Source organism: Hydrobacter penzbergensis, assembly GCF_900106985.1.
GTDB classification, from domain to species: Bacteria; Bacteroidota; Bacteroidia; order Chitinophagales; family Chitinophagaceae; genus Sediminibacterium; species Sediminibacterium magnilacihabitans.
Genome location: NZ_FNNO01000005.1, coordinates 57672 through 115342, shown reverse-complemented (window position 1 = coordinate 115342; position 57671 = coordinate 57672). Strand labels below are relative to the sequence as shown.

Genomic DNA, 57671 nt, shown 5'->3' with positions numbered 1-57671 from the left:
TTACAGTTAATTGCGCTGTTTTACCTGCTGGCCGATATCGTTGACAATAACAATAACCGCCGGCTGAATGGTTTAGTAAGGCTATCGCTGGGCATATTTGCCATGAAGATCATCCTGCAATTACTCGGCGCTTTCCCAGCCATTGCAGACATGAGTTATCTTCACCGGAATTTTATCATAGCGTATCTCCACCTGGTATTATTGGGTTTTGTTACTTTCTTCATCATGGGCGCAATGCATTTGCATGAATCACCGACAGAAAGGTCTTCCAAAAAATGGAGCATTTTATTCATTGCGACCTGGATATTAACAGAAGGATTGTTGTTATTGCAGGCTACGGGAGAAGTGGCAGATTTTCAGATCCCCAATTTTACAACATGGTTGTTCCTTGCAAGCTGTTTTTTCCCGGTAGCCATTCTGGGTATCTGGATTAAAGATCTTTCTTCCTGAATATTTTCAGTGTAAGGAGCAAGGGCAGCGCTATCCACAGCAGCATAATACCCGTGGTAAAAGCAATACCCCAACCGCTGCCGAAAAAGGATTTATATAAAGCGCCTGTATATCCCATCAGGGCGCTTACATCCATCTTCAGCATAATGAAAATGCGCCCAAGATCTATCGGGTTGAGTGCAGATAATAACAAAGTGAATTTTTCCATCGGGTAATCGCTGAAAGCGAATAATATCAGTAAAACAAGTCCGTCGTATATCAATGCAAAATAAAACCATAATAATAAAGCGGCGCCAATACCTTTTGCCTTATCCCTTGCTTTTACAGAAGCAAGGAATGCGATAGAAGTAAAAGCCAATGTGAGTGCCGATCCGGTAAGCAAAAACGAAATACCGGTTGCATCAAAAGCATAAATCAATACCGGTATCCCTACTCCCACCAAATAAGCAGCGGTCAGAGATACCGATACACCTACGTATTCGCTTAAAAGTATCCGGGTGCGGCTTAATGGTTGCGACAGCATCAGTTCTATAAATTCATAAGAGTTGTAATAATGTATAGTGGTGAAGATCATACTAATCAAGGGGATGACGATCAGCACAATGGTAAGCAGGCTCATCAGGGCTTTACTTTGATTCTCCTCCAGTTGAAACAAGCTAAGCGAAACCAACAGCAAGAATAGAGTATATACAATGATTACCCTGTTACGAAGAATATCATACAGCACATAACGTGATAGTTTTCGCATAAAGCTTATTAATTTGATTGATTATTTGTTTCCAGCATCAACACCTCGTCAATCCACAATGCGCTCTTTTTCTCTCCGTTCATGATACGGGCGATGGCTTTTCCTAATTTCTCTTCGCCAGTTTCTTTTCGCAGCTGTTCTATGCCTTTCAAAAAAATCATCTTCCCTTCCTGCAAATACATAACATGAGTGGTAAGATCATCGAGGTCACTGAGAATATGTGAAGTGATAAGGATGAGTTTGTTTTTTTGTTTCTCCTCCATGATCTTAGCTTTCAATATTTCCGATGAAAGCGGGTCGAGACCGGCCGTTGGTTCATCCAGGATGAGGATATCGGGATTGAAATAAAAAGCCAGGGCTGCACTCACTTTCTGCCTGGTGCCGCCACTCAGCGTGCGCATGGGCTTGTCAAAAATAGAAGCCAGGTTGAATTTCACGAGCAGGTCGGTATCCAGCGCTGCCTCCGTTTTCATCCGGATGTCTTTCATCATAGTAAACAATTGCCCTACCCTCATATTATCAGGATAACGGCCTATCTGTGGCATATAACCGATGTGTTCCCGGTAAGCTGGGTCGTTCCCAATCTGTTGCCGGTTGATGAATATTTTTCCGGCATCTGGTCTTACCAGGCCCAACAAGGTTTTGATAAGTGTTGTTTTCCCCGACCCGTTAGGTCCGATCAGGGATACCACCTGCCCCTCTGTAAAGAGCGCATTGATATCATCCAACACTTGCAGTCGCTTGAATTTCTTTTTCAGGTTTTCTATTCTGATCATATTTTCAATGGCTTTATCATCGGCTGACGGTCTACCAGGTTCTCCGGTGTGAGGCTGGGTATGGCCTTTTCCGCCTTATCGAGAAGGGTTACCATGAAGCTTCTCATAAGGATCATGGTTCCGGGCGTTTGCTCCACAATCATGGAATACATACTTACCGGGTGATAGGGCACGTCGCCAACCCCGTTTTTATCGATATCATAGCCTTCATATTTATCCCAATAATTGTTGTGCAATTTGTTCAGCACCATGGTGCCATTAGTAGCCAAATCGAAACTGTTGCCAAAAAAATTGTTGTGATGAAAAACGTTATCGTCGCAACTCGCCTGTACTTTAACCGCCCAGCCGTTATTTCTGAAAATATTGCGCTCTATCTCTATCCTGCTCGCGCCCTCCATATAAATACCCGTTGTGTTCTTAAGGAATAAGTTGCTAACAATATGGCTATCTGTGATCTCTTTCAGCAAAAGTCCATATGACGAAGCGCCCCAGTTTGCTTCAAAGTGGTTACGCTCCATGGTCACATGTTTGGAATACATCACAGCAACCCCGGCTCCGTTGTTACGAAAAATATTTTCGATATAATGATCACCATGGGAAAACATGAAATGCAAGCCATACCGGATATTTTTTTCACTCAGGTTCTTCCGGATAACCGATTCCGTTACAAATTCAAAATAGATGCCATCGCGGTAGCCGGTTACCTGGTTGCCTTCTATCAATGCATGGTTACTCTTCCATAAATGAATGCCATTGCCGGTCAGTTGCTCCGTCTTGGGTATCCCTATGATCCTGTTGTTGCGGATAGTGCAGTAGGCTGCATTAGAAATATGAAAAGCGAAATAAGCATCATATACCAGGTTATCTTCCAGTAATACATAACTGGCATCAATCAGTTTTACCGCAGCATAATCGTTCAATGCCGAATAACCCGCATGATGGAATTGCAGTTTTTTAATAGTAACATGGCTCCCGCTGATAACGAGTAATTCCTGTTTATGATCGCCATCCAGTATGGTATTGCCTTCACCCAAAACAGTGACCGGCCGGGTAATCACTATCCTGCCTTCTTTGTATACGCCATTGCGGAGCCTTATGGTATCGCCGTCCCTGGCCAGTTGCACAGCAGCTGTCAATGTTTTCACAGGTTGCCCAACGCCCGCCACAATGGTGCGGGCCAGCGTTACATGTGAACAGATCAACCACGATATGACGAATAAAAATCGCATTGCTTCATTTCAATTTAGCCTGTACAGCTTCCCAGTCCAGTACAACATAAGATGTATCAACTATTTTTGCCTGGGCCGCAGCTTTTGTTTTAAAGCCGGCTGTATTGCCACCCATCGGACTTTTCAATGTGTTACCGTTTAAAAAACTGGCATCCTGGGCCTTGAGAAAAGTATTCGGCTGATCAAAATCAACGACCCAGGATTGCACCAGTCCATTATCTTTCCGGTCATTCATGCGCATATAGGAAAGCATACATTTCAGGTCATCGAATTTGTATGTCTTTCCTTTCCCAGTGATGATCTCGCCTCCATACCGGGTATCGCTGATGCCCATTTTACAGAACGTACAAAAATCTTTTCCTGGCTGAAAGGGTTCAGGTGATGCAGGAGAACATGCGTTCAGCAAAAACAGCATTATGCAAACTACAGCCACAGCAGGCGCCGCCCGCCTGCTTACTTTTCTATGGCGATACCATTCCATGAACCATACCACGAAAGAGAGACAGCCGGCAGCGATCACTACCCATCCACCCACACCGGGCAGGGAATAGGCATCGAAATTCAACAACCGCTTATGTCCTAACAATGGAGGCTGATAGGAAAGTCCCGGCACTTGTATAGGCGCTTTGGGATCCAGGTTATGCCCGTAATCATAGCCCCACTGGTAAAAATCATACATAGCCAGTAACCCACCCAGGAGGGTGAGTAATAAATACAGGAATAAGACCTTTCGCTTGCCGGTAATAGCTACTGCTACGCCCAGTAACATGAAAAACAACACCACATAAGGCAGGAAACGGAATTCCGGAAACATAGCAACTGTAATATGTTTCATGCCTATATAATGATTGAGGCCGTTGATCACATCCACATCACCCGATATTCCGTTGATCCATATATTCATGGTCAGTCCCTCCGGGTACTGTGGCGCAAAAAGATCAATACGCCATGCAGGAAGAAAGAAAACAACAATCAATGCTCCTGATGCAAATGCCACCAGTATCCGCGATACAATACTCAATTGATTGTTCATATTGATAGGTTAATATGCGGTCTCTTATTATAAAGAGACCGCACAAGATTTGCTTATTTGGTTTTTCCATCGGTTGCTTTATAATCAGCCGCCGCTTTAATTGTACCGGTTCCGTATATGATGGGAACATTCGATCCGGGAGCGCTTACCCTAATGTATCCTTGCATTTCCTGGTGAAGCGCAGAACAGAAGTCTGTGCAATAGAAGGGAAACACACCCGCTTTTTCAGGTACCCATTTCAATGTTTGTGTTTCGCCTGGCATGATCAGCAGCTCTGCATTGTTGGCACCCTTGATGGCAAAGCCATGCGGAATATCCCAGTCCTGCTCCAGGTTGGTAACATGGAAATAGACGGTTTCTCCCAGTTTCACCCCTTCTATATTATCAGGCGTAAAGTGCGAACGGATAGCAGTCATGTACACATGCACTTCATTGCCTTTGCGTTCTACCCTCGTATAATTATCGCCTTTGGCTGCAGCCGGGTGAGCATTTTCTTCTATCTTATAGATCTTCTGGCTGTTCTTCATTACCAGCTCCGCAGGGATGGCCTCTCCATAGTGCGGCTCTCCTATGGTAGGGAAATCAAGCAGCAATTTCATCTTATCACCGCTGATATCATATAGCTGTGCACTTTGCGACAATTCCGGTCCGGTAGGCAGGTAACGGTCTTTCGTGATCTTGTTATAAGCGATCACATACTTACCCCAGGGTTTCCGGGTAGGTCCGCCTGGAACACTCAGGTGTCCGATAGAATAATAGGTAGGTACACGATCGAGTACTTTCAGGTCTTTGATATTCCATTTCACAATTTCTGATGAAACAAAGAAAGAAGTATACGCATTGCCCTGATCGTCGAACTCTGTATGCAGCGGGCCTAATCCTGGTTTCTGCACTTCTCCGTGCAAGACCGCATCGTACTTCAACACAGGGATATCGTCATATGTGCCATCGAAATTTTTATCGGCAATCGCTTTCTGTATTTTGGTGAAGGAAAACACCGGAATGGTAGCCGCCAGCTTGCCACTGCCTACTATGTATTCACCGGTAGGATCGGTATCGCACCCGTGGGGTGATTTGGGACAGGGCATGAAATAAACCATATCGGGACAATCTTTTGGATCCAGTACCAATACTTCATTCATAGTAGTTGAAGTAGCTGAGTGTTTTTTCTCGTCGTATTGATTATGGGTATATTTCACTGTTTTTTTAACGCCTTTACCGGCTTTCAGGTATTCTTCTGCTTTTTTCCAGTTCACTGCCATAATAAAATCCTTATCCTTCTGGGATGCATTCACTTCGAGCAAAGTGTTGGCTTTTTCTGAGTTATAGCAACTGAAGAATACCCAGCCATGTGACTTCCCTTTGCCGGCACGCGCCAGGTCGAAGTTGACACCAGGGGTCAGGATCTGGAAAGCCAGGTTCATTTCACCTGAATTTTTATCTATGTTGATGAAGCTAACTGTTCCTTTGAAATTTTGTTTATAAGAACTAATCGGTACATCGGTATGATCTCCGAGAGGTATACTGAAACGGGTGCCTGCCACTACATACTCTGAATTTTCCGTAATGAATGGTGACGAGTGGTTGCCGGCACTATTGGGTATCTCAATGATTTCAACAGTGCGGAAAGTTTTCAGGTCAACCCTTGCAATACGTGGCGTATTGTTGGCATTGGCAAATACCCATCTTCCATCGTGCAGGCCATCTGTTTCTGATAATGCAATATGGTGCAAGTCGTCCCAGGGAATAAAACCGTTGGATGTGTTCAGCATGGCTTTGCTTTCTTCACTGTAGCCATATCCTTTTTCCGGATCTACAGAGAAAACCGGGATCACACGGAGCAGCCGGCCGGATGGCAAACCATAGACCGACATCTGTCCGCTGAATCCTCCCGAAACAAAATCGTAAAACTCATCGTATTTACCGGGTGCAACATAGGTTTTCAAAGCAGCATCACCGCTGATAGCAGCCTGTGGGCCTTTGGGTTTGCATCCCAACATTTGCAAGGATGCACCTGCCAGCACCAGTGTTGCGAGCAGGGTTTTGTGAGAAAAGAATTTCATCTGTCTGTTATTTGCGTTATAGGATTATTTTTCTCCGTCGTTGTTCCGCATGAATTCCAGCACTTTGCGGGCGTCTTCTTTGACCAGGTTCTGGTTGGGCATGCGCACCATACACTGTTCCAGCAGTTTCTGTGCATCGGGATCCTTCTCCAGCATCATGTCTACGTTGGTAATCATATTCATGATCCAAACAGGCTTTCTGCGTTTGGTAACATCTTTCCATCCTGGTCCCACCAGTTTTTCACCGGTAAGGCGGTGGCAGGACTGGCACTTCATTTCATAAATGCCTTTACCGCCACTTACCCATTCTGCATTCAATGGGTTTGAAACAATTACATCGGATTCTTTTAATTCGGCGCCATGTGTTTCAGGTTGGTTTTTTGTCATTTCCTGAACATCTACCGGTTTTTCGTCTTTTTTAACCCCTTCTGAACAAGCCACTGCCAGTAGGGTTCCGGAGAGTAAACAGATCGTTAATGGTCTAATGATTTGCATGGTATTATTTTTTAGTGAATGCACGTTTATTAAGAGAGTCTTTTGTCTTTTATTGATCAAAAGTATCCTGCCTGCCGTGCCTCATATATGACCAATCTCAAAAAAGTGAATGATCTTTATCAGGAAGGATGGAAACAGGCATTTTTATTTTTGTTTCCATGACGCCATCCAACATTTCTGGCAAAGACGATCAGTTGCCATTGATAAATAAGCAAATGCCTGTTACGGAAATTGTGCAGAAAGATTACCGCACAGCCGATGTATTTCTCAAATATGATATCGAATTCTGCTGTGGAGGCAAATGGCCGCTGGAAATGGTATGCGAATCCAAGCAACTGGATACCGCTGTTATATTACTTGAACTGGAAGAAGCCTGCCGGTTGATACAACTCCCGCAAGGGAGCAGGTTTGAAGACTGGGGCACCGGCTTTCTGATCGATTTCATTCAAAATGTTTATCACCGGTATTTTAAAAAAGCGCTGGAGACAACTGTCAATTATACCAATCGCTTCCTCGAAGGGCATCTCAAAAAATTTCCCGAGTTAGAAAAAACGCCGGAGATTCTTCACAAGCTGTCATTGGCCATCAACAAACGCATGAACAACGAAGAAGAATCTTTCTTTCCTTATATCAAACAGGTTACCAATGCCTACCTGCGCAATGAGTCGTATGCAGGTCTGCTGGTGAAAACATTGCGCAAACCATGGCAGGAAACCATGCAGCAGGAATACAGCGAAGTGATAAAATGGCTGGATGAGCTGCGTTCTATTACAAACGATTATTATTTACCTGGTAATGCCTGTACAACACACCGCGTTAGCTTTTCAAAATTGCGGGAATTGGATCATGAACTCACGCAATACCTGCAATTGGAGCATACCATATTACTACCCAGGGTTGTTGAGGTGGAACAGGCGCTGCTGGCCTGATGCAGATTACAATCACTTTATTATATTTACAAACAGATTTATTCCTACTATTTGCGCTATGCTGGACCAGGCTCATATGACGTCTTTATTCGAGAATGCCACCGAAGGCATCATCCTTACGGGCCATCATGGCAATATCGTATTGGTAAACCCTGCAGCAGAGCGTATGTTTGGCTACCAGAATAGAGAAATCATTGGTCAGCCCATTGAAATATTGATCCCCGCGCAATTCAAGGCACACCATCACCATTTGAGAGATGGGTTTTACAAAACCCCTTCCAACCGTGTGATGGGCCAGGGGCGGGATCTGTTTGGCAAGAAAAAAGACGGCTCAAATATTCCCGTTGAAGTGAGCCTGAGTCATTATAAAAAAGACGACGAACTGTTCGTGATCGCCTTTATCGTAGACATTACACGCCGGAAAGAGATTGAACGGAATATGCTGGAGCAGCAAAAAGAACTGCAAAAAGTATCTACCGAGATCAGGAAGCTGAACGCCGAGCTGGAAGTGAAGGTAGAAGAACGAACGGTTATCCTTAAAGAAGCGCTTCAAAAACTGGAACAGTCGCAAAGAGAGCTGAGCGAAGCGCTTGATAAAGAAAAACAATTGAGTGAGATCAAGAGCCGTTTTGTTTCTATGGCTTCGCATGAATTCAGAACGCCTCTCAGCACCGTTTTATCTTCCGCTTCGCTATTAGCTAAATATACCACTACCGAAGAGCAGGAAAAACGGAGCAGGCATATCGATAAGATCAAAAGCTCGGTACGTCACCTGAATGATATACTGGAAGATTTTTTATCCCTCGGAAAGTTGGATGAAGGAAAAGTAGCAATATCCATCTCAGGATTTGATCTCAAATCATTCATCGATGACACCACGGAAGATATGAAGGGTCTGCTGAAAAAAGGGCAGCATATCCGGGTAGATTATACCGGAGAGCATTTCATTCATTCTGATAAAAAATTATTGCGGAATATTATCATTAACCTCATTACCAATGCCATTAAGTTTTCCGATGAAGACAGTGGTATCAGCATACAGACCTCCGTTAACGATGAAATTGCCTCCATTAGTGTAACTGATCATGGTATCGGTATTGCACCTGAAGACCAGGTGCATTTATTCTCCAGTTTCTTCCGGGGAGCCAATGCCAACAATATTGCCGGTACCGGGATGGGGCTGCATATTGTGAAACGCTATACCGATCTGCTGCAAGGTCAAACAAAATTGGAAAGCGAACTCCAAAAAGGAACACGTGTAACCATATCCATTCCTGTAAATCATCCTGCTTCATGAAAACCATCTTAGTCATCGACGATAATACAGACATACGCGACAATACTGCGGAAATCCTGGAAATGTCCGGTTACAAAACATTTACTGCCGAAAACGGTAAGAAGGGTGTAGAGGTAGCCATCAGGGAAAAGCCAGACCTGATCGTTTGCGATATTATGATGCCCGAGCTCGATGGATATGGAGTACTGCACCTGCTCCGCAAAAACCCCGAGACGCAATTCACCCCCTTTATTTTTCTTACAGCCAAAACAGAACGTGCTGATCTTAGGAAAGGTATGGAGATGGGGGCTGATGATTATATCACGAAGCCTTTTGAAGACATTGAACTGCTCAATGCTATTGAAGTGAGGCTGAAAAAAATACAGTTCCTGGGACATCATTACGCTATGTCGCCATCCGGCATCAGCCAGTTCCTGAAAGATGTAAAAGATACAGGGAGTTTTGGTCAGCTGGCAGAGCAATACAGCATCGAAACATACAGCAAAAAACAACCTTTATATCATGAGGGCAAGCGCCCCCGCTATCTCTATTACCTCGTAAGGGGCAAGGTGAAAGCTTTTAAAATACATGAAGACGGCAAAGAATATATTACCGATATTCTCAGCGATGGCGATTTCATCGGATACCATGCATTGATCAACGATTCGAATTATGCAGACAGTACCCTGATACTGGAGGAAGCGGAGATCATGCAGATCCCCAGGGAAGACTTTTTGCAGATGATCTATAAAGACATCCAGGTAGCCGCCAAATTCATACACATCATTACACAAAACATTAAAGAGAAAGAAGAAAGGCTTATCAGCCTGGCTTACAGTTCTCTCAGAAAACGTGTAGCAAAAGCCCTGGTAGATATTCATAGTAAATACAACAGCAATGGGGGTTCGAACCCAATTGAAATATCCCGGGACGATATTGCTCATTACATTGGTACTGCAACGGAATCACTCATTCGTACCCTTAGCGATTTTAAAGCAGAAAAACTGATACAGATCAAAGAAAGCAAGATCATCATTACCGATATCGGCAAGTTGCAGAACCTGTTGTATTAAAACCACGACTCAATACTGTCTTCTTCCTGCGGCACTCCTTTCTGAACGCCTGTTACCGGCTCGGACTTTAAAGGCGCGCTGCTTTTTGAACGTGTTTTTTTATGTTGTATCCGGGCTGCTTCTACCTGGGCGCCTTCTTCAATATCCAGTACAGGGCAGTTGAGTTTACCCCTGATACGCGCAGTATTGGCAATGACGGCCTTCTTACTGCTGGAAATATCTCCTTCCACTGTTCCGAATACCAGCAGGTCAGACGCATCTATATTCCCATTGATCACTCCGGTTTCGCCAATTACCAACTTATCCTCTGCAACGATATCACCCATCACCGTGCCATCGATCCTTCCTGCTGTGGCAGCGTTGATGTTTCCGTGTACGATCACTCCCCTGGAAAGAAAAAAGCCAGCGGTATGTGCACTTTGTAAAATATTTTTCAGACTTAACAGGCTCATTGCTTGTGGGGAGTGGGTGTGGGAGTAGCTGGCGTCAGGTCTTTATCCTGGAATACCGATACCGTAGTGCTTGAATTCCCAATGTCGATGCCCACACTTCGCTGCTGCTTGCCATCGGATATACGGAATGAATTATACAGGTACCCAATGCTGGCCAATTTTTCAGGTTCTGGCGCCACTTCCACCTGGATACTTCCATTGAATTCATTTTTAAACGCTTCAACCAGCTCCGGGTAATAAGCGCCACCACCCATGAGGTAAATTTTTTCACAGATTTCAAAATCCTGGTCGTTGAAATACTTGTTCAGCAGCAAATAGATCACTTCCCTGAAATACTGGTTGAGTATACTTTTGCGCAAACCCTTGATATCTACATTTTCACGGTTGATGAAAATAGACCCCTTACGAAACGCATCATCCAACTGATGCACGTTTTTCATTTTGAGGTAATAGCGTTTGCTTAGTTCCTGGTGCAGGTTATCGATGGCATATTGTAATCCATAAGAGCTGAAGCAGGTGCGATGTACCAATCCGTTCTCCGTTGCCATTCCCCCTTCAATGGTTCCAAAGCCCAGGCTGATGGCAATGAAATTGGTAGGAGGTTTGTTGCCGAGTATTTTTTTCAATCCGATGATGCATCCTACAATTTCCGGTATGACATCAAAATTATCAACATCGAATGTAGTTCGTTTGACACTTCCATTCACGTTATAGGTTTGGGTATCATATTCAGCCATGAAATGCCTTTTACTGAGGAATTGTTCAGCGGTTGACTTGTAAACACTGTACGTAGAAAACGGAAAACCCATTGTAACAGCAACGGGTTGTTCTACTTGTGCGGCTACGGTAATAAGCGCCGATTTAAACAATACTTCATAATCTTCCAGTTGTGGTGAAGCATTGGTAACATGGTTGGGATTGACACCGGCTCTTTTTGCCAGGTTGCCCACCATGTACCAGGTATCTTCTTTTTTGATTTTTAATCCGTTCAGCAAGTCTTTAGCAGAATTTTCGGTATTGCCGAAGGTAGTTTCCAGCACACTGGGGAAGTTAACAGTTAATACTTTCATCTAATACTTTATTTTAATAGTCAGGTAGACAGGGGAAAGGGCACTCAATTCAGAGTAAGTAGAGTTGATGCAATAGCAAGTGTTCTTTAAGTATTAGTATGGGCAGAAATATGCCACCAATATCAAGCCAAATTTGTTTTGGCAAGTAATTATTCTAATAAATAATTGATAAATTATCTTGAATTTCATTAAAATCAAGGAGCCCTGGCCAGCATGCTGCACTGACCAGGGCTCCTTACCGGAAGACTTTTCCTTATTGCAAGGCACCAAAGTCGATCGTTGGCTTCTCTTTACCCGGCGCATGCGCGAACACAGATCGCAACACCGTATTGTTACTGAAAAATCCGCCGTTACGCAGGAAGAAAGCGCCATTTTCTTCTCCACCGCTATAATCTATGCGATACCCTTTTTGCGCGGTGGCATCGCCGGTGAACACCATTTTGGTAAGAGGTAACCAATCACCGCTCTTGGGTTTTACCCATTGATTTTGGTAAAAAGCTTTACGTGTAACATTCCCCATAGAGGGATCGAAATTTTCCAGGAAAGAATGCAAACGCGTTAAACAAGTATGGGTATGCGGACGACTAAAGCTGGCAATCAATAACCACTTATGCTCCTCCGGTGCATAGAAATAAGCGGTATAGTTGGTATACTCATTGGCAACCGGCTCTGCATGCAACAGGAAACGATAAGTTTGACCGGCTTGCCAATTGTATTTCAGGTAACTCTGTCCCCCAGCGCCTTCGTTGCCAAATTCTCCTGCGTGTACCTGTTCTCCTTTTTTCAATAACCTGATCTTTTGATCTTCGGGTATGGACCTGGGGTCATCGGTTTTGAACGGACTCCACACAGAAAATAATACACGTCTTTCTGTTGTTGAATTTACCTGTATCCCAAAATAGCCTTCGGCAAATCCATCAGCCATAAAATAAGAACCAACAGGATCGCTTCCTATGGGCACTTTGATTTCATTATAGAACCATTCTATTTCGTTGCCGGTTCCGGAAAGATCATAATTGATATGCACCGAAGGGCCTCTTCTTCCCCAATAAAAATAATTGCCCTGGTTGTCTTTTACATACTTTGCTTCGGCATCAACCGATGTACCACTGAGGTGCAACTCGCTGATCGTTGCAAATTCAGCTCCTGTTTTTTTAAGTCCCACTATGTCTATTTTAACATAGCCAGCCGGAACAGTCCATTCACCGAACTCGTATTCTTTTGGGGTAGCGCCATTTACCCTGACTTTTTTCGCAACACCATTAATGGTACACTGTAGTTCCGATTGCCCCTTCTCTACTACAACAGGAACTGTTATTTTCAATGTTCCCGGCTTGGCCAGTTTCACATAAGCGCTGAACACGGCTTTTGCATTCCGCCATTCTTTCCATCCTTCATTGGTTACTTTCTCCGATGCAGTTCCTGCACGCACAGTAACCCAGGAATTACCACCCACAGGAACTGTAAGCGTTGTATCGCCGGTTGCCTGGAAAGCGGAAAGTCCTGCCACACACATAACAACAATAATCAACCAATATCGCTTTCTCATTTTTTGATTTTTAAATTTTAACCTTACCTGATTGGGCTGATCCAGTAACTGTATTCATAATTTGCAAAAGGCAGCCTGTATTCTTTCAACGGCCATGCACCCCAGCTATCCATTCCTTGCACACCTGTTTGTTGCAAGTCAATATGCAGGTATATTTCATTGCGTTCTGTCAGCTCTCCTGAATGGTATTGTTTCTTATCTACACCGGGATCCAGGTCGTTCATGCTGTAGGGCAATGCAGCCATATTCAATAAACTGTCACTGGCTGTAATGCGCAATCCTTTTCCTTTATCGTTGGTGAAGTTCACCCAACGCAAGTCTGATTTATTTCCGCTTTCCTGCGGCCTTGCATAAGGGAAATATTGTTCATTGACTGTTTGCTTGTAAATGCCCACCAACGAAGCAGATTTCCTGTCCCAATAACTTTCACCCGGTCCTCGGCCATACCATTCCATGTTACGGTATTGTTTGTTCAATTGCAGGTCATTACCTATTCTCATCAGGAGTGGATATTTTCCTTTTACTGCAGTAAAATGATTGCTGACTTTTATTTTTCCATCTGCATACACAGTAAATGTTTGCTCCTGTATCGCATCGCCATTCAATAATTCTTTTTTGAACTTCACTTCATAAGAGCCATCTGCGTTGGCATTATTAGTAACTGCTAACATTTTTCCTTCATTGTATGCATCACGCCACATACGCAGGTTGTGGTTAAAGCCGGCTCCTATATCGTTATCGGTAGGTGCGCGCCAGAATGCAGGCTGCGGGCCTTGTTGCAGCAATTCCTGTTTTTGCACACTGTATTGCTGCATGGTTCCGCTGGCTGCATCGAATTGTATGTTGAAGTCTTTACCGCTTACCGTAATGGTATTACCCGATTTGGCTCCGGTAACATTGCCTTTGCCGGTAACAGTCATTGGCAGGAGCGCTTTGCCCAGTGCAAATTGCTCGTACGCTGTTTCGTATCCCTTTTCCAGGAACGGCTCCGCTTCTTTTAACCGGTAATGCAGGTTGAGAAAATATTCTTTTCCTTCTTTTTGTTTTACCTGTATGGGTAAATTGATCGTAGCACTTTCACGTGGAGCAATGGAGAGTGTAGCCACTGTTCCTTTTTCAATCAGCTTACCATCTTCCATCAATTCCCATATCAATTCCACATTGTTGAGATTGCGGAAGAAATAACTGTTATTAATCGTAATACGGCTATTGCCTTCGTAAGTCGTTTTGATGTACTGGTACACTTTACGTATCTCCACAGCCATCGGTGTCATCTGTCGATAAGCTGTTACCACTCCTTTGATACAGAAATCATTATCGCTGAAGTTCTCATTTACCGGTCCTTCCAAAGGAAAGTCGCCACCATAGGCTTTGATGCGTTTCCCGTTTTTCACGGTATCGATAGACTGGTCGATCCATTCCCAAATAAAGCCGCCCTGTAATTTGGGATGGGTCTCAATCACATCCCAGTACTCTTTGAAATTGCCCAGGCTATTCCCCATGATGTGTGCGTATTCACTCATGATGAGCGGCCTGGTATTTTTACTTTTCGAATAACCGGCCAACCAGTCAGGCGACGGATATTGCGGCACGATCATATCAGTGTTGAAATCGAATTCCGCCCGCTCGTATTGTACCGGCCGGGTATCCTGTTGCTTCAACCATTCATACGCTTCGTAAAAATTGGCGCCATTGCCTGCTTCATTTCCGAGCGACCAGGTAACTACCGACGGATGGTTTTTATCTCTTTCATACATGCGCGTGATCCTTGCCAGGTGCGGTACGCGCCACAAGCGATCGTTGGCAAAAGTGGTTTCCAAACTATAATAGCGGCCATGTGATTCAATGTTGGCTTCGTCTACCACATAGAATCCGTATTCATCACAAAGATCCATCCAGTAAGGATCGGGAGGATAATGCGAATGGCGGACTGCATTCACGTTCAGCTTCTTCATCATCTCCATGTCTTTCCGCATATCTTCTTTTGTAAGCGTATGACCTTGTGTGGGATTGTGCTCATGCCTGTTCACGCCTTTGAGGAATACACGTTTGCCATTCACCAGGAAATCGCTCCCTTTTATTTCGATGGAGCGGAAACCTACTCTTTGTGGAACCACTTCCAGTACATTCCCATTCTTGTCTTTCAAGGTGAGGTACAAAGTATAGAGATAAGGTATCTCGGCCGACCAGGTATGCACACCGGGCAATTCTTTGCGGAAAGAAAGTTTTGCATGGTAATTACCCAGCGACTGTAGCAAGCCACTCTCTTCTTTTGCAATGCTGTTTCCACCGGCATCGGTCAGTTCCATGCTCACGAAGAAACTATCAGGTTTGCTGTGTAGCGTGTGTTGGTCTATCCTGTAGTTTTCTACTGTGATATCAACATTCAGCAAGCCCTTCGTATAAGTATTATCCAATCCTGCCGCTATTTTGAAATCGCGCAGATCCAATTTAGGTGTTGAATAGAGATAGACTTCCCTTTCAATGCCTGAAATACGCCACATATCCTGGCATTCGAGGTAAGAGCCATCACTCCAGCGGTATACTTGCAATGCCACCAGGTTCTCTCCCGGATGCACATACTTAGTGATATCGAATTCTGCAGCCAGTTTGCTATCCTCGCTATAACCTACTTTTCTTCCATTTACCCAGATAAAAAAAGCAGACTTCACCGCACCCAGATTAATGAATACCTGGCGGTCATTCCATGCATCGGGAATGTTTACCTTCTTGCGATAAGAGCCCACCGGGTTGTTGTCTTCCGGTATATCATAAGGCGGATCGAGTTTAGCGCCTGTTTTAGTGCTCCCTGCAAACTCATAAGGTTGGTTTACATAGATCGGCAATCCGTATCCATTCAGTTCCCAGTTGGCGGGCACTTTAAAATTTTTCCAGCCGGCATCGTCAAAATCTGTTTTATAAAAATCTGCCGGTCGCTTCCGCGGATCCTGCACCCAATTGAATTTCCAATCACCATTCATTGAAATAAAATAGCCCGATTGTTCCTTTTGTTTTTTTGCTGCCAGCTCCCTGCTTTCGAAAGCGAAAGCGCTGGCGCGCATGGGCAGTCGGTTCTCCGAAACGATATCGGGCGTCTGTAATTCAGTGGGAAGTTGTTGCGCTCCCGCCTGCAATAAAAGCAAGAGAGCCGATCCTAAGAGCAATTGTTTTTTCATGACGTATTTAAGATGATCGAAAGACTATTTTGATGCTACACAACGGAAGCCTGTATGCTCCAGTCCCGTATCGGTAGAAGTTTTCATTCGCGATGTTACCCTGTACCCTTTACAATAAGAAGCGTTGCACATGAACGATCCGCCGCGCACCACTTTCTTGGGAACAGTAGGTTCCATAGGATCATAGCTGGACGAAGGGCCTGTTGGATTAGCCGTTACTTTATTCTTCAATGATTGATAATAATCAGGACGATACCAGTCTGCCGTCCATTCCCAAACATTACCGGCCATATCGTACAAGCCATATCCGTTGGGAGCGAAAGACCGCACGGGCGCCAGCCTGTCGAAATGATCCCAATCGGTATTCTTCACAGGAAAAACACCTTGCCAGGTATTGGCTTTGGGTTTACCCGATTCAATGGCTTCATTGCCCCAGGGATATTTGGCATTGGCCAGTCCACCCCTCGCTGCATATTCCCATTCCGCTTCGGTGGGCAAACGTTTACCGGCCCATTTGCAATAGGCTACGGCATCATCCCACGAAATATGTACCACCGGGTAATGGTCCTTGCCATTGATATTGCTGTTGGAGCCTTCAGGATGTTTCCAGTTAGCGCCTTTTACCCAGCTCCACCATTGCGATACATCTGTTAAAGGAACGGGATGATCCGGCTGTGTAAACACCAGCGAGGCAGCTACCAATTGGCTTTCATCGGGCTTTGGCGTACCAGGAGGTAATTGTTTTTTCATCTCTTCCCAGTCCGGCGCTTTTTCTGCTGTAGTGATATAACCGGTAGCCTTCACGAATTTTTTAAAATCGGCATTGGTCACTTCATTCGCATCCATCCAGAAACCATCCAGCTTAACCTGGTGCTGCGGGTATTCATCGGGTCTTCCTTCATCATCCGATGCGCCCATTGCGAATGTACCTCCGGCAATCCACACCATGCCTTCATGCGAAATTTTTCCTTCGGTAATAGTGATACTGTCTGTCTTCTTTACTGCAAAACGTTGCGGCAGATTTTTTTCGCAGGAAAGCATGCTGTCTTTTTTACCTGCGTTCGCTGCCTGCTCTTGTTGATGGTTCTTACAGGAGCCGAGCAACAGCGTTGCAATAAAGAAATATGTTTTGAACTGATATTTCATTAGTCCTTAACCTCCTGCTCAAAAATTTTCATTGCTTCATCATCATGGTATTGGTTGATCAGATCCTTTAGTTGTTGTTTTAATGAAGCAACCAGCCGGCTGTTCTTTTTTTCTGTATAAAGGTTCTTCATTTCGGCAGGGTCTTTCTTCAGATCATAGAGTTCCCATGCATCTGCAGGTCCGTAAAAACGGATCAGTTTATACTGAAGGGTGCGGATACCAAAATGAGGCGATACACGATGCGGCTCGGGATATTCATAATAATGATAGTAAGCTGCTTTGCGCCAGTCTTTCGAATTGCCGGTTTGCAACAAGGGCAGGAAAGAATTTCCTTGTATAGAAGCAGGTGCCGTTACCCCGGCAATATTCAATATGGTAGGTGCGAAGTCGATGTTCACGATCATATCATTCACCGAGGTTCCCGGTTTGATAACACCGGGATAACGCATCACCAACGGTGTTTTCATAGACTCTTCATACATGAACCGTTTATCAAACCAACCATGTTCTCCCAGGTAAAAACCCTGGTCAGAAGCATAGATCACCACCGTGTTTTGTGTGAGTCCGTTCTTATCCAGGTAGTCCAGTATTTTACCAATGTTGCGATCCAGCGACCGGGCGGTGGACAGGTAATCTCTCATGTAGTGCTGGTACTTCCATTCTACAAGCGCTTTTCCTTTGTACTGGCGTTCGTCAAAATCCTTACTCACTTTATCGTAATAAGCTTTGAAAGCATTTCTTTGTTCCGGTGTCATGCGGCCATACATGCCTCTTTCGCTATAGTTGGCATGCACTTTCAGATCGTAATCGAGCAGCATGGTTTTATCAACCGTCATGTCCTGGTTCTTTGCTGCAAGACGGCCTTTGTAATCATCGTAAAAGTTAGCGGGCAATGGGAATTGTTTATCATCAAAAGCGCCCAGGTCTTGTATATCAGGTAACCAACTCCGGTGCGTAGCTTTTTCTCCTATCACCATACAAAAAGGTTTGGATGTATCCCTGTGATCGAGCCAATCGAAACTCAGCTGGGTGATCACATCGGTGATATAACCTTTGAGGCGAACGGTGTCGTTCTTCGGACCAATAAAGTCAGGGTTATAATATTGTCCCTGGTCCGGCGGCACCTGCCAGTAATCAAATGCATCTCCCGGCAATGTTTGCAAATGCCACTTGCCGATCCAGCTGGTCTGGTAATTTTTTTGTTTGAGCAGGCGGGAGAACACTTCCTGCCGGATATCAAAGGGGTTGGAAATATTATTCACTTTCAATCCATTGATATGGCTGTATTTGCCGGTAAGCAATGTAGCCCTGCTCGGCGCACAGAGCGAGTTGGTAACACAGGCATTCTGAAAAATGGCGCCTTCCCTGGCGATGCGATCGATATTGGGCGTTTGCATCAACTTACTTCCATAAGCACTGATGGCCTGGTAAGCATGGTCATCGGAGAAGATGATGAGTATGTTGGGCGCTTTTTTATTTTGCTGCGCCGTCAACGTCAAGCAGCATAACAAACTGCTCAACACCAGTATGGATCTGATCATAAACTGATTTTTTTAGACTGACCTTTTATTGTTGGGAAGCTGATTAATTTTTGATTCACCATGATCTTACATTCACCACCGGCATGCGAGACTATTTTACAACCGGTTACTCTGCCTTCTTTCCATTCCATGTCTACCACAAATCCACCTCTTGCACAAAGCCCTTTTACAGAACCGCTGCCACTCCATGCAGCAGGCAGGGCAGGCAGCAGCTGTATATAATGCTCCTGCGACTGGATAAGCATTTCTGCAATACCAGCCGTTCCCCCAAAATTACCATCGATTTGGAAAGGCGGATGGCCGCAGAATAAATTCGCATAAGTACCGCCGCCGCCAGACATTACAATGCCCATACGTGTTACCGGCTTGAGCAACTGGTTCAATAAGATCAGTGCATGATCGCCATCACCCAGTCTTGCCCAGAAATTGATCTTCCAGGCTTTGGACCATCCCGTACCCCCATCGCCCCTGTCGGCCAGGGTTTTCCTCGCAGCTTTTGCCAGCTCAGGTGTTCGTACAATGCTGATCTCATCATAAGGGTGCAGGCCATACAGGTGAGATACGTGCCTGTGCTGGGGTTCCGCATCTTTCCAGTCATCAAGCCATTCATTCAGATCGCCCGCTGCACCTACCTGGTCAGGCGCGAGTTGCGGAAGCAATTGTTGCAACTCCTTACTCCAATCGCTGTTGGTATTCAGAATAGCCGATGCATGAATACAGGCATTGAATAATTCGCGGCATATCTGCATATCGATGGCAGGTCCCATGGCAGTCTGGCCATGAAAACCATCGGGCGTGATATAAGTATTCTCGGGAGAATTGGAAGGCGCTGTAACCAGCCAGCCATGTTTGGGTTCGCGTATCAGTACAGATTGCAGGAATTGCGCAGCGCCCTTGAGTACGGGAAAATACGTTCTCAAAAAAGCAGTGTCTTTGGTAAACCGGTAATGTTCCCAGATATGCTCGCAAAGCCAGGCGCCTCCTGTAAGCGTAGAGCCCCATTCAGCACCTTCGCCCGGAGAAGTATAATGCCATGGATTACTGATCACATGCGCTACCCATCCCTTTGCATTGTAATAAGCCTTCGCCGTTTTCTCACCAGGTATCACCAGGTCTTTGGTAAAACGGTGCAATGGTTCTGCCAAGCTGCTGAGGTTGGTAGTCTCTGCGAGCCAATAATTCATTTGGATGTTGATGTTCAAATGATAATCGCCATTCCAGGGTGTTTGGTATTCTGTAGCCCACAATCCCTGCAGGTTCGCGGGCAGCAGGCCAGGGCGGGATGACGAGATCAGCAAGTACCTTCCGAAATTGAAATACAACACCGGCAATGCTAAGTCCTGTTCACCTTTATTATAACGGATCAGCCGCTGGATGGTAGTCAGACCCGATACTGCATCATTGGCAGGCATCTGCCAACGGCATCGGTTGAAATATTTTTGATAGGCAGCAGCGCTTTTGCTTTCTGCAACAGCATATTGCATGGCCTTTGTTGCCGATAAATAATGTAAGCATTGTGCAAGTGGATCCGGTGCGATGAGTTGGGAAGTATTCCAGTTAAAATTCGTAGCCGCTGCTATTTTGATCCAGCATTCTGAAGCGCCTTCTATGTGCAATACATTTCCTTCTGCCGTTATTTTACCATCCTTAATAACAGGTTGTACTACCGATGCAAAGCGCATACCTTTCTCTTTACCCGATGGCAATTGTCCCTGCATGATCAGCTGATTTGCATTCGCTGTTACGGTTGCATGTTCTTTCCGGTAAAGTGATAACCTGGCATCGATGCCGGCTTTGCCGGAACTGCTCAACTTTATCCAAATGATATCATTCACAAAATCTGCAAATAATTCTTCTTTTATTTGCTGTCCATTACGCTTGAAACGGGTAACTGCTTTGGCATTTTCAAGATCCAATTGCCTTGTATATTCAGTAACAGGCATTGCACTGTCTTTCCATTCAATAAAAAGATCGCCGAGTGCCTGGTAACATCCATATTTCACATGGGCTCCACTTCCAAAACCCGAACCTTCTCCTTTCGCAATAAAATGTTTTTGCAGCAATGCCTGTGCTTCCCTGTTTTTTCCGGCGAGCAGCAAATCTTGTATGGGTTTCAGGTATTGATAGGCTTCCCGGCTGTCTGCATCCTGCTCTCCGCCAGACCATAAAGAGATCTCATTGAGCGCGATCCTTTCTTTGCCAGTACTGCCATACATCATAGCGCCCATTCTGCCATTACCCAATGGGAGGCTTTCTGTAAAAACTTTAGCAGCCGTATCAAATACAACCGTAATAGCTGCCCGTTGTGCATGCAATGCTCCTGTCAGCAACAGCAGTGTGGTGGTAGCAATTGTTCTTACTGCAAAATGCATCATCCGATGTTTTATTAGTTATCAGCTTTTACTTTATCTAATAAAGCAGCCAATTCTTTTACGATCTCCGGGTGCTGTTCTGCTACATTGTACTGTTCACGAATATCTGTTTGCATATTGTACAATTGCGGCTTGGGTAAATTGCCCAATTCTATATTCACCGCTTTGTCGTAAGCCGCTCCGTTATTGGGTACAATGTATTTCCATTGTCCTTTGGTAACGGATAAACCGCGCGCATCTTCTATGAGAAAGGCCCTGTCTTCATCATGCTTACCCAACAAAACACGCAGCCGTTCAAAACTATCGGGACCATCGCCATTATTCAATGCGTAGCCGGCCAGCTTTGCCAATGAAGCATAAAGGTCAACCTGACTGAACAATGCATTCGTTGTTTTACCTGCTTTCACCTCCCCGGGCCATTTCACAATCAATGGCACCCTTGTGCCTGCTTCAAATATGCTGTATTTGCCTCCGCGCAATGCACCGCCGGGGTGATGATCGCCCAAATGCTCTACCGACCCATCAAGGTAACCATCATTCACCACCGGTCCGTTATCACTGCTGAAAATGATCATGGTATTGTTGGTCAGGTGCAGGCTGTCCAGTGCATGCACAATTTGTCCAACCGTATAATCCAATTGCAAAATCGCATCTCCCCGCAATCCCATACCACTCTTACCCCTGAACATACTGTGCGGATAACGCGGCACATGAATATCGCCTGTTGCAAAATATAGAAAGAAAGGCTGTTGTTTGTTTTTGCCGATGAACTGTATCGCCTTTTGTGTGATCGTTCCGGCGATGTCTTCATCTTTCCAGCGTGCACTGTGACCGCCGCTCATCCATCCAATCCTGCTGATGCTGTCGATGATGGTCTGGTTATGCCCTTGCTGTGGATCGGGCTTAATGCGAAGCATTTCGGGATTTTCCTTGCCAGTAGGGTCGTTGCCGATCTTGTGTTGATAATTCACTGCTATCGGATCGCTGGGGTCGAGGTTCACCACGCGATGGTTTTCTACATATACACAAGGTACCCTGTCGAGTGTGGCGGGCATGATGAATGAATAAGTAAAGCCTACTTCATTGGGGCCCGGTTTGATATCGCCATTCCAATCGATCGTACCATTGGTGCCAAGTCCCAGGTGCCATTTGCCAATGGCCGCCGTTTGATAGCCTGCCTGCTGCAAAGTCAGCGGCATGGTTCCTTTATTCATGGGAATAATCAGCGAGGCATCGCCGGGCGCTATGCCGGTTCCTTTTTGTCGCCAGGGATATTTACCGGTAAGGATGCCATAACGTGAAGGTGTGCAGGTAGCCGAAGTGCTGTGGGCATTGGTGAATCTCAATCCTTGCGCAGCCAGCCGATCAATATGAGGCGTTTGGATCCTCGTCATTCCATAACAACTCAGATCGCCATAGCCTACATCATCGGCATAAATGATGATGATATTAGGCTTTTGTTGTGCAGATACGGCACAGGCAAAAAAAAGAGTAACAAACAGCACTAACTGTTTACTGGCAGTAAACCTGGTGGTCATGATATTGCGGTTGGACTTTGATACTACCTGCTAATATAGCAAATTGACCTCCCGTCTGTGATTGCAAACGATTGCGCCAATTTAAAGGTACTTCTCGCCTTTGTTGCGCTTTACTTCAGCCACATATTCTTTGATGGCCTGTTCTTTTTCTTTTTTACACACCAACAATACATCTTTGGTATCCACTACAATGAAATCGTCGAGCCCCTGTAATACCAACAGCTTATCATGCGATGCCGAGATCATGCATTTGGTAGCATCGATCACAATTACATTGTCTCCTGCCACAGCATTACCCAGGTAATCTTTTTCCAGGTTGTCATAAGCGCTGTTCCAGGTGCCCAGGTCACTCCAACCGAAAGAAGAAGGGATTACATACACATTATCTGCTTTTTCCATGATGGCCACATCGATGGAAATATTCGTACACAAAGGATAGATTCCGTCCATCGCCGCTTTCTCGCGAGCGGTATTGTAGTCAGCCTTTACCCCATCGAAGAGTTCATACATCTCAGGCTGGTACATTTCAAAAGCTTTCACCACATTTTTTACCCGCCACGCAAAGATGCCGGCATTCCATAAAAAATCTCCGCTGGCCAAAAAGGTTTTCGCCAGTTCGAGATTGGGTTTTTCGGTGAAGGTTTTTACTTTATAGATACCATCGGCAACCGGCAACACATCATGCTGGATATAACCATACCCTGTGTTAGGATAAGTAGGATTGATGCCCAGCGTAACCAATGATTTGATATGACCCACAAAGTGGAGCGCCTGCAGGGTGATCTCTTTGAAACGTTCATTGTCCAGTATGAGGTGATCGCTCGGCGCCACGATCAAAGAAGCTTCCGGATCTTTCTGTAATAATTTGAAAGAAATATAAGCAATACAGGGCGCTGTATTTTTTCTGCTCGGCTCCGCAAGGATATTCTCTACCGGCAGCGCTGGCAATTGCTTTTTTACAATAGAAGTATATTCATCGGAGGTAACAATGAAAATATTCTCTTTAGGAATAAAAGTGGCATAACGCTCATAAGTCCATTGGATGAGGGTCTTGCCGGTATTTAAAATATCGAGGAATTGCTTGGGATAACTGGTTCTGCTCTTAGGCCAGAAGCGACTGCCGATACCACCCGCCATGATCGCTACATAATGACTTTTATTCATCTCAATCCTATATTAGAAGTTGCAATATTAAAGGAATGCAACGAGTTCTTTGGTTAAATAATGCCTTCTTTTACCAGGTCATGTATGTGCAATATACCCAGGTATTTTTCGTCCTCGGCCACGATCAACTGGCTGATATCGTATTTCCGCAATACATCCAGCGTATCCACTGCCAGCATATCGGGTGGTATGGTTTTGGGATGAACGGATAAAATATCAGCCGCTTTTATATCCTGTATGTTGTTGCTCTTTTCCAGCATACGCCTCAGGTCTCCATCGGTAATAATACCCACTACCCGGTTCTGTTCGTCGGTTACTGCAGTTACACCTAACCTTTTTTCGGTGATCTCCACGATCACTTCTTTCAATGTGGCAGTGGGTAACACATGCGGACGTTCATTATGTGTATAGAGATCTGCCGCCCGCAAATACATCCGTTTGCCCAGGTTGCCGCCTGGATGGTATTTAGCAAAATCTTTGCCGCTGAAACCATTCAGTTCCATCAAACACACCGCCAGCACATCACCCATGACCATCTGTGCAGTAGTGCTGCTGGTGGGGGCCAGGTTATTGGGACAAGCCTCTTTACTTACAGTTGTATTCAGCACCAGATCGCTCTGGGTAGCCAGGAAACTGTCGGTATTCCCTACCATACCGATCAATGCATTGCCGAAATTTTTAATAAGGGGTACCAGCACTTTGATCTCCGGACTTTCGCCGCTCTTGCTGATGATCATCACCACATCATCGCGCTGCACCATGCCCAGGTCGCCATGGATGGCATCTGCCGCATGCATAAAGAGGGAGGGGGTACCCGTTGAATTAAGGGTGGCCACGATCTTCTGGGCTACAATGGCGCTTTTGCCAATACCACTGATCACCAATCGTCCTTTAGACCCATGAACAACCTTTACAGCCTGCTCAAAAGAAGGGTCTATGAAAGCAGCGAGTCCTGCAATCGATTGAGCTTCTAACTCAATGGTATTCAGCGCTGTTTGATAAATCGATGTATGCATGCCGTGCAAAGGTAAACTTTAACAGCAAAGAGTGGATAATCCCCCTATACTTCGTTAACTTCGCGGTCCTTTTTAATGTTCCCGAACCGGATATATCCCGCCTGGCGGAAAGTTTGCATAAAAATTCCGGTAAAATGAGCTAACTTATCTATTTGTAAGATGTGCCGTTTGATCGGTACCAAAATTGTTTGTATAAATGGCAACAAGTACTAAAAAGACCCCTGCGAAGACTACAGGCAAGGCAGCCAGCAAAGCTGCTGTGAAAAAGACCGGGGGTGCCACTAAAAAAACTGCCGGTAACTTCGATATACATGCCGGGCTTGAACAATATTTCGGGTTCCGTGAATTCAAAGGAAAGCAGGAAGAAGCCATCAACAGCCTCTTATCCGGACAAGATACTTTTGTGATTATGCCCACCGGCGGTGGCAAAAGTTTATGTTACCAGTTGCCGGCTATGCTTTTGCCGGGCTGTGCCATCGTTGTTTCCCCGCTTATCGCCCTCATGAAAAACCAGGTTGACCTGGTAAGAGGTTACAGTGAAAAAGATGAAGTAGCCCATTTCCTCAACTCTTCACTCAATAAAGGCCAGATCAAGGACGTAAAAGACGACCTCGACAATGGTAAGACCAAATTGTTGTATGTAGCTCCTGAAACACTCACTAAACAGGAGAACCTGGAATATTTCAGCGATCTCGATATTTCTTTTTTTGCAGTAGATGAAGCGCACTGTATTTCGGAATGGGGCCATGATTTCAGACCCGAATACCGCCGCCTGCGGGAGATGATGGACATCATCAATCCCAATGTACCGGTGGTAGCGCTTACCGCTACCGCTACGCCCAAAGTGCAGAGCGATATTGTAAAGAACCTGGGGTTGCGCGATCCGAATATTTTCATTTCTTCTTTCAACCGGCCCAACCTCTATTACGAGATACTGCCCAAGATCAAAATGGACCAGACCGTAAAGAGCATCGTTAAATTCATCAGTCAGCATAAAGGCAAGAGCGGTATCATTTATACCCTCAATCGCAAAACCACTGAAGAACTGGCAGCCCTGCTGGTGGCCAATAATATCAAAGCCGTGGCCTATCATGCCGGGCTCGACCAGAAACTACGTGCCGACAGGCAAGACCAGTTCCTCAATGAAGATGTGCAGGTGATCGTTGCCACGATTGCATTTGGTATGGGTATCGATAAGCCCGATATCCGTTTTGTGATCCATTTCAACATCCCCAAATCGATTGAAAATTATTACCAGGAAACCGGTCGCGCGGGCAGGGACGGACTGGAAGGTTTGTGTATTCTTTATTACTCGCATAAAGATGTAGCCAAGCTCGAACACCTCATGCGCGATAAGCCGTTGAGTGAGCGGGAAGTAGGCGGCCAGTTAATTGATGAAACGGTAGCGTACGCCGAGAGTTCCGTGTGCCGCCGCAAAATATTGCTTCATTATTTTGGTGAAGGATGGGATACGAAGAATTGTGGTAACTGCGATAACTGCCGCAACCCCAAAGAAAAGATAGAAGCGAAGGAAGAAGTGGTGAAAATACTAAAAGTGATCAGTGCGCTCGACGAACGCTTTGCCACCGATTATGTGGTAGGTGTAACGATGGGTAAGCTTACACCGCAGATGACCATGTTCAGGCACGACGGACTGGAAGTATTTGGTATTGGAAAGGATAAAGAACCTCATTTCTGGAACAGCCTTATCCGGCAGATGATGCTCGAGAACCTGATCCGCAAAGACATTGAAGAATATGGGCTGTTGAAGATCACAGAAAAAGGCGAAAAATTCCTGAAGAAGCCTGCGTCTTTCAAGATCGTGCTCAACAATTTGTTCGAAGATGCTAATGCCGATGATGAAGAAGGCGATGGTAATGCGCAGGCCGGCGCTGCAACAGACGAAAAGCTGTTTGAAATGCTGAAAGAGCTGCGCCAGAAAGAGGCCAAGAAAAAAAGCCTGCCACCCTTCGTCATTTTCCTGGAAACTTCTTTGCAGGATATGGCTACGCTGTATCCTACCACATTGGCAGAGCTGGAAAAATGCCAGGGCGTGAGCAAGGGAAAAGCATTGAAGTACGGTAAGCCCTTTGCGGAAATGATTGCCAGGCATGTGGAAGAAAACGACATCGTGAAGCCCGATGATTTTGTGATGAAAAGCGTGATGAATGCAGGCAACAACAAGATCTATATCATCCAGAACATAGATAAAAAAATACCACTGGAAACCATTGCCAAAAACAAGAGTCTGCGCCTGGATGAACTGCTCGAAGAAATGGAAACCATTGCCGCCAGCGGCACCAAACTCAATCTCGATTATGCCATCGACGAGTGGCTCGATGAATACGAACAGGAAGACATCATCGAATATTTCAAAGGTTGCGAAACATCTTCATTGCAGATTGCCCAGCAGGAACTAAGCGAAAACGACTTCACCTGGGAGCAGCTCAAGATCATGCGCATCAAGTTCCTGAGCGTTTACGGCAACTAATTCAAGCGTTGCCTTCTTTGTCTTTATTATAATGAAATAACAAAGCGCCCGAAGGACACTGTTCAACCTGTTGCTTGATGCGTTCTGCACTGGCGCCATCTACATTCACCCATTTCTTTTCGCGTGGATCAAACACTTGTAACAGTTGTTTCCAGCAACGGGTGGAATGCTGGCAGTAGCCGGGTTTCCAATCTACAGTTATTTCATCATTACTGTACTTGACTGTTTTTTCACCCGGCGTGTCGCGGAAAACAAAAGTTCGCACTTTGGTATTCCCTTCAAGGATTTTTGAAACAGGACAACGGCTGGCGATCTCCTGTAGTTTTGTTTTTGTTTCTTCCGATACTGTTCCTTCAAACACAATATCACGATCAATGGTGGTAACCAGTTCTTCATTCTGTATTTCCTGGAAAAGATTGGTATTTACACGTATCGCGGGTATGTCCAACTCCTTTCGTTCAATATACATGCGCAGGGTAACCAGTGTACAGGATGCCAGCGAAGACAATAACAAAGTAAAAGGATCGGGCCCCAGGTCTTTCCCACCCGATGATTCAGGCTCATCTGCAATAAACTTTCCGTTACGCCATTCAATGGTACACTGATATTTTTCGGTACCGATACGGCCATGAACCGGTTCTTCTAATTTGTATTTCATAGGGGTCCATTTTCTTAAAAATAAACTTAATTACCGGTATATTAACCCATATTAGAATTAATCGGATACGGCTTATATTTTCCTTAAAATGCAATATATTCACGGCTCCATTTTCTATCAAAAAACGCCTAACGACAAAGCAAAATGAAAAAGAAAACCGACAACAAGCCACAGGACAGCGGCGCCAATGATTCCAGGAGAAAGTTCCTGCGTAACAGCGCTACTGCACTGGCCGGCTTTTACATTCTTCCCCGCCATGTATTGGGTGGAACAGGTTATACCGCCCCCAGCGACAAATTAATCATTGCCGGCGTTGGCGCCGGTGGTAAAGGTGAAAGCGATCTCTGGAATTTTTACCAGAGTGGAAAAGCTGAAATCGCCGTCCTTTGCGATGTAGACGAAAGACAATTCAAAAAAAGCCGCGAACGCTACCCCAAAGCGAAGATCTACAAAGATTACCGCGAGATGCTCGAAAAAGAGGGCAAAAACGTCGATGCCGTATCTGTTTCAACACCCGACCATATGCACGCTGTGATTGCCATGGCTGCCATGCAACTGAATAAGCACGTATACGTGCAAAAACCGCTTACACACGATATCTATGAAGCGCGCAAGCTCACTGAAGCTGCTCACCGTTACAAAGTGGTTACGCAAATGGGTAATCAGGGCGCTTCGGGCGATGGTGTACGCCAGCTAATGGAATGGCACAACGCCGGCTTATTGGGCGATGTGCATACCATTTATTGTTATACCGACAGACCTGTTTGGCCCCAGGGTATTGCCTGGTCTGCACAAAAGCCGCCAATTCCCCAAGAGCTCGACTGGAACCTCTGGCAGGGCACCGCTCCTTATAAAGATTATGTAGAAGGGCTCGTTCCTTTCAACTGGCGCGGCTGGTGGGATTACGGTACCGGCGCCCTCGGCGATATGGCCTGTCATATTATGGCACCTGCTTTCGCTGTATTGAACCTGGGTTATCCCTTATCGGCAGAATGCAGCGTGGCTACCCGTTATGTAGAACCCTGGAGAAAGGCTTTCTATCCCGAATCAGGCCCTGTATCATCTCATATCATCCTTACATTCAAAGGAGAAAAGGGCAAGCCCGATGTGAAACTGCATTGGATGGATGGTGGTATACAACCCGAACGTCCGCCAGAATTAGGACCCAATGAAGTAATGGGTGATGGCGGTAATGGAGCCATCTTCATCGGTACCAAAGGCAAGATGATGTGCGCTACCTATGGTAAAGACCCCCAACTGTTACCAACCTCACGTACCAACCAGGTAAAAGTTCCGAAAACGCTGGCGCGCGTACCCAATGGAGACAATGGTCACTATGCCGCCTGGGTAGAAGCTGCTATTGCAGGTTATAACAGTGAAAAAGCCAAGAACCTCAGTTCTCATTTCGATATCGCAGGTCCGCTTACCGAAAGCGTATTGATGGGTAACCTGGCCATACGCAGTTACGATATCCAACACAAAGAGAAAAAGGTGGATGGTAACGGTAAAGAAAGAGAGAATATCACCTATCCCGGCCGTTATATCAAGTTGATGTGGGATGGTCCGAATATGCGTATCACCAATTTCGACGAAGCCAACCAGTTTGTGAAGAGAAGTTACAGGGAAGGCTGGTCATTAGGTGTATAGCATCAGCAATGCATAAAAGAAGAGGCCGGTAATTTAATCACCGGCCTCTTTTATTTAAACAACGCGTTAATTTAAATAGCGAACGCTTTCATATATTTCGCATCAGCCGCAGCGCTATCCAGCGGGTTGCTTCCGGTGAAAGCTTCCTGCTCTACAATATAGTTCCGCAATCCGTTGGCAGTACCTGCTTTCAGTATCGAGTGAAAATCAATGGTACCCTTACCCAATTGAACAGATTCATGTCCATTGGCTGTTTTAGCATAATCTTTCACATGACAAAGACGGAAACGGTTCGGATGCTTTTTAAACCATGCTTCGGGGCTTTCGCCGGCAGCCACTACCCAGTAAATATCCATTTCAAAATCTACCAGGTCCTTATCAGTATTATTCATCATAACTTCCTGCGGTAATTGACCATCTACAGGTTTGAATGAATAATCGTGGTTGTGGTAAGCGAAACGGATGCCGTTCTTTTTACAGATCTCACCCGCTTTATTGAATTCATCGGCAAATTTTTTGAATTGGTCGATGCTCTTCTGCGGTCCTTTATACGGACAGATCAGGTATTTCATACCGATCTCTGCCGCTTCAGCAGCCTTTTTTTCAAAGTCTGTCGAAATATTGCAATGAGAGGAAATGATGCGCGTACCCAAACCATCCAGGTATTTTGAAAAGTCTTTGTTACTCATCCCCCAAAACATACCGCTCTTACCTTCGAAGCTTTCTATTTGTTTGTAACCGTAAGACGCAACTTTTTTCAAAGTGTCTTTCGCATCCCGGGCCATGTCTTCTTTTACGGTCCACAACTGAAGGCCGAATGCATTCAGCTTTTTGGAAGCGGCAAAGCTTTCGATCAAAGAAGATTTCCCTTTAAATGGCAGTGCTAATCCCAGTGCAGCAAATGCGCCGCCCCTTAAAAAATCCCGCCTGCTAGACGATGACATACTATTGATTTAAGAGTTAATAATTCCAGATCCGAACAATTTACAATGTCGAATTACCTAATTGTCAAATTACCGAATTAACTAGGTTGCCCAAGCTTTATCTCCTTTTTTATAAGGAATACAGCCTTCGTATTTACCGGGAACGGCCACATAGCGCAAAGCTTGTTTGGCGCCTATTTCCGATGTGAAGTAACCCCAGAGGGTCAGTTCTTTCATCATACGGAAATAATGGGTAGGATCTTCTTTCTTCTTGTTCTTCTGGTAGTCTTTCTGTTCTTTGTCCAGCGCTACCAAAAGGTTGTGGCGTTGTTCGGGCGTGCTTTCCATGAAAGATTTGCTGTTCATTTTCTTGCTCGCTTCATCCAGCTTCTTCAGGCCTTCCATGAAAGTCGTCTGGTCTTTAGGCTCATAACAATCCCTTACGATAACTGTCATGAAATCGCCCACTTTAGCAGCTTTGGCGCCGGGTGTGCTGGTAGCAGGAAGAATGGTCTCGGCTACTTCATTCAGAAAACTCACATCATCTGCAGAGAAATTAACAGCGCCTGCTTCTGTTGTGCTTTTGGTTTTACAGCCCGACAAAAAAGCTTCTGCCCCGAGGATGGTGCCTCCTAGCAGTAATGCTACACTGGATATGGCTTCTCTTCTGTTCATTGCTTAATTTTTTTAGTTGATCGTTTATAGATTCTGTTTTTTCAATTCAGATACGGCATGATCCACTGCCCTGGCGGTGAACGCCATATAGGTCAGTGATGGGTTCACGCAAGCTGCGGAAACCATGAAAGAACCATCCGTTACATACACGTTGGGAGCATCCCAAACCTGGTTGTATTTATTCAATACGGATGTCTTCGGATCGGCGCCCATACGTGCAGTACCCATTTCATGGATACCACGTCCGGGAGTACCATCTCCATCGCGCCCCTTCACGTCTTTCACACCGGCTGCTTCCAGCATTTCAATGGCGTCCTGCAGCATGTCTTTGCGCATCTTCAGCTCATTCTCTTTCAATTCGCAATCGATGGCCAGTACATTCAGACCCCATTTGTCTTTCTTGGTTTTGTCCAGCGTAACTTTATTTTCGTGATAAGGCAGTATCTCACCAAAACCGCCGATACCCATTGACCATGGACCCGGTTCGGTCAGCGCATCTTTGTATGCACCACCGATACTCAGTTCAGCGATCTCGCGGCCATAACCCTGGCGGCTGGCGCCTCCCTGGTAACCGAAGCCACGCAGGTAATCGCGCTTATCTCCAAACAGGTTGCGGTAACGGGGTATGTAAATACCGTTGGCACGGCGACCGAAATAATATTTGTCTTCGTATCCGTCTACATGTCCGCCTGCACCCACACCCAGGTGATGGTCCATCAGGTTGTGACCCAGCTCTCCGCTGCTACTGCCCAATCCGTCGGGCCATACATCGGTGGCAGAGTTCATCAGTACCCAGGCCGAATTCAAGGTAGAAGCATTCAGGAAAACGATCTTTGAGTTGAATACATAAGTCTTGTTGGTTTCTGCATCAAGTACTTCTACTCCGGTAGCCCTTTTCTTGTCCTTATCGTACAGTATCTTGGTAACGATAGACCAGGGACGGAGTGTTAACCTGCCCGTTTTCATAGCGGCGGGCAGTGTGGCAGACTGTGTACTGAAATAACCGCCGAACGGACAACCCAGCCAGCATTTATTCCTGAACTGGCAGTTGGTTCTACCCTCATGTGGTACTGTAATATTAGCAGTACGGCCAATGATCATGGCGCGCTGGCCTTTATAATAGTCTTTCATCCTGGCCGAGACATCTTTCTCCACACAGTTCATTTCCATCGCCGGCATGAACTGGCCATCGGGCAATTGTGCAAGACCATCCCTGCTACCGCTGATTCCCGCAAATTTCTCTGCGTAATCGTACCAGGGTGCGATCTCTTTGTAACGAACAGGCCAATCAACAGCAATACCGTCTTTGGCATTGGCCTCGAAATCGAAATCGCTCCAGCGATAGCTCTGGCGCCCCCACATCAGTGAACGGCCGCCCACATGATAACCGCGGAACCAGTCGAACCGCTTGATCTCTGTATAAGGACTTTCCTTGTCATTCACCCAATAATCGAGATTGGTTTCATTCAAAGGATAATCACGTTTGAGCACAGGATAGTCTTTCTCCATCTGCTGTGTTCTCCGGCCGCGGTGCGGGTAATCCCATGCCTCTTTGTTGGCATTGACATAATCTTTGATGTGCTCGATGTTGCGGCCTCTCTCCAACATCAGCACTTTGAGTCCTTTTTCCGTAAGCTCTTTGGCAGCCCATCCGCCGCTGATTCCTGAACCAACGACGATGGCATCGTAATTTTGATCGGACATTGTTTTAAATTTAATGATGCTTTATATAGTTACGCAGTTTAGATAGACAAAGCTTATTATACATCGCAGATTTTGATGGCCGCCCTTAAAGAACCCAGCTTATCGGCTGCAGCAGGGATGAACTCCTGTGCTACATATCCTTTGTGGCCCACGCCTACAATCGCTCTCATGATGGCAGGATAATACAATTCCTGTGATTCATCTATTTCATGCCTGCCTGGTACACCTCCGGTATGATAATGGCCTAAGTATTGGTGGTGATCACGGATGGTGCGAATCACATCGCCTTCATCAATTTGCATGTGATAGATATCGTATAATAACTTGAAGTTGGGCGACCCGATGCGTTTGCACAACTCCACACCCCAGGGTGTTCTGTCGCACATATAATCTTTATGATCCACTTTGCTGTTCAACAATTCCATCTGTATGGTCACACCTTTCTTTTCGGCCAGCCCGATGATCTGCTTCAATCCTTCGGTACAATTCTTCAGCCCTGTTTCATCATCCATTCCGTTACGGCTGCCGCTGAAGCAAATCAGGTTGGTATATCCTGCTTGCGCCACCAATTCAATATGTTCTGTATAATTCTTAATAAGCGTGTCGTGGTATTGCTTATCGTTCCATCCCTTGGTAAGACTGATCTCTGCACCGTTACACATAGTAGAGATCAGGTCGTATTTTTTTAATGTTGCCCAGTCTTTGGGGCCCACAAGGTCTATGCCAACCAATCCTATTTCTTTTGCTGCTGCGGCCAGTTCATTCAGTTCAATACCGCCGTAACACCAGCGGCAAACAGAGTGCTTGATGTTCCCTTTTAATGATGTCATACTATCTTTTTCCTTTTTTTCTGCCGGAGTGAATGCCGAAAGCGCCGGCCCCGCTGCAACGACAGCGGATCCCGCTAAAATATGCTTGATCGCTTTCCGCCTGTTTTGATCTGTAGCCATGGATAATTTTATAAAAGAAATAGTTAATGATTAAGCCAATGCCGGTTGCTTTTTTCTGCGCATATAAATGAGCAGTCCTGCAAATGCAACAGTTAGAATAACAGGAATGAGCAGGGTTGTGTTTAGTATTTCCGGTCCGGCCGCTTTTTTAGCCTCCGCCAAAGCAGTAGCCATCTCGGTTCCCGCAGCCGCGTCCATATAACTTTTCAGACTGGCACCGGCAGGAAGTTTGGAGGCCAGCAATTCATCGTAGCGTCCACCCATGAACATCATATACACCGATACGGCAAACATACCGGCGCCCCCCATCAGGTTCAATCCTACAGCTCCTGTCCTGGGCAGGTTTTCTGAAACGAATCCCAGCATGGTGGGCCAGAAATAACAAACACCCATTCCAAACACCAGTGCGCCAACGAATAACATATTACCGGTACTGTGCCCTAATAAATACAATCCCAGGGCCGACAAGATCGCCGACATCAATAACACGCCCTGCGGAGAAAACCGGTGTACTACAGGTTCGGCCAAACCGCGGCCTACCACCATTACACCTGTTTCAATAGTCAGCAACAAAATAGCATTGTCCGATACGTTCTTCAACAATACATCTATCCATTGGCCGGTGAACAATTCGGTAATAGCTGTACCAAACATGAGAACGATCATCAGTATAAATAATGGATTGAGCAGGGCCTTATACATGTCACCGGTAGAAATACCTTGTGCTACACGTTCTGTTACCGGGAAATTCAGTTTGCTGAAAAGGAACCCGTAGATCAGTGTGGGGATGATCATCAACCCTACCTGCACCTGCCAGCCGATATTCATTTTATCAAGAATAAATACCAGCAAAGTGCCAATTACAATACCGCCGGGGAACCAAAGATGGAAATGGTTCAGCTTGGTGGTCTTGTTATCGGAGAAGATGGTTGCTACCAACGGGTTACAGGCCGCTTCCACGGTTCCGTTGGCAATACCTATACACAAAGTGGATATAAAAAGTGTCCAGTACCCGCCTGCAAAAATGGTAAGCAGGATACCTACTAAATGAAACACAAAAGCAACAAGCAGCAGTCGTTTCATGCCAATCACATCTACTACAAAACCACCGATCACTACTGCCAGCGGAAAGCCCCAGAAGGCGGTAGCAGCGATAGAGCCCAGCTGTGCTGCGTTGAGCTCGAATTGTACGCCAAGTCTGCTTAAAATACCGGCGCGAATACCAAAAGAAAGAGAGGTTACTAATAAAGCGAGGCAGCTCGCTACAAAAAGCTGGTTGCGTTGAGGAATGGCTTGCATCATCGTAGGGGTTGTTTAAAAAAGCAGCTAAATGTAGATTTTTATTTTCAAAGTCAGTGTAAAAAATACACTTGTTTCAAATTTTTTTTACCAGTTTTACAGCAAGTAAAAGCAAAACAAATGAATCGAAAACTAAGAATGGGAATGGTTGGCGGAGGCAAAGATGCCTTTATCGGCGCCATTCACCGTATTGCAGCCAATATGGATGGCCTTATTGAATTGGTATGCGGCGCATTAAGTATTAACCCTGAGATCGCAAAGGATTCAGGAAAATCTTTATTCCTGCCTGAGGACCGTATTTACCTCACTTTCGAAGAAATGATCAAAAAAGAAAGTGAGCTGCCCGCAGATAAGCGAATGGATTTTGTTACGATCGTTACACCCAATTTTGCGCATTTTGCTCCTGCAATAATGGCGCTCGATCATGGATTCAATGTGGTATTGGAAAAGCCCATCACTTTCACGCTCGACGAAGCATTGCAACTGAAAAAGAAAGTAGATGAAACCGGCCTGACCCTTTGCCTCACCCATACCTATTCCGGTTATCCGATGGTAAAACAGGCCCGTGCCATGGTAGCAGAAGGACAACTGGGTAAGATCAGAAAAGTATGGGTGGAATATCCGCAGGGATGGCTGAGCAAATTATCTGAACGCGAAGGAAATGCCCAGGCCGCCTGGCGCACAGATCCCAAACGTTCGGGTAAGAGCGGCAGCATGGGAGATATCGGTACACATGCGGCACACCTCGCCGAATACGTAACCGGACTGCAGATCACCGATCTCTGTGCCGATCTGAATATCATGGTAGAGGGACGTGCCCTCGACGACGACGGTAACGTATTACTGAAATTCAATAACGGCGCCAGGGGTGTATTGATGGCCTCCCAGGTAGCGGCAGGAGAAGAGAATGCATTGAAAATACGTGTATACGGAGAAAATGGCGGCCTCGAATGGGCGCAACAAGAACCCAATACACTGTTGGCAAAATGGTTACATAAACCTACAGAGATCCTCCGCGCAGGCGGTAACTATACCGATCGTTTATCCAGTTATGCCACGCACAATTGCCGCACGCCGGGCGGACACCCCGAAGGATACCTGGAAGCATTCGGTAATATCTACCGCAATTTTGCCCTCACACTGTCAACCAAATTAAATGGTGGCACACCTACCAAAGAGATGCTCGACTTCCCCTCAGTAGCAGACGGCATCCGTGGTATGACATTTATTGACTCCGTAGTGGCTTCTGCACAATCAGAACTGAAATGGACAAAATTCGGATCTTAAAAAATCAATAAACACAATATTCATTCATGACCACCATCAAAGGCCCGGGAATATTCCTTGCACAATTCCTGGGTGATCAAGCACCTTTCAATTCTTTGGATTCTATCTGCAAATGGGCGGCATCATTGGGTTATACCGGTGTGCAGATCCCTAGCTGGGACAGCCGCTGCATAGACCTGCAACGTGCAGCAGAGAGCAAGACTTATGCCGACGAGATCAAAGGCATCGTGAAAGCAGCCGGATTAGAGATCACTGAACTGTCTACCCACCTGCAGGGACAATTGGTTGCCGTGCATCCGGCTTACAATGAATTATTCGACAGTTTTGCTCCCGAAGCTGTGCGCAACAACGCCAGGGCACGTACCGAATGGGCTGTTCAGCAACTGAAATATGCAGCCAAAGCGTCACAGAACCTGGGATTGAATGCACATGCCACATTCAGTGGGGCATTGTTATGGCATACCGTGTATCCCTGGCCCCAGCGGCCGGCCGGACTGGTAGAGACAGGCTTTACAGAACTGGCCAAACGCTGGTTGCCTATCTTACAGGTATTCGATGAACATGGTGTGGACCTCTGTTATGAAATCCATCCCGGCGAAGACCTGCACGATGGTGTGAGCTATGAAATGTTCCTTGAAAAAGTTAACGAACATTCGCGAGTTTGTCTTTTATACGATCCTTCACACCTGGCATTGCAGTGCATCGATTACCTGGGTTATATAGACCATTACCACGAACGGATTAAAATGTTCCATGTGAAAGATGCTGAGTTCAACCCCACGGCCAAACAAGGCGTGTATGGCGGCTACCAGGGATGGGTGAACAGGGCCGGGCGCTTCCGTTCGCTGGGCGACGGACAGGTTGATTTCAAATCTATCTTCAGCAAGCTGGCAGCTTATGATTATAAAGGATGGGCCGTTATGGAATGGGAATGTGCGCTCAAACACCCGGAAGCCGGCGCGGCCGAAGGCGCGCCCTTCATCAAACAAAATATCATTCGTGTTACCGATAAGGCATTCGATGATTTTGCAGGAAGAGGCGCAGATGAAAATTTTAACCGCCGCATTTTAGGAATAGATCAATAACTTGCCGAATAATCATTTAACCGACAAAGTGAACTTTATGAAAAAGTATTATGTAGCCTTTGCAGTGCTGGCAGCAGTGATGACCGCCTGCGGAGGTAATGATGCAAAAAAAGAAGAGAAAACTACTGCAACAACAGCCGCCGCTCCGGCAGCAACAACCGATCTCAGTGCTAATCCCGATTATCAAAAAGGACTGGAACTCGTAGCTAAAAATGACTGTCTCACTTGTCATAAAGTGAGTGAAAAAAACATCGGACCCGCTTATAAAGATGTAGCCACCAAGTATGAAAACACAGATGCCAACATCAGCATGCTGGCTAGTAAAGTAATCAAAGGCGGGCAAGGTGTATGGGGTACTGTTCCCATGACCCCGCATCCGCAATTGAGCGAAGCCGATGCACAACAGATCATCAAATACATTTTCTTACTCAAAAAATAATAAACCATGCATCATCTTATTGCAGGTAGTTTGATTGCCGCTGCCGTACTTTTCAATAGCACTGCTAACAATCACACCTATGAAAACACCACTGCCGTAGTAAAAAAGAAAGGCTGGGTTTCATTGTTCGACGGAAAAACAACTAAAGGCTGGCATTCTTACGGTAAGACTACCGCAGGAGAAGCCTGGAAAGTAACAGATGGGGCTTTATACCTCGATGCATCTAAAAAAGATAAGGCCGACTGGCAAAGCAAAACCGGTGGCGACCTGGTAACCGACGGGGAGTATGAGAATTTTCACCTGAAGCTCGATTGGAAGATCTCTAAAAATGGCAACAGCGGCATTATCTTCTGGGTGCAGGACGATCCTTCCAAGTACAAATATGTATGGAATACCGGTCCTGAAATGCAGGTGCTTGATAACGACGGCCATCCCGACGGAAAGATCAATAAACACCGCGCCGGTAATCTCTATGATCTGATCGCCGGAAAAGAAGGCGTGGTAAAAGCTGTTGGCGAGTGGAACACAGCTGAGATCATCAGCAACAAAGGGAAGCTCGATTTTATTTTGAACGGTGTAACCGTTGTATCTACCACTTACGGCGATGACAACTGGAGACAAATGATAGCAGGCAGTAAGTTCAAAAGCATGCCCGACTTTGCCAAAATCTTCAAAGGCCATATTGCTTTACAAGATCATGGCGGTGATGTGTGGTTCAGGAATATTATGATCAAGCAACTGTAAAAAAGTAGACCTTATATAATCTTGAAGCAAAAAGCCCATAGAGCTTACGTTCTATGGGCTTTTTATTACGCTGCAAATAAACGCTATTTTAAAATTAAGATGCAGATCACTGCAACATATCAAACACAATAGCCGCCAGCAGTCCTCCAACAACAGGCCCCACTACCGGAATCCAACTATAGCTCCACCCACTGTTACCTTTGTTGGGAATGGGCAGCAACGCATGCATAATACGCGGCCCCATATCCCTGGCAGGATTAATGGCATAGCCTGTAGGACCACCCAAACTGAGACCGATGCCCAATACCACCAACCCTGCCGGCAACGCATCCAATGCACCCAAACTTGCAGCAGGCGCGGCCATATACAACACAGCGAACACCAGCGCAAAAGTGCCGATGATCTCCGTTGCAAGGTTGGCCGTTGTGTTGGGTATGGCAGGCGAATTACAAAAAACACCCAGTTTAGCCGCTGCATTGTCTGTTGCTCCAAAATGTTTGTAGTAAGACAACCATGCCAGCGTAGCGCCAATCATAGCACCCAGGAACTGGCCCACAATATAAACAGGCACCTGCGACCATTCTATCTTATGCAACCAGGCAAATGCAAGGGTTACAGCCGGATTGAGGTGCGCGCCACTTCCTTTGGCTGCAACAAAAACACCTACGAACACAGCCACACCCCAGCCAAATGCAATCACAATCCATCCACTGTTGTTTCCTTTGGTTTGATTGAGCACCACATTGGCCACCACGCCACAGCCTAAAAGGGCCAGCATGGCTGTTCCTGCCATTTCAGATAAAAAAATCGACATAGATAAAATCATTATAGGGTTAAAGGAATAAGATTCTTAATCGTGTGTTACATAGGAAGCCGTTGCATGCACCGCCTGTTTCCATCCGGCTGCTTTTCTTTGCGCTTCTTCATCTGCCATTTGCGGATGAAAAGTGCGGTCCATCTGCCAGTATTTTTCCATCTCCTCCATGCTCTTCCAGTATTGCACTGCAAGTCCCGCAAGATAGGCCGCTCCTAATGCTGTGGTCTCAGTAATCACAGGGCGTACAACTGTAGTGCGCAACAGATCACTCTGGAATTGCAACAACTGGTTGTTCACCGTAGCGCCTCCGTCTACCCGCAGCTCGCTGATCTTTACACCAGCATCCGCTTCCATAGCAACCAGCACATCCATGGTTTGATAAGCGATACTCTCTACGGCCGCTCTTCCGATATGACCGGCCGTAGTGCCCCTGGTAATCCCTACAATGGTGCCTTTGGCGTGCTGGTTCCAGTAAGGCGCCCCCAGTCCTGCAAACGCAGGAACCATATACACACCGCCATTATCAGCTACTGAATTAGCGAGTGCTTCTATATCGGCCGATGTTTTAATAATGCCCAACCCATCACGTAACCATTGCACAACAGCGCCGGCAATGAACACACTTCCTTCCAATGCATAATGCACCGTGCCATTGATTTTCCAGGCAATGGTAGTAATGAGGTTATTTTTTGAAGCGATGGGTTTGGTGCCCGTATTCATGAGCATAAAGCACCCTGTGCCGTAAGTATTCTTTACCATGCCGGGATGCAAACACATTTGTCCAAATAAGGCCGACTGTTGATCACCCGCCACACCTGCAATGGGAATATTCGCGCCCGTCAACACTTCCTGTGTATGACCAAATACTTCACTGCTCGAACGCACTTCGGGCAATACCGATGCCGGGATATCAAACAGGTCCAGCAACCAGGGATCCCATTCCAACGTATGAATATTGAACAACATGGTACGCGAGGCATTGCTCATATCCGTTGCATGCACTTTACCATTGGTGAGCTTCCAGATAAGCCAGGAATCGATGGTACCAAAACATAACTCGCCTCTCACCGCCTGCTCTCTTGCACCTTCTACATGATCCAGTATCCATTTCAGTTTCGTAGCAGAAAAATACGCGTCGAGTATCAGCCCCGTGCGCTCTTGTATAGACACGTGTTTACCCGCAGCCCGCAACGTATCGCAATAAGCAGCGGTACGTTTATCCTGCCACACAATGGCATTGTAAACAGGCTCACCGGTTTTGCGATTCCATACCACCGTTGTTTCGCGCTGGTTGGTAATGCCAATGGCTGCAATATCACGCAAAGTGAGTCCGGCCTTGAGCACCGCTTCTGTTGCTACCGATAACTGTGTGTACCATATCTCCGCAGCATCGTGCTCTACCCATCCTGCCTGCGGAAATATTTGTGTGAACTCTTTTTGCGCAACGGCTACTACTTCGCTTTTCTTATTGAAAACAATGGCGCGGGAACTGGTGGTTCCCTGGTCAAAAGCAAGAATGAATGTTGACATAGGCTATCTAAGCAATCTGATTAAAAATACGGTTATTCTATTGGTTTTTTCAATCACGCAGTTTATACGATGCAGCCAGTTGACTGAATGTTGCCACCTGGTCTTCCACCCACTGCGCATCTTTCTGCATTTGCTTTGCCATCAGTTCCGCTACCGGCCTTGCCATACGCATACTCTCGCCCGCATCGAGCAACAGCGCCCTCGTTCTGCGCGACAATACATCTTCTACTGTTCTGGCCATTTCCTCCTGTACCGCCCATGCCACCTGCGCTTCATGGATATGCAATTTTTCACTGATCCACTTGCCGGCATCATTCATCTTTTGTTGCAAAGCCACTGCATCGGCCCCGTAGAAATACAAAGGATCATCCCAGTTTATGCCCGTAGTATATCCATGTATAAGAAGTGTTTTGGTAACCGACTGTTTAGGCATCCATCCCAATTCTTTTTCTATACGGTTGACCAGGTCCTCACCCATTCTCCGGTAAGTAGTCCATTTACCACCAAGAATGGTGAAGAGCTTCGATGCGCTCACCATGATCTTATGACTTCTCGAGATCTCTTTTGTTTTCTGTGCACCATTCGCTGGTATAGCCAGTGGCCGCAGCCCCGCGAACACGCTCAGCACATCGGCACGTGCAGGCTTGCGGATTAAATAGCTACCGGCCGTATCCAGTATAAATCCTATCTCTGCTTCCAGCGCAACCGGCTCCAGGCTGGCTGCATCTACCGGTGTATCGGTGGTACCAACGATCAGTTTGTTGTGCCAGGGTACTACAAAGAGTACCCGGCCATCGGCTGTTTCAGGTATCATCAAAGCGCTGGTGGAAGGATGAAAGGTTTTATCGAGCACTACATGCACACCCTGACTCGCGCAAATACTTTTCGCTGCAGTGGGATCATCCATTTGCAGGATATCGTCTGCAAACACACCAGTGGCATTGATCACTGCTTTTGCTTTGAGGGAATAATGCATTCCTGTTTCTTCATCGCAGGCGGTTACTCCCCGCACATGTAATCCTTCTTTGATCAACCCGGTAACTTTCATGTAGTTGATCGCAAACCCGCCTTTTTCAAAAAGGGTCTGTACCAGGTTGATGGCCAGGCGTGCATCATCAAATTGCCCGTCGTGGTATCGAACGCCGCCAAGCAGTCCTTCTGTTTTGATATTGGGTAACTGCTCCAGCGTTTCTTTCCGGGAAATATGTACGGACCGCCCAAGGCTCAGTCTGCCCGAGATCCAATCGTACAGCTTCAATCCAATAGTATACTTGATGCTATCCCAAAAATCATACAGCGGTATTACAAATCCCAGGTTCTTTACCAGGTGAGGGGCATTGCGGCAAAGCAATCCTCTTTCAATACTCGCTTCACGCACCAGTCCAACGTTTCCCTGCGCCAGGTAACGAACACCGCCATGCACCAGCTTGGTGCTTTTACTGGAAGTGGATTTGGCAAAGTCGGCCTGCTCCAGCAATAAAACCCGGTAACCCCTGGCAGCGGCATCGAGCGCTGCGCCCAGTCCTGTAGCGCCTCCGCCGATCACAACGATATCCCATTCTGTAGTGTTTGATAAAGCCGCTATGGCCTGTGCTCTTTTTTCAATTCTTTCGCTCATGGTGGTAGTTACCGGCATTGGTTTGTCTTCCAAATTATCTTATTTTGTTAAAATGGAAGATTATTTATTAGAGAAGTCCCACGAATACTTCATGCAACAGGCATTGAAAGAAGCGCAACTGGCCTATGATGCAGATGAAGTGCCCGTTGGCGCCGTGGTGGTCATGAACAACAAAATCATTGCCCGTGGCCATAACCAGGTTGAAATGCTGAACGATTCCACCGCCCATGCCGAAATACTGGCGCTTACCTCTGCCTTTAATATGCTCGGCGCTAAATACCTGCCCGAAGCCACCCTTTATGTAACCCTGGAACCCTGCCTCATGTGCTGCGGCGCTCTGTACTGGAGCAAGATCGACCGTATCGTTTACGGGGCTTCGGATGAAAAGAACGGGTTCAAACGTACTACAGGGGAGAACTGGCCCTTTCATCCCAAAACAGAACTCATCAAAGGCATCATGGAAGAAGATTGCGCCCGCCTGATAAAAGCGTTTTTCAAAAGCAAACGTTGAGATTTTTCGATTTCAGAAAGAAATCCATCGGTTGACGCGTTATCGACCGAACAACAGTAAATTTGTTCTCCATCAAGATCCTAAAACAAAAATCAAATTATATGGCATTTACACTCGCACCGCTGCCCTATGCACACGACGCATTGGAGCCTCATATCGACACTACTACCATGCAAATACACCATGGCAAGCACCACCAGGCTTATGTTGACAACCTCAACAAAGCGATTGCCGGTACACCTAACGAAGGAAAATCACTGGAACAACTGGTGGCAGCTGCAGGATCTATCAGTCCGGCTGTTCGCAACAACGGCGGCGGTCACTGGAACCATACTTTTTTCTGGGAAAGCCTGGCTCCTAAAGCAGGCGGCGCGCCCTCTGGTGCACTGGCCGACGCCATCAACAGCGCTTTCGGTTCTTTTGATGCATTCAAAGAAAAATTTGCGCAGGCTGGCATGACCCGCTTCGGTAGCGGCTGGGCATGGCTGATCGTTAAAGACGGTAAGCTGGAAGTTTCTTCTACACCCAACCAGGACAATCCCCTGATGGATGTAGCCGAAGTAAAAGGTACGCCATTGCTGGGTGCCGATGTGTGGGAACACGCTTATTACCTTAAATACCAGAACCGCAGGGCCGATTACCTGGCTGCTTTCTGGAACGTAGTGAACTGGAACAAAGTAGCCGAACGTTTCGCAGCAGCTAAATAAGGTTTTGGAAAATAGTATTATTTTGAGGTCCCGCTACAACATAGCGGGACTTTTCATTAAACATGTCATTATGAAAAAACTATTCTTCGGTTTATCAGCGCTCGCATTACTCAGCGCTTGTTCCAGTAACAACAAGCGGCTTATCGTCATGAGCAAGGGCGCTGCAGATGTGAATACAGATACCCGAACCATTACAGCCAAAGATGGCGCCGGACACGATGAAAAAACCATCGACATCGCCGGTCAAAAGCTCAGTTTCCAGCTCAGCTCTCCCGCAGGTAACAGCAGTGTTGACATCACCGATAACGGCCTCTATGTAATTAATGTAAAGAACGATACCATTGTAGGCGGCTACCAGCCTTATGCAGATCCTAAAACATTGAAGCAGGTGTTTTCTCAGGATGATGTGAAGAAGCGGATCGATTCACTGGTTCAGGTAACAGAGGGGAAGAACATCAGCGCAGCCAACCGTAATTTCTTTTTACTTCCCAATACCGCTACAAAAATCAGCGCCAATATAGACGCGATAGTTGTAGGCCCTTATCACAAAATGACTTCTGCCGAAAAAGTAGGCGATAAAGACCCCGAAGTATACCGTTTCTTCAGCATCAAAGAAGTACGGGAAGAAATTGCCAGGTTACAGGCAATGACCGTTCCGGTAAAAAAGTAATAACGCATCAGGGAACAGGATCGTAACCACTGCCGCCTCCGGGATGGCATTTGCTGATACGCTTGATGGCCAGCAAAGTTCCTTTGATCAGCCCGTGTTTTTGCAAAGCAGTGATGGCATACTGCGAGCAGGTGGGCGTGAACCTGCATTTGGGGCCGATGGCAGGGGAGATCACGTACTGGTATATTTTAACCAGCAGTATCAGCGGCCAGCTCAGTATCTGAAGTAGGCGTTTCATGTAATGCTTTGATCAGCTTATTTACCAGCAGGGGCATTTTTTTTTGCAGCAGGTCTATAGATGGCAGGGTTTTATCAATATACAGGAAAAAAACAGCCAGTTGCTGTTTGCGTGCCTCCATACAATCGTAAAGCGGTTGTTTATGCAAGCGGTATGTTTCGCGCAGTAAACGTTTAACACGATTGCGGTCCACCGCTTTTTTGAAATGGCGTGCACTGACGCCAACACCCGCTTTTACCGGCTGCACTTCCTTTGTATCAACAGGCAGGTAAAATACTTTCACCGGGAATACCAGGAAACTGCGCCCTTTTGCGAACAATCCATCGATCTGTTTACGGCTCTTGAGCTTTTCCTTTTTATTGTATGAAAATGAGGCGGACATTCTTACACTAAACTAAAAAAGTCCCGCGATCGCGGGACTTATATTTTCAATACCTGGCTCCCGGAAGAGCCCCGGTTTTATTTTAAACCTTTCTCGCTTGAAACAGTGAGTTTCTTACGACCCTTTGCACGACGGCTTGCCAGCACTTTGCGGCCATTGGCAGTTTGCATGCGCTTGCGGAATCCGTGAACGGATTTGCGACGACGTTTGTGCGGTTGAAATGTACGTTTCATAATGACGTTGTTTAACTAACCCGGAAATTTTGTTTCATTTCATGCTGCAGTCACCATACTGCCGCCTGTGAAAGGACGGCGAAGGTAGGGAAAAGTTGTTAGTTGTTGGTTGTCAGTTGTTAGATTTTTTAGGGATCAACATTTAAATGATTGGAGATCAAGGTGTTTTGATGTAACCGGTTTGCCAAAGAAACGGGTGGCATGGTTGTCGAAATCAGCAGGAGAATCGGTAGTATAAAATTGTAACTGTCCGCCAGTGGTGCATTTTGCCGCCATTTCAGGGTGGTTGGCCAGGTATTTTTCAAGACTGGGCGCTACAATGGCTCCCTGGGAAAGAATGGTCATTCCTTGCGGAGCAAATTGCCGGATCTTATCAATGAGCAGCGGATAATGAGTGCAGGCCAGCAATAAAGTATCTATCCTGGGCGATTGTTCCAGTAGCCTGTTGATGTGCTGCCTGATGAAATAATCCGCTCCCGGCTTATCATACTCATCATTTTCTACGAGTGGCACCCACATAGGACAAGCTTCCTGGTACACTTTCAAGTCTGGAAAGAATTTAGCTATTTCAATAGGATAACTTTCACTCTGCACGGTTCCCACGGTTCCCATAATACCCACTTCACCCGAATGCGAATAATTGCCTACCACTTCTGTTGTAGGCCTGATAACACCCAACACTCTCCTGGAAGGATCTATGCGGGGCAGGTCTTTCTGTTGAATGGTGCGCAAAGCTTTGGCGGATGCTGTGTTGCACGCCAGCACTACCAATTCGCATCCCTGTGTGAAAAACCACTGAACACACTCAAGCGTATAATGATAAATGGTTTCAAAAGAACGCGGACCGTAAGGCGCACGGGCATTATCGCCCATATAGATATAATCGTATTGCGGTAAACGCTGAACGATCTCCTTCAGCACGGTTAAACCGCCATAGCCGCTGTCGAAAACACCAATGGGACCTTTTCCTTGCATGACTCAAAAATAAGAACCCCGTTGGTATAACGGGGTTCGAAGTATCATTGATTTTATCAATTATCCTTTGGGTTTTACAGCACCGCCGGAAGGCCTGTTGCTGGGAGCGCCACCGCCTGACTGGCGTTTCCATTCCTCTTCGAGTTCTTTGGGGATGGCCAACTTCAGTTTCATGGCTACACGGATGGTAAGATTATCCAACAACGGGGGTTGAACATAAGGATACAATGCATCCTGCTTTAAAACATACGCGTATTTCTGCTCTACCACCACCTCGTGCAAAGCGTCTACTATTTTCTTCATGAAAGGAGCCAGCAGCTCTTCTTTTTTCTGCTCAGCCAGGTTGTTGGAATATTCCTGCCACCTGATCAATTTGATCTTCAGGGTGTTCAGGTCACGCTGGGCCAGTTCCCTGGCTTTGGCAGGCATGGTAGCTGAATCTTTTTTCCAAACGCTGTCCTGGCGCATGTACATGCCCAATGTATAATCATACTCTTGTCTGAGTGAATCTTCGCTGAAACTTCTCAGGAGCGTATCCACTTTCTGGATACCCGGCATCAGGGGTAAGATAGACTGCTCATCAAAATACCCGATCTTAACCTGCTGTGCACTCGACTGGTTGGCAAACAGGAAACCTGCTCCAATAGCAACACACACAATTAAAAACTTCTTCATTGTAGTGAGAATTTATGTTTGTTTTTGTTTTAGACTAATTTTTGATCCCCAGTTCCCTTAACACATCTTCACTCTTATCTAGTTTGGGGTCGGCAAATATAACGGTAATTCCTTCACTTTTATCGAGTACGAAATCGTAGGCTTTGGCTATTGCCATCTTCTGAACGGCGGTATATACCTTGTCCTGCACAGGTTTAACAAGTCTTTGTCTTTCTTTGAAAAGATCCCCTTCAAAACCGAAGCGTTTTTTCTGCAGGTCGCGTATCTCTTTCTCCATCACAAACAATTCATCCTCTCTTTTCTTCTTCAGCGCATCGCTCAACATAAACTGTTCAGCCTCATAGCTTTTATACATTTTATCGAGCTGCGCCTGTTTATCGTCGATCTCTTTCTGCCATTGGTCGCCGATTTGTTTTAACTTTTTATCGGCGTCTTTGTATTCAGGAATTTTCTCCAGGATATACCGTGTATCGATAATGGCATAACGCTGCTGTGCAACTGCGGTATGGGCCAGGGCCATCCATATAACGGCAACAAAGAATAGCTTTTTCATAATATTGGTTTAGTTAAGGGTTGTCCTATTCCGGTTCAAATCCTAACATGAAGGTAAACCTGGCAGCATCTTTCAAAGAACCGCCGGGCGTGAACCTGTCTAATCCTATACCATAATCAAATCCAAGTAAGCCAAACATCGGCAGGAAAAAGCGCATACCCAAACCTACCGAACGCCTTAACTGGAAAGGATTATAATCTTTCATGGAATACCAGCCGTTGGCCGCTTCAAAGAAACCCAAAGCATAGATGGTGCTGCTGGGACTCAAACTGAGCGGGTAACGCAGTTCCATGGTATACTTATTGAATATGGTAAAGTACTGGCTGGCCACTTGCTTATCGGGGTTGATCTTCGGATTCGAATTATCATACACAGGATAACCTCTGTGCGCAATGATATCGTAACCCAACAGCGCGAACTGGTTACTCAGACCGGCATCGCCCACCTGAAAACGTTCGAAAGGAGAGATACCCAGGTCTGAATTGAACCTGCCCAGGAAGCCGTATTTGGCCGCCATTTTCAGCACAAACTGCTTGCTCTTGTCTTCACCGTGTGGTTTGCCCAGGGGCACATACCATTCTCCGTTGAAACGCCATTTGTGGTATTCGATCCAGTTATATGGATTGGAAGCCGTCAGGATATTTTTATCAATCGCTGAGTACGGCGGCGTTACCTGCAAGCTCAGCAGGAAAGTAGAACCGCTGGTAGGGAACATCGGCTGGTTCACAGAGTTACGCTGTAAAGCCACCCTGAAGTTCAGGTTGTTCACGATACCATTCTCAAAACCGGGCAGGTTGGTGGGGTCAATGGCATAATTGCTCAACTTATAACGGGTATAATTCACACCCATGGAAAGTGAGAAAAAGTCATCGGGCCATTTCAACTGCTTCGACAGGCTCACGGTGGCGCCGGTAGTAGAAATATATCGGCTGTCGGCTACGTTCGGATTATATGCACCGGTAAGCGGGTCGTAAGTTTGTCCGTATTTGGTATTGAAAATGCTGAAAGTAAGTGCATTCCTTTTTTTACCGCCCAGCCAGGGTTCGGTGAACGAGAAGTTATAAGAGCGGAACGCTTTACCATTACTTTGCACGCGCAAGCTCAGTTTTTGCCCGTCGCCCATTGGTAAGGGATCCCAGGCCGATTTCTTCCAGATATTGCGGATAGAAAAGTTATTGAATGTAACGCCCAGTGTTCCTGTTAAGCCAATATAGCCTCCCCATCCCGCACTCAGCTCCAGCTGGTCGCTCGATTTTTCTTCAACAGAATAATTGATGTCTACCGTTCCGTCGTCGGGGTTGGGTACGGGTACGGGGTTGATCTTTTCCTGGTTGAAATAGTTCAGCTGTGCAATCTCACGAACAGAACGCACCAGGTCTCTGCGGCTGAATTTTTCACCGGGGATGGTACGCAGTTCGCGGCGTATCACATACTCCTTGGTACGATCGTTACCACTGATGCGCACATTCTTGATCGTGGCTTGCGGACCTTCCATGATCCTGATTTCGTAATCAATGGTATCATTATATACCGCCGTTTCTACGGGGTCAGTGCGGAAGAACAGGTAGCCATCATCCTGATACAGGTTGTTGATATCACCTCCTTCAGGAGTGGAGGTTTTACCCAGTTTGTTGTTCAGCAATTCCAGGTTGTAAATATCTCCCTTCTGAATACCCAATATACCGCTGAGCAATGAATCGGAATATTTGGTATTACCCCGCCAGCTGATGTTACCGAAATAATATTTACGTCCCTCATTCATCTTGATGTCAATGTTGAGGTCGCCATTGGCGTTGTGGTATACGGTATCTTTTTCAATCACTGCATCGCGGTAGCCCAGCGAGTTGTAATAAGTTACCAGGCTCTCTTTGTCTTCATTGTACTTCTTCAAATCGAATTTGGCCGAAGAAAGTTTGATACGGATATAAGGATCGAGTACTTTTTTGGTTTTGCTGAAAGTGAGGAAGCCATTGTCTTTGATGTATTCATCAAATGAATAGCGCTTCACGCTTACGATCTGCCCACTGTCTACAGTAGGATGCAGGGTAAGCCTGGACTGCTCTTTGGTTCCCTTGAGTTGTTTTTTCAACTTGCCGTTATCTACTGTAGTACCGCCGAAGTTGATGTTATTGATATGGACCTTGTGTCCCTTTTCAACCAAAAAGTTTAACACCAGTGAATTATCGAAAGTAGAGTCTTTCGTTTCCGATATGGTTACTTTGGAATCCTGGAAGCCTTTCTCGGCATAGAATTTTTTGATGGCTTCAATAGCGGTGATCTTCATGTTCTCCGTTACCACACGGTTGGGTACGAGACCCGTTTTCCCCTGTAGCTCTTCCGCCTGCCCCTTGCTGATGTTGATGAAATGGAATTTAGACAAGCGCGGCCTTTCCGTTACAGCAATTTCGATATCGATGTTTTTGCCCTGTAGTTTGGTGATATAAATTTCAACATCGCTGAAATAATTCTGTCCCCAGAGCTTGGTAATGGCTTTGGAAAAATTATCGCCACCGGGAATGGTCACTTCATCGCCCACATTGATATTGGCAATGGAGATCAGCAGGTTCTCATCGAAAAAGCGGTTACCTGTTACTTTGATCGCAGACACCTTGTATTTTTTAGGTGTCTTTTGGTTGAAGATATTCAACAAATCGGCATCTATGGATGTGATCGTAGTGTCTACCCCTGTTTTTTGTTGCGCCTTTGCAGAAAAACCCACCATCGAGGTAACGAAAGCCAAGACTAAAAATTTGTACACTTGCTGCATCCGGTTTGGTTTGTTAAGTTGCTGTGCTGAAAGTACTGCAACAGTATCTTCCTGCCATATTTCTGGTTTGATAAGCGGGGCAAATTAACGGGAATTATTAAAAGTGTTTGTTAAATCACCCCGGATAAATTAAGGTATGCGGTTGAGAATGGGATCAGGTCAATGGGGATTCCTCCTTTATTTGCTGACCTGTTTTACCAAATCTGCGTTCCCTGTTCTGGAAGTCGATAATGGCTTCATACAGGTTTTCTTTGCGGAAATCGGGCCAACGGGTGTCGGTGAAATATAATTCGGCATAAGCCAGTTGATACAAAAGGAAATTGCTGATGCGGTATTCCCCACTGGTACGGATCATCAGTTCCGGATCGGGAAAATCACTGGTGGAAAGGTATTGCTCCAGGGTCTCCTGGTTGATGGTCTCCGGGTTGATCCGGCCCGCCTTCACATCGATGCCGATATTCTTTACGGCATTTACCAGTTCCCACCGGCTGCTGTAACTCAACGCCATCACTAAGTTCAGTCCTGTATTGGCTTTGGTCATCTCCAATGATTCTTCAAGTTCCATACGCGCAAAATCGGGCAGCATATTCAGGTCGCCGATCACATGCAGGCGGATATTGTTCTTATTGAGCGTTGGCACTTCTTTACGAATGGTGTCTACCAATAACGACATCAATCCTTCCACTTCCTGCTGCGGCCGGTCCCAATTTTCGGTACTGAATGCATACAGCGTAAGATACTGTATACCCAGCTCTGCCGCGCCTTCTACGATATTGCGCACGCTTTCCACCCCATGAAAATGGCCATACAATCGATCCTGTCCTTTTTCCTGGGCCCAGCGCCCGTTGCCATCCATAATGATCGCTATATGCTTGGGTAGTCGGGCTTTATCGATCCCTGCTACAAGGTCTTCCGGCATAGTGCTTCCCTGCGTTTAGGCAGCGAAATTAACGAAATCAGCGGTTTGCGTGATTAATTCTTGCCATTAGGCGAAGGACATTTGTAAGATTGCAGGTTGAAGGAAACACCCACTTTGAGGGTCACAAAAGAATCTTTTCTGGTACTGTTTCCCCTTTGTACCCCCTTGGTTCCTATGCGGGAACCCGTTTCATAGCTCCTATCCTGCAATAAGAAAGCAGGCGAGGGTGACCCGTCAGGCAGGGGCGAGAAGGCATCCGGGGCATAATTGCCGCTCACATCATCGAGGTAATCGGTACTGGTAAAACGGTAAGTAAGCTCGGCGAAGTAGTTCATACGCTCACTGATGGCATATTTGAAGCCCAGGGTAAAAGGGATGCTGATGGCGATGGGACTATAAGGTTTGAGATTGGGATAAGCGGCGCTGCCCTGGCCTTCGGTACCCAGGGGGCGCAGGTAGTATTTCTGGCCGTTTAGGTACGCATAAGGGTCGAAAGAAAACACACCGATCCCCAGTCCTACATAAGGTGTATAATTATAGCCTTCGAAAGTGGGATTGAATTTGAAAAAGTTGAAATCACCCGCCAGGGCCAGTTCCCATACATTGGTATTGAAGCTGAGGTTGCGCCTGCGCTGAACGGGGTTATTGCTGTACATATCGGAATAGCCCAACATGGCAAAATCTCCGGAAATGCGTAATCCTATATACTCGCTGAGTTGCCTCCGGTAAAAGACCCCGGCAGCCATTTTAGGCCTGTTCACCCGCAAGTCGGGGTTCAGATCGCCAAAATAATGGGCGGCTCCCACAGCCACCCCCACTTCGCCCAGGTGCCTGAAACTTTCCATGAGTTGGGCATCCGCTTTTTGCAACGCTAAGGTAGTAAGCAGGAAGGTTAAGGTCTTTCTCAGTATAAATTTAACCGGCATATTAGCATATTGGATACGTAAAATAACACCTATTTTAAATACGATCAAGATTAATTTCTTTTATCGAGGCCCCAGGTAAGTTTGGTCCGGAGGGTCGACAAGAAGCTATTTTCGTTCAAACGCACCAAATTCACCCTGAATTGTTCCTTTTTTACGGCCAATTGGATGGTTTTGTCCACGATTTCCCTCCGGGCATCCAGGGCACAAATGAATTGGTCGGCCCGCCCCTCCACTTCAAACGAAATAACACTGGTATCCGGCACCACGATCGACCGCACATTCAGGTTATGGGGCGCTACCGGCGTGATCACAAAACTGGACGATTCCGGGAACAGGATGGGTCCGTTGCAACTCACATTATATCCGGTGGAGCCGGTGGGCGTACTCACGATCAGCCCGTCGGCCCAGTAGCTGTTCAGGAATTCGCCGTTCAGGTAGGTATGTACCTTGATCATGGGCGAAGTATCCCTTTTATGGATGGCGAACTCGTTCAGTGCAAAGGGTGTCTGGTCAAAGAGCGGCTCGTTGGAGTCGAGGTGGATCAGGGTTCTTTTATCCACGACAAACGTATGATTCACCAAAGCATCCACTGCGCTGCCCAGGTCATCGCGACTAATGCTGGCCAGGAATCCCAGGCGGCCGAAATTAATGCCCAGTATGGGTATATTATAGTCTCTCACCAGGGTTACAGCGTCGAGCATGGTACCATCGCCACCCAGGCTTATCAGGCAATCGATATCGGGCGTAAGGTCGCCCGATGTCTGGAACAACACGGTTTTAGCCAGCAGGTGCTGCGGCAGGGAAAACCGGTGCAGTAAAGGTTCGTACAGGTGAACGGTGGTATCGTAACGCGCCAATTCTTCCAGGAGCGCCAATAATGGGTTTTCCTGTTCATAATCGATGCCCCTGCTGTAAATCGCAACCTTCATATCACTTAAAAGTCGTTTCTCGTCTGTAAATATAGTCCATTGCGCCCCAGTTGGTTAAAGCTATACTCGATTTTAAAGACAAAATCATATATGGAAACAATGTCCATCCCAAGACCCCAGGTGCGTAATAAACCATTATTCAGTGTATTGGTAGGGTTTGGCTGGGTATTGTAACCATAGCCCAGATCGCCATAAGCTTTCAGGAAAATACGGAAAGGTATCCGGTCATGCGTTTTGCTGGGGAAAGGATTTTTGAAAACAAAGCCCAGCAGTTGGTGGTGGATGGTACTCTTCAATATTCCTCCCGCCACGCCATCCACTACATTGTATTCCAACCCGCGCATTTGCGTAAACCCATACCCAATCAGCTTTTCATTGAAGAAATAATTGCTGAAAGGCAGTTTAACGGTTGCGATCGCTTCCCAGTGCAAAAAAGTTTTAGGAGCTATTGGTACGGCATAAACAGCCCGGGTGCTGGCCAGCCATAGATTGGATGTTTTATCGAGACCGCGTTTGTACAAATTGGCTTCTATCTGGAATCCTTTCGAAGGATAAGATACCTGGTCTACATTGTAATATTTGTATTGATAGGCGAAATCAATGTGCTTCATTTCTGTTTTCCCATCCGGGTAATAAAGCGGGTTGATCTGCAGAATGGTATCGGCCACCGATTCGTGGTTATACGATACGCGGAAATAATGCCGCTCTTTTACATTGGGCCGGTAAGAATAAGTAAAATCGGCGCGTGTAACCCTCCGCGCCACTTCCTCCTGTTTATAAAATAGTTGTTTGTTATTGCCCGTTGCGTAGTTCACTTCTTTTTGCGTGGCATACACAAATCCTACATTGAAACCATTCCTAAGCTTACGGTCAAAAAAGGGCAGCTCGTACCGCAGTGTGATCTGTTGTGTATAACCCGTGATGAGCCATACATCTAAATTATCGTTGCGTCCGCTGACATTGTTCTGCGTGAATTTCATTCCGTAATTCACCCTTTCCAGGCTTCGTTTCTGGTCTACCCACCATTGGTTGAAGTTGCGGTCTACCAGTCGGAAATAAGGTAACGGGAACAGGTACCAGCGTTCTTTCAGGTCTACATTGATCCTGACCAGGTTGCCTTTTCTTTCGGCAATGTAGATGGCTACATCTACAAACAACAGGGTATTCATCAGTTGCTGGCGCGCCTGGTTGAACAGGGCGGGCAGGTTGGCGCCGGACAATTCATCGCCTTTTTTAAAAGGCAGTTCCCGCATTACAATGAACAGTTTTGTTTTTTTATTCCCCGAAACAACCACATCTGTTACCAGTAAAGCCATGTTTTTGAGGGAAGCCATTTCCGGCTTTATAGCGCTACTTGTATCGGCAGTGATGGCAGATACCGTATCCTGTGCATCCAGGCAATTAAATGAAAAGAATAAAGCAAGGAGAAGCAATACTGGTAATACTTTCATCTGATAATATTCATTTTTCATTGTCAGATGGAATTCGTCATTTGCAAGGACTCATTTCATCGTGATTACCATTTATATGTTCAGGTAAGCGATCAGGTGATTGTAGTTCTCTTTGAGCTCATTGGCATATTGTTCTTCGCCAAAATAATAGCGAACGATGTATTCATACCGTTGGAAAGAGGCTACGATATCAGATACTTCTACCTTGTTGATCTTGATGGTTACCACTACCAGCCCCGTATCTGCTTCGGTATAAGTATTCAGTTGGGTGATATAGGCATCGTTGGTTTCTACCAGCCGGCTGATCTCTCCAAAAGAAAAATGCCTTTTATCTGTTTCCAGTACAATCACACCGCCCGGTTCATCATTGCCCAGGAAATGCGAGAGATGGCGCAGGAGGTCTTTGGCAGGGATCACACCGGTCAGTTCCGATTGCTCATTGACTACGGGTACCAGTGAAAGCTGGTGTGCAGCGGCCTGTTTCACAGCCAATAAAAAATGTTCTTCGGTCTTAACAGATACTGTAACCAATGAATGCTCCAGTGAAGCCACCAATGCATCTTCATCGGCATCGAACAAATCGTCTTTGGTTACCAGGCCAATGAACTTTTCTTCGCTCAATACCGGCAGGTGCAACACGTCGTAATCTTCCATCAGTTGCAGTGCCAGCGCCACCCTGTCGAAAAGGTTGATGGCGGGAAACCCGGTATGGATCAATTGCGATGCCAGCATGCTGTTCTTTCTTTACTAATACGTAAAAATCTATGCTATGGTTGCGGCAGGTTTTTTCAGTTTATTCAGAAAGCCGGCCAGTATTTCGTTGAACGCTTCCGGCACTTCCATCATGGGTGCATGTCCGCATTTGTCAACAAAATGCAACTCGCTGTTGGGGATCAGCCGGTTGAATTCACGTCCTACAAAAGGAGGCGTAACCGAATCATTATTGCCCCAGATCAGCAAGGTAGGTTGCTTAATTTGGTTGAGTTCTTCACCGAGGTTATTACGGATGGCGCTTTTGGCAAGGGCAATGATCTTGATCACTTTGATCCGGTTATTGGTGATCTCGAACACTTCATCCACCAGTTCTTTGGTAGCGGTGGCGGGATCGTAAAACGTCAACTCCGTTTTCTTTTTGATATAATCATAATCGCCCCGCTTCGGGTAGCTGTCACCCATACCATTCTCAAACAACCCGCTACTGCCGGTAAGGATCAACGACTTGATCCTTTCGGGATGTTTTAAGATATGCAGCAGCGCCACATGTCCGCCCAGCGAATTGCCCAGGAGATGAATTTGCTGGTAGCCCCGCATCTCAATGAACTTATGGACATATTTCTCCAATCCACTTACGGTAGTATGGAAAATATCCAGGTCGAACAGTGGAAGTATGGGAACCACTACTTTGTAATTCCGCTTAAAGTGCTCGATCAGGTCTTCAAAATTGCTCAGTGCGCCGAATAATCCGTGCAGTAGCAACAGGGTTTCTCCCTGGCCTTCTTCAATAAATCTGAACTTATCCTGTTGTTTGATCTCGTAATTCATTACTTCATTTTCATTTTCTTATGCCAGCAGATTGGCTCGGTACAAATAAAAGGAAATCCATTCAATAAAATACGGAAACGTTACAATGCTCCTGTTATATAAATATGATGGATGTATGCTAAAATACTGATTTTAACATTAAAAACAGCAGATTGGCTTCATAAGCGAAACCACACAATCGATCGTATATATAATAATAAGAAAGCTTTACCTGATATGCTTGCCAATGCTTTCAAAGAATTGGGTAAGCTCATCAAAGAGTCCTTTGAAAACGGGGATCACCGCTCCAAAACCATTGATGATCTTACTTCCCCAGGGCGCTACAAAAGGATAGGAACGGGAGGCGGCCAGCGTTTCGGGCTTGATCAGGTGCATGTTCACGGCATAAAAAAGCAGTACGCTGAATACGGTGATATAAAGACAGGCATATAAAACAACACCACACAGTTTATTGACCCATCCCAGGAAAGCCAGTTCAAGTGTGGTTTGAACGATTGTGGCTCCTACCCTTATCAGCAAGGCTACGCCCAGCATTACCAGCAGGAATGAAACGATGGGTAGCCAGGTGGCTGTTAATTGCGTGCTCTCTTTGAGCTTGCCCGCCACAACAGCCGAAAGTTTAAGTGCAGCCGCAAGGCCAATGATAATGCCCAGGAATGAAAAGGCGCCCACAACCAAACCGTTGCGGTAGCCCTTCCAAAGAGCCATAAGCATTAGTATCAGAAATATTGAATCTATGAGCATGAGGTAGATGTCAGTTGTTAGATGTTAGTTGTCAGTTGTCAGATAAGGTTGATTCTAACAACTGACAACTAACAACTATCAACCCAATAAGGTCTTTACTGCTGCCGAAATAGCTTTCCCATCTGTTTTACCGGCCAGTTGTTTTGTAGCTACACCCATTACTTTGCCCATGTCTTGCGGACCGGCAGCTCCTACAGAAGCAATGATGGATTTAAGGGCTTCTTTCAATTCTTCCTCGCTCAATTGTTGGGGAAGGAATTTTTCTATGATCGCTATCTCTTCCTGTTCTTTCTGCGCCAGGTCTGCACGGCCCTGTTGCTGGTAGATATCGAGTGAATCTTTTCTTTGCTTCATCATCTTCTGTAACAACTTCAATTCACCTTCAGCTGTAACCTGTCCGTTCGCACCCGGCTCTGTTTTCGCTTTGATGATCTCTGCCTTGATGGCGCGCAAGCCGCGCAGCATGGCTTCGTCTTTGGACTTCAT

The 57671-nt window shown here is 46.1% G+C and carries 53 protein-coding genes (2 of these 53 cut by a window edge); 13 read left to right on the top strand and 40 right to left on the bottom strand.

Annotated elements, in window-relative coordinates; translation table 11 throughout:
• Window positions 1–450, top strand: partial view of a hypothetical protein gene (locus BLU98_RS07270; RefSeq protein WP_139173862.1) — the final stretch only. The gene continues 765 nt to the left of window position 1, outside the view; the window shows 450 of its 1215 coding nt (coding positions 766–1215); its start codon lies off the left edge, out of view; it ends in the stop codon at window positions 448–450.
• Here the strand turns inward: BLU98_RS07270 and BLU98_RS07265 are convergent.
• The 6 genes from BLU98_RS07265 to BLU98_RS07240 are packed head-to-tail and all read right to left on the bottom strand — an operon-like array spanning window position 431 to window position 6794.
• Window positions 431–1198: an ABC transporter permease subunit gene (locus BLU98_RS07265; RefSeq protein WP_026768754.1), complete on the bottom strand. Its 768-nt coding sequence runs from the start codon at window positions 1196–1198 to the stop codon at window positions 431–433. The two genes, BLU98_RS07270 and BLU98_RS07265, sit on opposite strands and share 20 nt — an antisense overlap.
• 8 nt (window positions 1199–1206) lie before the next feature.
• The gene (locus BLU98_RS07260; RefSeq protein ID WP_092723375.1) at window positions 1207–1974 is read right to left on the bottom strand and encodes an ABC transporter ATP-binding protein; all 768 of its coding nucleotides are present in this window, start codon (window positions 1972–1974) and stop codon (window positions 1207–1209) included.
• Window positions 1971–3203, bottom strand: a complete 1233-nt coding sequence (locus BLU98_RS07255) for a nitrous oxide reductase family maturation protein NosD (RefSeq protein WP_092723374.1) — start codon at window positions 3201–3203, stop codon at window positions 1971–1973. The genes BLU98_RS07260 and BLU98_RS07255 overlap by 4 nt, the downstream gene beginning before the upstream one ends.
• A 4-nt stretch (window positions 3204–3207) precedes the next feature.
• A complete protein-coding gene (locus BLU98_RS07250; RefSeq protein ID WP_092723373.1) occupies window positions 3208–4236 on the bottom strand; it encodes a nitrous oxide reductase accessory protein NosL in 1029 nt (342 codons plus the stop codon).
• 53 nt (window positions 4237–4289) lie between these two features.
• Entirely contained in the window at window positions 4290–6299 is a 2010-nt protein-coding gene (nosZ, locus tag BLU98_RS07245) for a Sec-dependent nitrous-oxide reductase (protein ID WP_092723372.1), read from the bottom strand.
• Between the two features lie 24 nt (window positions 6300–6323).
• Window positions 6324–6794, bottom strand: a complete 471-nt coding sequence (locus BLU98_RS07240; RefSeq protein WP_092723371.1) for a c-type cytochrome — start codon at window positions 6792–6794, stop codon at window positions 6324–6326.
• A 128-nt stretch (window positions 6795–6922) separates the two neighbouring features.
• Here BLU98_RS07240 and BLU98_RS07235 point away from each other — a divergent pair, with 128 nt between their 5' ends.
• The 3 genes from BLU98_RS07235 to BLU98_RS07225 all read left to right on the top strand — a co-directional run bounded on the left by BLU98_RS07235 (window position 6923) and on the right by BLU98_RS07225 (window position 10072).
• Window positions 6923–7723: a DUF542 domain-containing protein gene (locus BLU98_RS07235; protein ID WP_092723370.1), complete on the top strand. Its 801-nt coding sequence runs from the start codon at window positions 6923–6925 to the stop codon at window positions 7721–7723.
• A gap of 76 nt (window positions 7724–7799) precedes the next feature.
• Window positions 7800–9020, top strand: coding sequence for a sensor histidine kinase (locus tag BLU98_RS07230; protein ID WP_257574788.1), 1221 nt, complete (start codon window positions 7800–7802; stop codon window positions 9018–9020).
• Window positions 9017–10072, top strand: coding sequence for a response regulator (locus BLU98_RS07225; RefSeq protein WP_092723368.1), 1056 nt, complete (start codon window positions 9017–9019; stop codon window positions 10070–10072). The genes BLU98_RS07230 and BLU98_RS07225 overlap by 4 nt, the downstream gene beginning before the upstream one ends.
• Here BLU98_RS07225 and BLU98_RS07220 read toward each other — a convergent pair.
• The 10 genes from BLU98_RS07220 to BLU98_RS07175 form a co-directional block, all read right to left on the bottom strand.
• Window positions 10069–10524: a bactofilin family protein gene (locus BLU98_RS07220; protein ID WP_092723367.1), complete on the bottom strand. Its 456-nt coding sequence runs from the start codon at window positions 10522–10524 to the stop codon at window positions 10069–10071. The two genes, BLU98_RS07225 and BLU98_RS07220, sit on opposite strands and share 4 nt — an antisense overlap.
• Window positions 10521–11594, bottom strand: a complete 1074-nt coding sequence (locus tag BLU98_RS07215) for a ParM/StbA family protein (protein ID WP_092723366.1) — start codon at window positions 11592–11594, stop codon at window positions 10521–10523. Before BLU98_RS07215 ends, BLU98_RS07220 begins: the two co-directional genes overlap by 4 nt.
• A gap of 253 nt (window positions 11595–11847) precedes the next feature.
• The gene (locus tag BLU98_RS07210; RefSeq protein WP_092723365.1) at window positions 11848–13143 is read right to left on the bottom strand and encodes a DUF3472 domain-containing protein; all 1296 of its coding nucleotides are present in this window, start codon (window positions 13141–13143) and stop codon (window positions 11848–11850) included.
• Window positions 13144–13166: 23 nt separating this feature from the next.
• Complete coding sequence (gene lacZ, locus BLU98_RS07205; protein ID WP_092723364.1) at window positions 13167–16319, bottom strand: beta-galactosidase, LacZ type; 3153 nt, start codon at window positions 16317–16319, stop codon at window positions 13167–13169.
• A gap of 24 nt (window positions 16320–16343) precedes the next feature.
• Window positions 16344–17465, bottom strand: coding sequence for a formylglycine-generating enzyme family protein (locus BLU98_RS07200; protein ID WP_092723363.1), 1122 nt, complete (start codon window positions 17463–17465; stop codon window positions 16344–16346).
• Entirely contained in the window at window positions 17465–19006 is a 1542-nt protein-coding gene (locus BLU98_RS07195; protein ID WP_092723362.1) for a sulfatase family protein, read from the bottom strand. The genes BLU98_RS07200 and BLU98_RS07195 overlap by 1 nt, the downstream gene beginning before the upstream one ends.
• Window positions 19003–21381 (bottom strand): glycoside hydrolase family 95 protein, encoded by a 2379-nt coding sequence (locus tag BLU98_RS07190; protein ID WP_257574787.1) that lies wholly within the window; start codon window positions 21379–21381, stop codon window positions 19003–19005. The genes BLU98_RS07195 and BLU98_RS07190 overlap by 4 nt, the downstream gene beginning before the upstream one ends.
• A gap of 11 nt (window positions 21382–21392) precedes the next feature.
• Complete coding sequence (locus tag BLU98_RS07185; RefSeq protein ID WP_092723360.1) at window positions 21393–22916, bottom strand: sulfatase family protein; 1524 nt, start codon at window positions 22914–22916, stop codon at window positions 21393–21395.
• Window positions 22917–22997: 81 nt separating this feature from the next.
• On the bottom strand, window positions 22998–24080 hold the full coding sequence (locus BLU98_RS07180; RefSeq protein WP_092723359.1) for a mannose-1-phosphate guanylyltransferase: 1083 nt from the start codon (window positions 24078–24080) through the stop codon (window positions 22998–23000).
• Window positions 24081–24133: 53 nt separating this feature from the next.
• Complete coding sequence (locus tag BLU98_RS07175; RefSeq protein WP_092723358.1) at window positions 24134–25096, bottom strand: KpsF/GutQ family sugar-phosphate isomerase; 963 nt, start codon at window positions 25094–25096, stop codon at window positions 24134–24136.
• A 196-nt stretch (window positions 25097–25292) separates the two neighbouring features.
• Here BLU98_RS07175 and recQ point away from each other — a divergent pair, with 196 nt between their 5' ends.
• Window positions 25293–27587, top strand: coding sequence for a DNA helicase RecQ (gene recQ, locus BLU98_RS07170; protein WP_092723357.1), 2295 nt, complete (start codon window positions 25293–25295; stop codon window positions 27585–27587).
• A 1-nt stretch (window position 27588) separates the two neighbouring features.
• Here the strand turns inward: recQ and BLU98_RS07165 are convergent, their stop codons facing one another.
• Complete coding sequence (locus BLU98_RS07165) at window positions 27589–28245, bottom strand: (4Fe-4S)-binding protein (RefSeq protein ID WP_092723356.1); 657 nt, start codon at window positions 28243–28245, stop codon at window positions 27589–27591.
• A gap of 144 nt (window positions 28246–28389) precedes the next feature.
• Here BLU98_RS07165 and BLU98_RS07160 point away from each other — a divergent pair, with 144 nt between their 5' ends.
• On the top strand, window positions 28390–29892 hold the full coding sequence (locus BLU98_RS07160) for a Gfo/Idh/MocA family protein (RefSeq protein WP_092723355.1): 1503 nt from the start codon (window positions 28390–28392) through the stop codon (window positions 29890–29892).
• Window positions 29893–29963: 71 nt separating this feature from the next.
• On the opposite strand, the gene BLU98_RS07155 is transcribed toward BLU98_RS07160, so the two are convergent.
• From BLU98_RS07155 to BLU98_RS07135, 5 genes are all read right to left on the bottom strand, one after another.
• Window positions 29964–30836 (bottom strand): sugar phosphate isomerase/epimerase family protein, encoded by an 873-nt coding sequence (locus BLU98_RS07155; protein WP_092723354.1) that lies wholly within the window; start codon window positions 30834–30836, stop codon window positions 29964–29966.
• Between the two features lie 81 nt (window positions 30837–30917).
• Window positions 30918–31490: a gluconate 2-dehydrogenase subunit 3 family protein gene (locus BLU98_RS07150; RefSeq protein ID WP_092723353.1), complete on the bottom strand. Its 573-nt coding sequence runs from the start codon at window positions 31488–31490 to the stop codon at window positions 30918–30920.
• Between the two features lie 24 nt (window positions 31491–31514).
• On the bottom strand, window positions 31515–33194 hold the full coding sequence (locus BLU98_RS07145; protein WP_092723352.1) for a GMC oxidoreductase: 1680 nt from the start codon (window positions 33192–33194) through the stop codon (window positions 31515–31517).
• Between the two features lie 56 nt (window positions 33195–33250).
• Complete coding sequence (locus BLU98_RS07140) at window positions 33251–34144, bottom strand: hydroxypyruvate isomerase family protein (protein WP_092723351.1); 894 nt, start codon at window positions 34142–34144, stop codon at window positions 33251–33253.
• A gap of 30 nt (window positions 34145–34174) precedes the next feature.
• The gene (locus BLU98_RS07135; protein ID WP_257574786.1) at window positions 34175–35446 is read right to left on the bottom strand and encodes an MFS transporter; all 1272 of its coding nucleotides are present in this window, start codon (window positions 35444–35446) and stop codon (window positions 34175–34177) included.
• 117 nt (window positions 35447–35563) lie between these two features.
• On the opposite strand from BLU98_RS07135, the gene BLU98_RS07130 reads away from it, so the two are divergent.
• From BLU98_RS07130 to BLU98_RS07115, 4 genes are read left to right on the top strand one after another with little or no spacing between them, the layout of a single operon-like run.
• On the top strand, window positions 35564–36730 hold the full coding sequence (locus tag BLU98_RS07130) for a Gfo/Idh/MocA family protein (protein ID WP_092723350.1): 1167 nt from the start codon (window positions 35564–35566) through the stop codon (window positions 36728–36730).
• Between the two features lie 26 nt (window positions 36731–36756).
• Window positions 36757–37815 carry a sugar phosphate isomerase/epimerase family protein gene (locus tag BLU98_RS07125; protein WP_092723349.1) on the top strand — a complete coding sequence of 353 codons (1059 nt, stop codon included), beginning with the start codon at window positions 36757–36759 and terminating at the stop codon, window positions 37813–37815.
• A 37-nt stretch (window positions 37816–37852) separates the two neighbouring features.
• Window positions 37853–38254, top strand: coding sequence for a c-type cytochrome (locus tag BLU98_RS07120; RefSeq protein ID WP_092723348.1), 402 nt, complete (start codon window positions 37853–37855; stop codon window positions 38252–38254).
• Window positions 38255–38260: 6 nt separating this feature from the next.
• Window positions 38261–38998, top strand: coding sequence for a 3-keto-disaccharide hydrolase (locus BLU98_RS07115; RefSeq protein WP_092723347.1), 738 nt, complete (start codon window positions 38261–38263; stop codon window positions 38996–38998).
• A 106-nt stretch (window positions 38999–39104) separates the two neighbouring features.
• Here BLU98_RS07115 and BLU98_RS07110 read toward each other — a convergent pair whose 3' ends face one another.
• From BLU98_RS07110 to BLU98_RS07100, 3 genes are read right to left on the bottom strand one after another with little or no spacing between them, the layout of a single operon-like run.
• Entirely contained in the window at window positions 39105–39812 is a 708-nt protein-coding gene (locus BLU98_RS07110; protein ID WP_092723346.1) for an MIP/aquaporin family protein, read from the bottom strand.
• A gap of 36 nt (window positions 39813–39848) precedes the next feature.
• Window positions 39849–41345, bottom strand: a complete 1497-nt coding sequence (glpK, locus tag BLU98_RS07105; protein WP_092723345.1) for a glycerol kinase GlpK — start codon at window positions 41343–41345, stop codon at window positions 39849–39851.
• A 49-nt stretch (window positions 41346–41394) separates the two neighbouring features.
• Complete coding sequence (locus BLU98_RS07100; RefSeq protein WP_257574783.1) at window positions 41395–42996, bottom strand: glycerol-3-phosphate dehydrogenase/oxidase; 1602 nt, start codon at window positions 42994–42996, stop codon at window positions 41395–41397.
• Between BLU98_RS07100 and BLU98_RS07095 the strand changes: the two genes are divergently transcribed.
• From BLU98_RS07095 to BLU98_RS07085, 3 genes are all read left to right on the top strand, one after another.
• A complete protein-coding gene (locus BLU98_RS07095; protein WP_257574782.1) occupies window positions 42962–43474 on the top strand; it encodes a nucleoside deaminase in 513 nt (170 codons plus the stop codon). The two genes, BLU98_RS07100 and BLU98_RS07095, sit on opposite strands and share 35 nt — an antisense overlap.
• Window positions 43475–43575: 101 nt before the next feature.
• Entirely contained in the window at window positions 43576–44181 is a 606-nt protein-coding gene (locus BLU98_RS07090; RefSeq protein WP_092723343.1) for a superoxide dismutase, read from the top strand.
• Window positions 44182–44251: 70 nt separating this feature from the next.
• Window positions 44252–44851 carry a lipoprotein gene (locus BLU98_RS07085; RefSeq protein WP_092723342.1) on the top strand — a complete coding sequence of 200 codons (600 nt, stop codon included), beginning with the start codon at window positions 44252–44254 and terminating at the stop codon, window positions 44849–44851.
• A 7-nt stretch (window positions 44852–44858) separates the two neighbouring features.
• Here BLU98_RS07085 and yidD read toward each other — a convergent pair whose 3' ends face one another.
• The 15 genes from yidD to BLU98_RS07010 all read right to left on the bottom strand — a co-directional run.
• Window positions 44859–45089 (bottom strand): membrane protein insertion efficiency factor YidD, encoded by a 231-nt coding sequence (gene yidD / locus BLU98_RS07080; RefSeq protein ID WP_026768722.1) that lies wholly within the window; start codon window positions 45087–45089, stop codon window positions 44859–44861.
• Complete coding sequence (gene rnpA / locus BLU98_RS07075; RefSeq protein WP_092723341.1) at window positions 45040–45471, bottom strand: ribonuclease P protein component; 432 nt, start codon at window positions 45469–45471, stop codon at window positions 45040–45042. The genes yidD and rnpA overlap by 50 nt, the downstream gene beginning before the upstream one ends.
• 77 nt (window positions 45472–45548) lie before the next feature.
• Window positions 45549–45704, bottom strand: coding sequence for a 50S ribosomal protein L34 (rpmH, locus tag BLU98_RS07070; RefSeq protein WP_026774417.1), 156 nt, complete (start codon window positions 45702–45704; stop codon window positions 45549–45551).
• 135 nt (window positions 45705–45839) lie between these two features.
• Window positions 45840–46679 (bottom strand): glutamate racemase, encoded by an 840-nt coding sequence (gene murI / locus BLU98_RS07065; protein ID WP_092723340.1) that lies wholly within the window; start codon window positions 46677–46679, stop codon window positions 45840–45842.
• 60 nt (window positions 46680–46739) lie between these two features.
• Window positions 46740–47354, bottom strand: coding sequence for an OmpH/Skp family outer membrane protein (locus BLU98_RS07060; RefSeq protein WP_092723339.1), 615 nt, complete (start codon window positions 47352–47354; stop codon window positions 46740–46742).
• 34 nt (window positions 47355–47388) lie between these two features.
• Entirely contained in the window at window positions 47389–47907 is a 519-nt protein-coding gene (locus tag BLU98_RS07055) for an OmpH/Skp family outer membrane protein (RefSeq protein ID WP_092723338.1), read from the bottom strand.
• Window positions 47908–47932: 25 nt separating this feature from the next.
• The gene (locus BLU98_RS07050; protein ID WP_257574781.1) at window positions 47933–50647 is read right to left on the bottom strand and encodes a BamA/OMP85 family outer membrane protein; all 2715 of its coding nucleotides are present in this window, start codon (window positions 50645–50647) and stop codon (window positions 47933–47935) included.
• 181 nt (window positions 50648–50828) lie between these two features.
• Window positions 50829–51593 (bottom strand): undecaprenyl pyrophosphate synthase, encoded by a 765-nt coding sequence (uppS, locus tag BLU98_RS07045; protein ID WP_092723336.1) that lies wholly within the window; start codon window positions 51591–51593, stop codon window positions 50829–50831.
• A gap of 53 nt (window positions 51594–51646) precedes the next feature.
• Window positions 51647–52519, bottom strand: coding sequence for a type IX secretion system protein PorG (porG, locus tag BLU98_RS07040; RefSeq protein WP_257574780.1), 873 nt, complete (start codon window positions 52517–52519; stop codon window positions 51647–51649).
• A 50-nt stretch (window positions 52520–52569) separates the two neighbouring features.
• Window positions 52570–53448, bottom strand: a complete 879-nt coding sequence (locus BLU98_RS07035; RefSeq protein WP_092723335.1) for an NAD kinase — start codon at window positions 53446–53448, stop codon at window positions 52570–52572.
• Window positions 53449–53453: 5 nt separating this feature from the next.
• Window positions 53454–54899: a POTRA domain-containing protein gene (locus BLU98_RS07030; RefSeq protein WP_257574779.1), complete on the bottom strand. Its 1446-nt coding sequence runs from the start codon at window positions 54897–54899 to the stop codon at window positions 53454–53456.
• A gap of 72 nt (window positions 54900–54971) precedes the next feature.
• Window positions 54972–55631: a CBS domain-containing protein gene (locus tag BLU98_RS07025; protein WP_092723333.1), complete on the bottom strand. Its 660-nt coding sequence runs from the start codon at window positions 55629–55631 to the stop codon at window positions 54972–54974.
• Window positions 55632–55661: 30 nt separating this feature from the next.
• Entirely contained in the window at window positions 55662–56441 is a 780-nt protein-coding gene (locus tag BLU98_RS07020; RefSeq protein ID WP_092723332.1) for an alpha/beta fold hydrolase, read from the bottom strand.
• A 207-nt stretch (window positions 56442–56648) separates the two neighbouring features.
• A complete protein-coding gene (locus tag BLU98_RS07015) occupies window positions 56649–57185 on the bottom strand; it encodes a CvpA family protein (protein ID WP_092723331.1) in 537 nt (178 codons plus the stop codon).
• A gap of 78 nt (window positions 57186–57263) precedes the next feature.
• Window positions 57264–57671, bottom strand: partial view of a GatB/YqeY domain-containing protein gene (locus BLU98_RS07010; protein WP_092723330.1) — the 3' portion only. The gene runs 42 nt beyond the window's last position; 408 of the gene's 450 nt are visible here — the last part of the coding sequence; the start codon falls outside the window, past its right edge; the stop codon is at window positions 57264–57266.

What these genes read in the sequence shown, in the direction of transcription:
- BLU98_RS07095 (WP_257574782.1), top strand. Translation starts at nt 42,962, where the DNA reads ATGGTGGTAGTTACCGGCATTGGTTTGTCTTCCAAATTATCTTATTTT.
- BLU98_RS07125 (WP_092723349.1), top strand. Translation starts at nt 36,757, where the DNA reads ATGACCACCATCAAAGGCCCGGGAATATTCCTTGCACAATTCCTGGGT.
- BLU98_RS07140 (WP_092723351.1), bottom strand. Translation starts at nt 34,144, where the DNA reads ATGGCTACAGATCAAAACAGGCGGAAAGCGATCAAGCATATTTTAGCG.
- BLU98_RS07025 (WP_092723333.1), bottom strand. Translation starts at nt 55,631, where the DNA reads ATGCTGGCATCGCAATTGATCCATACCGGGTTTCCCGCCATCAACCTT.
- BLU98_RS07255 (WP_092723374.1), bottom strand. Translation starts at nt 3,203, where the DNA reads ATGCGATTTTTATTCGTCATATCGTGGTTGATCTGTTCACATGTAACG.
- BLU98_RS07145 (WP_092723352.1), bottom strand. Translation starts at nt 33,194, where the DNA reads ATGTCCGATCAAAATTACGATGCCATCGTCGTTGGTTCAGGAATCAGC.
- BLU98_RS07120 (WP_092723348.1), top strand. Translation starts at nt 37,853, where the DNA reads ATGAAAAAGTATTATGTAGCCTTTGCAGTGCTGGCAGCAGTGATGACC.
- BLU98_RS07240 (WP_092723371.1), bottom strand. Translation starts at nt 6,794, where the DNA reads ATGCAAATCATTAGACCATTAACGATCTGTTTACTCTCCGGAACCCTA.
- BLU98_RS07260 (WP_092723375.1), bottom strand. Translation starts at nt 1,974, where the DNA reads ATGATCAGAATAGAAAACCTGAAAAAGAAATTCAAGCGACTGCAAGTG.
- BLU98_RS07265 (WP_026768754.1), bottom strand. Translation starts at nt 1,198, where the DNA reads ATGCGAAAACTATCACGTTATGTGCTGTATGATATTCTTCGTAACAGG.
- BLU98_RS07055 (WP_092723338.1), bottom strand. Translation starts at nt 47,907, where the DNA reads ATGAAAAAGCTATTCTTTGTTGCCGTTATATGGATGGCCCTGGCCCAT.
- BLU98_RS07130 (WP_092723350.1), top strand. Translation starts at nt 35,564, where the DNA reads ATGAATCGAAAACTAAGAATGGGAATGGTTGGCGGAGGCAAAGATGCC.
- BLU98_RS07180 (WP_092723359.1), bottom strand. Translation starts at nt 24,080, where the DNA reads ATGAATAAAAGTCATTATGTAGCGATCATGGCGGGTGGTATCGGCAGT.
- BLU98_RS07195 (WP_092723362.1), bottom strand. Translation starts at nt 19,006, where the DNA reads ATGATCAGATCCATACTGGTGTTGAGCAGTTTGTTATGCTGCTTGACG.
- BLU98_RS07035 (WP_092723335.1), bottom strand. Translation starts at nt 53,448, where the DNA reads ATGAAGGTTGCGATTTACAGCAGGGGCATCGATTATGAACAGGAAAAC.
- BLU98_RS07135 (WP_257574786.1), bottom strand. Translation starts at nt 35,446, where the DNA reads ATGATGCAAGCCATTCCTCAACGCAACCAGCTTTTTGTAGCGAGCTGC.
- BLU98_RS07215 (WP_092723366.1), bottom strand. Translation starts at nt 11,594, where the DNA reads ATGAAAGTATTAACTGTTAACTTCCCCAGTGTGCTGGAAACTACCTTC.
- BLU98_RS07090 (WP_092723343.1), top strand. Translation starts at nt 43,576, where the DNA reads ATGGCATTTACACTCGCACCGCTGCCCTATGCACACGACGCATTGGAG.
- BLU98_RS07200 (WP_092723363.1), bottom strand. Translation starts at nt 17,465, where the DNA reads ATGAAATATCAGTTCAAAACATATTTCTTTATTGCAACGCTGTTGCTC.
- BLU98_RS07160 (WP_092723355.1), top strand. Translation starts at nt 28,390, where the DNA reads ATGAAAAAGAAAACCGACAACAAGCCACAGGACAGCGGCGCCAATGAT.
- yidD (WP_026768722.1), bottom strand. Translation starts at nt 45,089, where the DNA reads ATGAAACGCCTACTTCAGATACTGAGCTGGCCGCTGATACTGCTGGTT.
- BLU98_RS07190 (WP_257574787.1), bottom strand. Translation starts at nt 21,381, where the DNA reads ATGATGCATTTTGCAGTAAGAACAATTGCTACCACCACACTGCTGTTG.
- nosZ (WP_092723372.1), bottom strand. Translation starts at nt 6,299, where the DNA reads ATGAAATTCTTTTCTCACAAAACCCTGCTCGCAACACTGGTGCTGGCA.
- BLU98_RS07235 (WP_092723370.1), top strand. Translation starts at nt 6,923, where the DNA reads ATGGAAACAGGCATTTTTATTTTTGTTTCCATGACGCCATCCAACATT.
- recQ (WP_092723357.1), top strand. Translation starts at nt 25,293, where the DNA reads ATGGCAACAAGTACTAAAAAGACCCCTGCGAAGACTACAGGCAAGGCA.
- BLU98_RS07250 (WP_092723373.1), bottom strand. Translation starts at nt 4,236, where the DNA reads ATGAACAATCAATTGAGTATTGTATCGCGGATACTGGTGGCATTTGCA.
- BLU98_RS07210 (WP_092723365.1), bottom strand. Translation starts at nt 13,143, where the DNA reads ATGAGAAAGCGATATTGGTTGATTATTGTTGTTATGTGTGTGGCAGGA.
- BLU98_RS07225 (WP_092723368.1), top strand. Translation starts at nt 9,017, where the DNA reads ATGAAAACCATCTTAGTCATCGACGATAATACAGACATACGCGACAAT.
- BLU98_RS07230 (WP_257574788.1), top strand. Translation starts at nt 7,800, where the DNA reads ATGACGTCTTTATTCGAGAATGCCACCGAAGGCATCATCCTTACGGGC.
- BLU98_RS07155 (WP_092723354.1), bottom strand. Translation starts at nt 30,836, where the DNA reads ATGTCATCGTCTAGCAGGCGGGATTTTTTAAGGGGCGGCGCATTTGCT.
- BLU98_RS07185 (WP_092723360.1), bottom strand. Translation starts at nt 22,916, where the DNA reads ATGACCACCAGGTTTACTGCCAGTAAACAGTTAGTGCTGTTTGTTACT.
- BLU98_RS07030 (WP_257574779.1), bottom strand. Translation starts at nt 54,899, where the DNA reads ATGAAAGTATTACCAGTATTGCTTCTCCTTGCTTTATTCTTTTCATTT.
- BLU98_RS07060 (WP_092723339.1), bottom strand. Translation starts at nt 47,354, where the DNA reads ATGAAGAAGTTTTTAATTGTGTGTGTTGCTATTGGAGCAGGTTTCCTG.
- uppS (WP_092723336.1), bottom strand. Translation starts at nt 51,593, where the DNA reads ATGCCGGAAGACCTTGTAGCAGGGATCGATAAAGCCCGACTACCCAAG.
- porG (WP_257574780.1), bottom strand. Translation starts at nt 52,519, where the DNA reads ATGCCGGTTAAATTTATACTGAGAAAGACCTTAACCTTCCTGCTTACT.
- rnpA (WP_092723341.1), bottom strand. Translation starts at nt 45,471, where the DNA reads ATGTCCGCCTCATTTTCATACAATAAAAAGGAAAAGCTCAAGAGCCGT.
- rpmH (WP_026774417.1), bottom strand. Translation starts at nt 45,704, where the DNA reads ATGAAACGTACATTTCAACCGCACAAACGTCGTCGCAAATCCGTTCAC.
- BLU98_RS07115 (WP_092723347.1), top strand. Translation starts at nt 38,261, where the DNA reads ATGCATCATCTTATTGCAGGTAGTTTGATTGCCGCTGCCGTACTTTTC.
- murI (WP_092723340.1), bottom strand. Translation starts at nt 46,679, where the DNA reads ATGCAAGGAAAAGGTCCCATTGGTGTTTTCGACAGCGGCTATGGCGGT.
- lacZ (WP_092723364.1), bottom strand. Translation starts at nt 16,319, where the DNA reads ATGAAAAAACAATTGCTCTTAGGATCGGCTCTCTTGCTTTTATTGCAG.
- BLU98_RS07150 (WP_092723353.1), bottom strand. Translation starts at nt 31,490, where the DNA reads ATGAACAGAAGAGAAGCCATATCCAGTGTAGCATTACTGCTAGGAGGC.
- BLU98_RS07220 (WP_092723367.1), bottom strand. Translation starts at nt 10,524, where the DNA reads ATGAGCCTGTTAAGTCTGAAAAATATTTTACAAAGTGCACATACCGCT.
- BLU98_RS07085 (WP_092723342.1), top strand. Translation starts at nt 44,252, where the DNA reads ATGAAAAAACTATTCTTCGGTTTATCAGCGCTCGCATTACTCAGCGCT.
- BLU98_RS07175 (WP_092723358.1), bottom strand. Translation starts at nt 25,096, where the DNA reads ATGCATACATCGATTTATCAAACAGCGCTGAATACCATTGAGTTAGAA.
- BLU98_RS07110 (WP_092723346.1), bottom strand. Translation starts at nt 39,812, where the DNA reads ATGTCGATTTTTTTATCTGAAATGGCAGGAACAGCCATGCTGGCCCTT.
- BLU98_RS07165 (WP_092723356.1), bottom strand. Translation starts at nt 28,245, where the DNA reads ATGAAATACAAATTAGAAGAACCGGTTCATGGCCGTATCGGTACCGAA.
- BLU98_RS07015 (WP_092723331.1), bottom strand. Translation starts at nt 57,185, where the DNA reads ATGCTCATAGATTCAATATTTCTGATACTAATGCTTATGGCTCTTTGG.
- glpK (WP_092723345.1), bottom strand. Translation starts at nt 41,345, where the DNA reads ATGTCAACATTCATTCTTGCTTTTGACCAGGGAACCACCAGTTCCCGC.
- BLU98_RS07020 (WP_092723332.1), bottom strand. Translation starts at nt 56,441, where the DNA reads ATGAATTACGAGATCAAACAACAGGATAAGTTCAGATTTATTGAAGAA.